Annotated in this window: 38 protein-coding genes and 1 pseudogene; 20 read left to right on the top strand and 19 right to left on the bottom strand. The window is 71.3% G+C overall.

The window, feature by feature from the left end:
• The 4 genes from OJ997_RS27455 to OJ997_RS27440 all read left to right on the top strand — a co-directional run.
• Positions 1-1,517 (top strand): helix-turn-helix domain-containing protein (locus tag OJ997_RS27455; RefSeq protein WP_270028503.1); only part of this gene is annotated, 1,517 nt, incomplete at its 5' end.
• Positions 1,518-1,559: 42 nt separating this feature from the next.
• Positions 1,560-5,060: a lytic murein transglycosylase gene (locus OJ997_RS27450; protein ID WP_270028502.1), complete on the top strand. Its 3,501-nt coding sequence runs from the start codon at positions 1,560-1,562 to the stop codon at positions 5,058-5,060.
• A 42-nt stretch (positions 5,061-5,102) separates the two neighbouring features.
• On the top strand, positions 5,103-6,278 hold the full coding sequence (locus OJ997_RS27445; RefSeq protein WP_270028501.1) for an ROK family transcriptional regulator: 1,176 nt from the start codon (positions 5,103-5,105) through the stop codon (positions 6,276-6,278).
• 45 nt (positions 6,279-6,323) lie between these two features.
• The gene (locus OJ997_RS27440; protein ID WP_270028500.1) at positions 6,324-7,136 is read left to right on the top strand and encodes a hypothetical protein; all 813 of its coding nucleotides are present in this window, start codon (positions 6,324-6,326) and stop codon (positions 7,134-7,136) included.
• A gap of 425 nt (positions 7,137-7,561) precedes the next feature.
• Here the strand turns inward: OJ997_RS27440 and OJ997_RS27435 are convergent, their stop codons facing one another.
• Together OJ997_RS27435 and OJ997_RS27430 are read right to left on the bottom strand one after the other, a co-directional pair.
• Positions 7,562-11,575, bottom strand: a complete 4,014-nt coding sequence (locus OJ997_RS27435) for a M14 family zinc carboxypeptidase (RefSeq protein WP_270028499.1) — start codon at positions 11,573-11,575, stop codon at positions 7,562-7,564.
• Positions 11,576-11,709: 134 nt separating this feature from the next.
• A complete protein-coding gene (locus OJ997_RS27430) occupies positions 11,710-12,141 on the bottom strand; it encodes a hypothetical protein (RefSeq protein ID WP_270028498.1) in 432 nt (143 codons plus the stop codon).
• Positions 12,142-12,252: 111 nt separating this feature from the next.
• Between OJ997_RS27430 and OJ997_RS27425 the strand changes: the two genes are divergently transcribed.
• Complete coding sequence (locus OJ997_RS27425) at positions 12,253-14,817, top strand: SdiA-regulated domain-containing protein (protein WP_270028497.1); 2,565 nt, start codon at positions 12,253-12,255, stop codon at positions 14,815-14,817.
• Positions 14,818-14,869: 52 nt separating this feature from the next.
• On the opposite strand, the gene OJ997_RS27420 is transcribed toward OJ997_RS27425, so the two are convergent.
• The 3 genes and pseudogenes from OJ997_RS27420 to OJ997_RS27410 form a co-directional block, all read right to left on the bottom strand.
• The gene (locus OJ997_RS27420) at positions 14,870-15,676 is read right to left on the bottom strand and encodes an ABC-2 membrane transporter-related protein (protein WP_270028496.1); all 807 of its coding nucleotides are present in this window, start codon (positions 15,674-15,676) and stop codon (positions 14,870-14,872) included.
• Positions 15,673-16,458 (bottom strand): annotated as a pseudogene (locus OJ997_RS27415) (ABC transporter ATP-binding protein); the annotation flags it as partial. The pseudogene OJ997_RS27415 and the gene OJ997_RS27420, both read right to left, overlap by 4 nt.
• An 83-nt stretch (positions 16,459-16,541) precedes the next feature.
• Complete coding sequence (locus OJ997_RS27410) at positions 16,542-16,931, bottom strand: GntR family transcriptional regulator (RefSeq protein WP_270028494.1); 390 nt, start codon at positions 16,929-16,931, stop codon at positions 16,542-16,544.
• A 408-nt stretch (positions 16,932-17,339) separates the two neighbouring features.
• On the opposite strand from OJ997_RS27410, the gene OJ997_RS37875 reads away from it, so the two are divergent.
• From OJ997_RS37875 to OJ997_RS27395, 3 genes are all read left to right on the top strand, one after another.
• Positions 17,340-17,564, top strand: a complete 225-nt coding sequence (locus tag OJ997_RS37875) for a hypothetical protein (RefSeq protein WP_270028493.1) — start codon at positions 17,340-17,342, stop codon at positions 17,562-17,564.
• A gap of 16 nt (positions 17,565-17,580) precedes the next feature.
• On the top strand, positions 17,581-18,252 hold the full coding sequence (locus OJ997_RS27400; protein ID WP_270028492.1) for an aldo/keto reductase: 672 nt from the start codon (positions 17,581-17,583) through the stop codon (positions 18,250-18,252).
• Between the two features lie 185 nt (positions 18,253-18,437).
• Positions 18,438-18,746 (top strand): DUF3027 domain-containing protein, encoded by a 309-nt coding sequence (locus tag OJ997_RS27395; RefSeq protein WP_270028491.1) that lies wholly within the window; start codon positions 18,438-18,440, stop codon positions 18,744-18,746.
• Positions 18,747-18,865: 119 nt separating this feature from the next.
• Here the strand turns inward: OJ997_RS27395 and OJ997_RS27390 are convergent, their stop codons facing one another.
• Positions 18,866-19,354: a DUF4259 domain-containing protein gene (locus OJ997_RS27390; protein WP_270028490.1), complete on the bottom strand. Its 489-nt coding sequence runs from the start codon at positions 19,352-19,354 to the stop codon at positions 18,866-18,868.
• A 133-nt stretch (positions 19,355-19,487) separates the two neighbouring features.
• On the bottom strand, positions 19,488-20,828 hold the full coding sequence (locus OJ997_RS27385; RefSeq protein ID WP_270028489.1) for an aminotransferase class I/II-fold pyridoxal phosphate-dependent enzyme: 1,341 nt from the start codon (positions 20,826-20,828) through the stop codon (positions 19,488-19,490).
• Positions 20,829-20,950: 122 nt separating this feature from the next.
• Between OJ997_RS27385 and OJ997_RS27380 the strand changes: the two genes are divergently transcribed.
• Complete coding sequence (locus OJ997_RS27380; RefSeq protein WP_270028488.1) at positions 20,951-21,157, top strand: hypothetical protein; 207 nt, start codon at positions 20,951-20,953, stop codon at positions 21,155-21,157.
• Positions 21,158-21,159: 2 nt separating this feature from the next.
• Here OJ997_RS27380 and OJ997_RS27375 read toward each other — a convergent pair whose 3' ends face one another.
• The 4 genes from OJ997_RS27375 to OJ997_RS27360 form a co-directional block, all read right to left on the bottom strand.
• Entirely contained in the window at positions 21,160-22,302 is a 1,143-nt protein-coding gene (locus tag OJ997_RS27375; RefSeq protein ID WP_270028487.1) for a hypothetical protein, read from the bottom strand.
• Entirely contained in the window at positions 22,299-22,838 is a 540-nt protein-coding gene (locus OJ997_RS27370; protein ID WP_270028486.1) for an RNA polymerase sigma factor, read from the bottom strand. Before OJ997_RS27370 ends, OJ997_RS27375 begins: the two co-directional genes overlap by 4 nt.
• A gap of 250 nt (positions 22,839-23,088) precedes the next feature.
• Positions 23,089-24,060, bottom strand: a complete 972-nt coding sequence (locus OJ997_RS27365) for a hypothetical protein (RefSeq protein WP_270028485.1) — start codon at positions 24,058-24,060, stop codon at positions 23,089-23,091.
• A 62-nt stretch (positions 24,061-24,122) separates the two neighbouring features.
• A complete protein-coding gene (locus OJ997_RS27360; protein ID WP_270028484.1) occupies positions 24,123-24,506 on the bottom strand; it encodes a GlcG/HbpS family heme-binding protein in 384 nt (127 codons plus the stop codon).
• Between the two features lie 212 nt (positions 24,507-24,718).
• Between OJ997_RS27360 and OJ997_RS27355 the strand changes: the two genes are divergently transcribed.
• A complete protein-coding gene (locus OJ997_RS27355; protein WP_270028483.1) occupies positions 24,719-24,871 on the top strand; it encodes a hypothetical protein in 153 nt (50 codons plus the stop codon).
• Positions 24,872-24,907: 36 nt separating this feature from the next.
• A complete protein-coding gene (locus OJ997_RS27350) occupies positions 24,908-26,146 on the top strand; it encodes a hypothetical protein (protein WP_270028482.1) in 1,239 nt (412 codons plus the stop codon).
• Here OJ997_RS27350 and ilvA read toward each other — a convergent pair.
• On the bottom strand, positions 26,143-27,387 hold the full coding sequence (gene ilvA / locus OJ997_RS27345) for a threonine ammonia-lyase IlvA (RefSeq protein WP_372517941.1): 1,245 nt from the start codon (positions 27,385-27,387) through the stop codon (positions 26,143-26,145). The two genes, OJ997_RS27350 and ilvA, sit on opposite strands and share 4 nt — an antisense overlap.
• Positions 27,388-27,484: 97 nt before the next feature.
• Between ilvA and OJ997_RS27340 the strand changes: the two genes are divergently transcribed.
• Positions 27,485-29,794, top strand: a complete 2,310-nt coding sequence (locus OJ997_RS27340) for an InlB B-repeat-containing protein (protein ID WP_270028480.1) — start codon at positions 27,485-27,487, stop codon at positions 29,792-29,794.
• 100 nt (positions 29,795-29,894) lie between these two features.
• Positions 29,895-30,140 carry an excalibur calcium-binding domain-containing protein gene (locus tag OJ997_RS27335; protein ID WP_270028479.1) on the top strand — a complete coding sequence of 82 codons (246 nt, stop codon included), beginning with the start codon at positions 29,895-29,897 and terminating at the stop codon, positions 30,138-30,140.
• A gap of 158 nt (positions 30,141-30,298) precedes the next feature.
• Here the strand turns inward: OJ997_RS27335 and OJ997_RS27330 are convergent, their stop codons facing one another.
• The gene (locus tag OJ997_RS27330; protein WP_270028478.1) at positions 30,299-30,946 is read right to left on the bottom strand and encodes an alpha/beta hydrolase; all 648 of its coding nucleotides are present in this window, start codon (positions 30,944-30,946) and stop codon (positions 30,299-30,301) included.
• A gap of 161 nt (positions 30,947-31,107) precedes the next feature.
• On the opposite strand from OJ997_RS27330, the gene OJ997_RS27325 reads away from it, so the two are divergent.
• Both OJ997_RS27325 and OJ997_RS27320 read left to right on the top strand, forming a co-directional pair.
• Positions 31,108-31,407 (top strand): DUF7660 family protein, encoded by a 300-nt coding sequence (locus OJ997_RS27325; protein WP_270028477.1) that lies wholly within the window; start codon positions 31,108-31,110, stop codon positions 31,405-31,407.
• A 58-nt stretch (positions 31,408-31,465) separates the two neighbouring features.
• Complete coding sequence (locus OJ997_RS27320; protein WP_270028476.1) at positions 31,466-31,795, top strand: hypothetical protein; 330 nt, start codon at positions 31,466-31,468, stop codon at positions 31,793-31,795.
• A gap of 20 nt (positions 31,796-31,815) precedes the next feature.
• Here the strand turns inward: OJ997_RS27320 and OJ997_RS27315 are convergent, their stop codons facing one another.
• Both OJ997_RS27315 and OJ997_RS27310 read right to left on the bottom strand, forming a co-directional pair.
• On the bottom strand, positions 31,816-32,262 hold the full coding sequence (locus tag OJ997_RS27315; RefSeq protein WP_270028475.1) for a hypothetical protein: 447 nt from the start codon (positions 32,260-32,262) through the stop codon (positions 31,816-31,818).
• 64 nt (positions 32,263-32,326) lie between these two features.
• Entirely contained in the window at positions 32,327-32,818 is a 492-nt protein-coding gene (locus OJ997_RS27310; RefSeq protein ID WP_270028474.1) for a T6SS immunity protein Tdi1 domain-containing protein, read from the bottom strand.
• A gap of 144 nt (positions 32,819-32,962) precedes the next feature.
• On the opposite strand from OJ997_RS27310, the gene OJ997_RS27305 reads away from it, so the two are divergent.
• Positions 32,963-33,352 carry a hypothetical protein gene (locus OJ997_RS27305; protein WP_270028473.1) on the top strand — a complete coding sequence of 130 codons (390 nt, stop codon included), beginning with the start codon at positions 32,963-32,965 and terminating at the stop codon, positions 33,350-33,352.
• A gap of 455 nt (positions 33,353-33,807) precedes the next feature.
• Here OJ997_RS27305 and OJ997_RS37870 read toward each other — a convergent pair whose 3' ends face one another.
• Together OJ997_RS37870 and OJ997_RS27295 are read right to left on the bottom strand one after the other, a co-directional pair.
• A complete protein-coding gene (locus OJ997_RS37870; RefSeq protein ID WP_270028472.1) occupies positions 33,808-34,521 on the bottom strand; it encodes a type 2 periplasmic-binding domain-containing protein in 714 nt (237 codons plus the stop codon).
• Positions 34,522-34,698: 177 nt separating this feature from the next.
• Positions 34,699-35,577, bottom strand: coding sequence for a helix-turn-helix transcriptional regulator (locus OJ997_RS27295; RefSeq protein WP_270028471.1), 879 nt, complete (start codon positions 35,575-35,577; stop codon positions 34,699-34,701).
• Positions 35,578-35,678: 101 nt separating this feature from the next.
• Between OJ997_RS27295 and OJ997_RS27290 the strand changes: the two genes are divergently transcribed.
• Positions 35,679-36,662: an aldo/keto reductase gene (locus tag OJ997_RS27290; protein ID WP_270028470.1), complete on the top strand. Its 984-nt coding sequence runs from the start codon at positions 35,679-35,681 to the stop codon at positions 36,660-36,662.
• 4 nt (positions 36,663-36,666) lie between these two features.
• Here the strand turns inward: OJ997_RS27290 and OJ997_RS27285 are convergent, their stop codons facing one another.
• Together OJ997_RS27285 and OJ997_RS27280 are read right to left on the bottom strand one after the other, a co-directional pair.
• On the bottom strand, positions 36,667-36,918 hold the full coding sequence (locus OJ997_RS27285; RefSeq protein ID WP_270028469.1) for a hypothetical protein: 252 nt from the start codon (positions 36,916-36,918) through the stop codon (positions 36,667-36,669).
• 298 nt (positions 36,919-37,216) lie between these two features.
• On the bottom strand, positions 37,217-37,612 hold the full coding sequence (locus OJ997_RS27280) for a hypothetical protein (protein WP_270028468.1): 396 nt from the start codon (positions 37,610-37,612) through the stop codon (positions 37,217-37,219).
• A gap of 95 nt (positions 37,613-37,707) precedes the next feature.
• Between OJ997_RS27280 and OJ997_RS27275 the strand changes: the two genes are divergently transcribed.
• From OJ997_RS27275 to OJ997_RS27265, 3 genes are all read left to right on the top strand, one after another.
• Entirely contained in the window at positions 37,708-38,637 is a 930-nt protein-coding gene (locus OJ997_RS27275; RefSeq protein WP_270028467.1) for a cupredoxin domain-containing protein, read from the top strand.
• Positions 38,638-38,692: 55 nt separating this feature from the next.
• Positions 38,693-43,876, top strand: a complete 5,184-nt coding sequence (locus OJ997_RS27270) for a hypothetical protein (protein ID WP_270028466.1) — start codon at positions 38,693-38,695, stop codon at positions 43,874-43,876.
• 7 nt (positions 43,877-43,883) lie between these two features.
• Positions 43,884-44,161, top strand: a 278-nt coding sequence (locus OJ997_RS27265) for a putative immunity protein (RefSeq protein WP_270028465.1), incomplete at its 3' end; no start/stop codon positions are given.

The raw sequence follows: 44,161 nt of genomic DNA, 5'->3' as shown, positions 1-44,161 counted from the left end.
CCGGCCGCGCGGACGCGACCCCCGGCGACGCGGCGGCGGACATCGGCGCGCGCCCCGGCCGCGCGGACGCGGCTGACGCCGAGGCGCGCAAGCTCGCGCTCGCCTATCTCGCGCAGCGCGCGTACGTCCTGTACTTCGGCGTGACCCAGCCGGGCGCGCTCCGGGCGTTGCTCGAGCGTGCCGCGGGCTGGTGGCCGGACGCGGCCTGGCGGCTGCAGCTGGACGTCGTGCGGATGCAGCTCGCGACCCACACCGGTGAGTTCGCGGCGGCGCTGGAGCGGTCGGCGGCGGCGCTCGCCGATCCCGCTTTGGACTGCGGGACGCGCCGTCATCTCGAGCCGCTCCACGCCGCCAACCTGTTCTTCGCGGGCCGCTGCGTCGAGAGCGTCGAGCGCTCGTCCCGCCCGGAGGTGCCGCTGCGGGGCGTCGCGGACCAGATTGCGTTCGCGGTCTGGCTCGGCAACCGGCTGCAGACCGGCGTCGGCTGGGACGAGCTGCACGCGGTGCTGCCGGGCGCGCTCGCCGACGCCGTCCGTGCCGGCGACCACGGGGGCGCCGGCCTCGCCGCGCTGGGCCTCGGCACGCTCGCCTTCGCGGAGGGCCGCCTCCTCGACGCCGAACGCTGGCTGGACGAGTCCGACTTCCAGCTCGAACGCCGCGACGCGATGCACGTCCTGCCGATCACGCTCGCCCTGCGCGCGGGCGTCGAGGTCCTGCTCGGCCACCCCGACCGCGCCGGGGAAGTCCGCGAGCGCCTGCGCGGCCGGCTCGCCGTGCGCCCGCCGCTGCCGACGCACGGCCCGTACGTGGAGCACGCCGAGGCGGCGCTGTCGAGCGACCGGGCCGCGGCCGCGCGAGCGCTGCTGGCCGCGGCCGACGAGCACGCGGGCATGGCTCCGCTCGCCGCGCAGCTCGCCTACCAGGCGCTGCTGCTGGGCGCCTCACCGGCCCGCGTCGCCGCACGGCTGCGCGGCGCGGCCACCGGCTCGCCCGCCGCTGGGGTCGCGTCCCGCCCGCACGCCGACACCGGCTCGGCGCACGCCGCCTCGGCCGCGCCCGGCCCACTCGCCCCGACCGGGCTCGACTCGCCCCTCGTCGCCGCGTACCGGCTTCACGCGGACGGGCTCGTCGCCCACGACGGGCAGCGGCTCCTGCAGGCGGCGGACGCGTTCGAGGCGATCGGCGCGGCGTACTTCGCTCAGCTCGCGAGCGTGGACGCGGCGCGCGCGTTCGTCGCCGCCGGGCGTGAGGACTCGGCCCGCCGGGCGGCCGCGCGGGCGCGTTCGCTCCATGTGCCCGACCAGGGCGGCGCGGCACCGCTGGTCGACGGGCTCGGTGGCGTCGCCGTGCAGCTCACCGCGCGCGAGGCGCAGCTGTCCGAGCTCGCGGCGCGCGGGCTCAGCAACGCGCAGATCGCCGAGCGGCTCGTGCTGTCGGTGCGCACGGTTGAGTCGCACGTGTACCGGGCGATGCAGAAGCTGGGCGTCAACGATCGGCACGATCTGCCACTTCGCTGACACGTAGTCAAAGCTGAACATCCAGGTGCCGACCACAAGGGAGTGCCGTCCCTCCGTCGTGCCCTCCTGACCGCGCTCGCGGTCATCTTCTTCGCGCCCGCGAGCGCCCACGCCGCGACCGTGACCCTGTCCGCCGGTGTCGTGACCGTCACCGCCGCACCGGGGGAGACGAACCGGATCACGGTCACGCCCGGCTCGGGCACGGTCGAGGTGCGTGACACCGTCGCGCCGCTCACCGCCGGCAGCGGCTGCACGCTGCCGCAGGCGGGCCGCGTCACGTGCGCCGCGACGATCACCCGCGCCGAGGTCGACCTCGGCGACGGCGACGACACCTTCACACTCAGCGGCGCGGCGCCCGCCACGGTCGCCGACGGCTCCGGCCGCGACACCGTCACCGGCGGCACGGGCGACGACGTCTTCCTCGCCGGCGCCGGCAACGACGCCTACACGGGCGGCAACGGCACCGACCGGGTCGACTTCTCCGCGCGCACCGCGCCCGTTGTCGCCGATCTTGCCGCCGGCAGCGCCGAGGGCGACACGTTCACGACCGTCGAGCAGCTCACGGGCGGCTCCGGCAACGACGACCTGGCCGGCAACAGCGCCGCGAACACGCTCGACGGCGGATCGGGCGACGACGTGCTGGACGGCGCGGGCGGCGCCGACGTGCTCGAGGGCGGCTCCGGCCTCGACACTGCCGACTACTCCGCCCGCACCGTCGCCATCACGGCGGACGCCGACGGGACGAACGACGACGGCGCGAGCAACGAGCGCGACGACGTGCGCCCGAGCGTCGAGCGCATCCTCGGCGGCAGCACGGGCGACACGCTCACCGGCGCAAGCCTCGCCGGCAACGGTGGCAACGACCGCCTGACCGGCACCAACGGCGACGACGCGCTCACCGGCGGCACCGGCGACGACACGCTGATCGGCAACGCCGGTAGCGACACGCTCGACGCCGGCGACGGGCACGACACACTGACCGGCGGCGACGGCAACGACGTCCTCACCGCCGGCACCGGCAACGACAAGGCCTACGGCGAGGCGGGCGACGACAGCCTCGCCGGCGGCGACGGCACCGACACGCTCGAGGGCGGCACGGGCAACGACACGCTCGACGGCGCCGCCTCCGCCGACACGCTCAAGGGCGGCGACGGCCACGACACGATCCGCGGTGGCGCGGGCGACGACCAGGCCTGGGGCGGCGCCGGCGACGACACGCTCACCTTGGACGACGGCGCCGACAAGGGCCGCGGCGAGGACGGCGACGACCGCGTCGAGGGCGGCGCGGGCCGCGACGAGCTCGAGGGCGGCACCGGCGCCGACGCGCTCGACGGCGGCACCGACAACGACACGCTCGCGGGCAACGACGGCAACGACACGCTCACCGACACGGCGGGCGGCGCCGACAAGCTCGACGCGGGCGCGGGCGACGACACGCTCGCGGCCGGCGACGGCGCCGATGCCCTGTACGGCGGCGACGGCAACGACACCCTCGACGGCGCGACCGGCGACGACAAGCTCGAAGGCGGCGCCGGCCACGACACGCTCTCCGGCAGCGAAGGCGACGACAGCCTCGTCGGCAACGACGGCAACGACACCCTGAACGCCGGCAACGGCACCAACAAGCTCGACGGTGGCAACGGCGACGACGCGCTCGCCGCGGGCGACGGGGACGACGCGCTCAACGGCGCCAATGGCAACGACGTCCTCGACGGCGGCCACGGCTCGAACAAGCTCGACGGTGGCAACGGCGACGACCGCCTCACCTCCGGCAACGGCGCCGACTCCCTCAAGGGCGGCGACGGCAACGACAGCCTCAGCGCCGGTGACGGCAACGACCAGCTCTCCGGCCAGGACGACAACGACTCCCTCAGCGCCGGCGCCGGCAACGACCAGCTCTCCGGCGGCACCGGCAACGACGTCCTCACCGACCCGCAAGGCGCCGACCTCCTGCAGGGCGATCAGGGCGACGACCGCCTCGAGGCCGGCCCGAACGACGATCGCGCGTACGGCGGCGACGGCGCCGACCTTGTCAGCGCCGGCGACGGCAACGACGACGTCCGTGGCGACAACGGGGCCGACCGCCTCAACGGCGACGCGGGCAACGACCAGCTCTCCGGCGGCAACGACGACGACGTCCTGATCGGCGGCGCCGGCGCCGACAAGCTCCAAGGCGACAGCGGCCGCGACACCGCCGACTACGCCGCGCGCACCAACCCGCTCGCGATCACGATCGACGACCAGGCCGACGACGGCGAGCTGGGCGAAGGCGACCTGGTGACCACGTCGATCGAGTCCGTGATCGGCGGCACGAGCAACGACCGGATCACCGGCGGCGCCGCCCACGAGCAGCTCTTCGGCGAAGGCGGCGACGACACCATCCGCGGCAGCGACGGCAACGACACGATCTCCGGCGGCGAGGGCAAGGACCGCCTGTGGGGCAACAAGGGCGTCGACGCCGTCGACGGTGGCGCCGGCAACGATCGCCTCGACGGTCGCGACGCGCTCGCCGAGACGCTCCGCTGCGGCGCCGGCAAGGACGAGGCGTGGGCCGACAAGGCCGACAAGCCCGCCAACTGCGAGAAGACGCACACCACCAAGGCGAAGGCGAACAGTCAAGAGGCCCCGGCCGTCGCCATCGAGACCGTCACCGCCACGGCGACCGTCAAGGGCATCGCCAAGGTCACGAGCAAGGGTCGCTTCGTCGGCATCCCCGGCATGCCCGGCGAGCGCATCGACAGCCGCCTGCTCGCGGACATCCGCTACCTCGTCGCCAAGTACAAGGTCCGCATCACCGACGGCTACGCGACGGAGGGCCACGCCGCCGCCGGTGAGCACCCGATCGGCCTCGCCGTCGACATCGTCCCCGGCCCGGGCGGCTCCTGGAACGACATCGACCGGCTCGCCAAGTGGGCCGAGCCCAAGCAGAACCGCCCGCGCGCGCCGTTCCGCTGGGTCGGCTACAACGGCGACGCCAACCACGGCCGCGGCAACCACCTGCACCTGAGCTGGCGCCACACGCCGTCCAAGCGCGGCCAGCCCGCCGCCGTCGTCTGGCGCCTGGCGCTCAGCACGCCCAAGCTCGGCAAGGTCGCCTCGCTCAACACGCTCGCGCGCCGCAGCAACTTCAACCTCGGCCGCAAGCCGAGCCACAAGAGCGGCCTGCGCTCCCCGTCGCCCTGCAGCGGGTCCCAGATCCTCAAGCCGATCTGGCAGCGCGCGGCCAAGTCGTTCGGCCTGAAGTGGCAGATCCTCGCCGGCATCACCGAGGTCGAATCGGCCCACGGCTGCAACATGGGCCCGTCCTCGGCGGGCGCGATCGGGTGGACCCAGTTCATGCCCGCCACGTGGAAGATGTGGGGGATGGACGCGAGCGGGGACGGCAAGGCCGACCCCTACAACGCGGTCGACGCGATCTACTCCACGGCCCGTTATCTGCGCGCTTCCGGCGCTCCCGGCAACTACTACAAGGCGCTCTTCGCGTACAACCACGCTGATTGGTACGTGAAGAAGGTGCAAGCAGCCGCGAAGAAGTATCGGTAGATATACGCCCGAGGAGAATCGTGTAACCGAGGGAGGAGACCCGTGCGGGACGGCACCAAGCTGAAGATCCTGCAGGCGCTGCTGCACCAACCAGGGGTGAGTCGGGCGGACCTGAGCGAGCGGGTAGGGCTCTCGCGCGCCACGATCACGACGCTGCTGCAGGAGCTCGAGCTGGCCGGGATCGTCCAGCGCCAGGCCGAGGAAGGCGTGGAGCGCCGTCGCACGATCGGGCGCCCGCCGCTGCACGTGTCGCTGGCGCCGAGCGCGGCGTACGCGGTCGGCGTGGACCTCGCGGGCGACCATGTCCGCGCCGCGGTCTGCGATCTCGGCGGCACGATCGTCGCGGCCGCCCAGACGGCCGTGGACGCCGAGGACGAGGCCGACGTGATGCTCGAATGCGCCACCGAGGTGACGCAGATCGCGCTCGCCGAGGCGGCCGTGGACCCGGCGAAGGTGCTCGGCGCGGGCGTGGGCATCGCCGCGCCGGTGAACGGCGAGCGCGGCACCATCCACGCCGCCGGCCTGCTTCCGCGCTGGCGCGGGATCGCCCTGCGCGAGGCGCTCGAGGAGCGGCTCGGGATGTCCGTGCGGATCGACAACGACGCCAACGCGTGCGCGCTCGGTGAGGCGCTGTTCGGCGCGGGCCGCGGCACGCGCCAGCTGGCGGTCGTGCGGCTCTCGACGTGCGTCGGCCTGGGCCTGATCCTCGACGGCCGCCCGTTCCGCGGCGCGTGTGGCGTCGCGGGTGAGCTGGGCCACGTGCGCGTGGCCCGCGACGGCCTGATCTGCCGCTGCGGCGGCCGCGGCTGCCTGGAGACGGTCGCGAGCACGCGGGCGATCCGCAACCAGCTCGAGCGCAGCGCCGGCGCGCCGATCACCCTCGCGCAGCTGTTCGAGCTCCTCGAGAGCGGCCAGCGCGCCGCGTGCCGCGCCGTCGCCGACGCGGGCGAGGCCGTCGGCGAGGCGATCGCGACCACGGTCAACCTCCTCAACCCGGAGCGGGTCGTGGTCGGTGGCGAGCTCGTCGCGGCCGGCGACGTGCTCCTGGATCCGATCCGCAAGGCGATCGCGCGCCAGGCGATCGCGCCCGCCGCGGCGGCCGTCGAGGTCGTCGCGGGGGAGCTGGGGGACCGCGCGACGGTGCTCGGCGCGGCCGCGCTCCAGCTCGCGCAGGCGCCCTACGCCCTGGCGGAGATGGAACCGGTGCCGACAGGCTGACGGGTAACTGCGCATCGTCGGGGGCGATCGTGGGTTTACACCGCAGTGCGTGTCTTCCGGCTCCTGATCCTCACCGCCCTGGCGTTCGCGCTGACCGTCGGCGACGCCCGTACGGCCGTCGCTCCCGACGCGCTGCCCGACGCCGCGGCGCCGTTCACCGTGACGTTCGCGGCGCAGGCCGGTGAGTCCGGCGGCGTCGTGGTCACCGAGATCACCGTCGACGGGCTCGCCGCGGGTGAGCGTGTCGGCTTCGCCTGCCAGGGCTGCCTCGGCCAGACTTCCGTCGAGGCGGTCGCGGCCGGCACCCGGCAGGTCTTCCGCCCGAAGCTGCGGCTGACGGCCCGCGCACGCCTGCAGGTCCGCGCCACGGCGCGCAACTTCGGCCGGGTGAGCGAGTACCGCGTCGTGAGCAGCCGGCTGCGGCTGGACCGGGAGCGCTGCACGACCGTCGCCGACAACCGCAGCGTGCGCTGCTCGGCCACCCGCGCGCCGCGGCCGTGGGCGACGATGAACGTCTGCACGCCCGAGCGCGTCGGCATCCGCGCCGCGAGCCCGAGCGGCGGATCGCGCCGGCAGACCGTCGCCGCGCGCTTCAAGCTCCAGTACACCGATCCCGGCGGGCAGTGGGCGGACGTCCCGAACGGCAGCTCGCCGTGGATGACGCTCGGCGCGGCGAATCGCTCCTTCCAGGGCGGCTACACGTTCGAGTTCACGGGCGTGAAGGGCCGCACGTTCCGCGGCGTCGCCGAGTTCGAGTGGCGCCGCGCGGGCCGCGTCGAACGCCGCGCCACGCGCTTCACCTCACCGGGACGCACCGTGGCGTCCGGCGGCTCCTCGTCGGTCTGCGTGATCCCGTAAGCGCGAGCCCCGAGGGTGCGTCGAGGAATGGGCGGTGCGCCTGATGTGGTGCAGCCGCCAGTGCCTCGGGCCGCACGCGAGAGCGATGCGTACTCCTAGTACGTGAGCCGAGTGGGTGGCGCGAGGTGCCGCGGATGTGCCGCAGCAGGTGTGCCGTTATTCCTCGACGTGCCCTTAAAGAGGAGTGGCCGCCACGCTGGTCAGGCGTGACGGCCAAGAGAGGGGGCCGGCGGGTGTCGGGGAGGGGGAAAGTCGGACTGCCCGGTGGCTTTGTCTGTCGGCGGGAGGTCAGCCCCGCCTTGTAGCCACATATTGCCCTCGGTCTCTTGACCCTCATATCGCCCGCCGGGGTGAACCGCATCACCCCCTTAACCGCCGAAGCGACCGTTCGGGGGATGCCCGAACGGCCGCTTCGGTCAGCACGGCTACTTCGTGGAGACGTTCACGGCCTTGCCGAGCGGCACGACCGTCTTGCCCTTGGTCTTACCCACGGTGTACGTGACCTCGACCTTGGCGTTCTTCTTGACCTTGCCCTTGAGCGAGACCTTGACCTTGCCCTTGCCGGACACGGTCTTGGACTTCGCCTTGGACCCGACGACGCGCGCCGACGCCTTGGTGGAGGCGTTGGCGGGGTTGTCAGTGGAGATCGTGCACGTGACGGAGTTGCCCGCCGAGTTCGTCGTGCAGGTGATCTTCACGGTCGGCGCGGGGCCGGCGGGACCCTGCGGACCGGCCGGACCCGTGGGGCCGGTCGGGCCGGTGGCGCCGGTCGGACCGGTCGCGCCCGTCGGGCCGCTCGGACCCGTCGGGCCACCCGGACCCGTCGGACCGGTCGAGCCGCTCGGACCCTGCGGGCCGGTCGGGCCCGTCGGACCCTGCGGACCCGTGGGGCCGGTCGGGCCGGCGGGGCCGCCGTTCATCGTCACGGTCTTGCCGTCCGAGATGGAGTCGGCGTCGCCGTTGGCGTTGGTGGACGTGACGCGGCAGGAGATCTCCTCGCCGACGTCACCCGCGACCGCGGTGTACGTCGCGGCGGACTGGCCGGAGATGACCTTGCCGTCACGCAGCCACGCGTAGGTGAGCGTGCCACCGCCGGTGAAGCCGGACGGCACGCACGTGAGCGTCTGACCGACGACCGGCGAGCCGGTGATGGTCGTGACGCCGGTCGGGAGCGGAGCCTCGGCGATGCCGGAGCCCGCGACGACCTTGATCGCCCGCGTGGACGTGGTGATGTTGCCCGCCTTGTCCTCGACCGCGACGGACAGCGTCTTGGTCGCGCCGACGTCGCCCGCGGCCGGCTGCCAGCGCAGCTGGAACGGGAAGGACACCTTCGTCCTGACGAGCGTCCCGTCGACGCTCAGGCGGACCTCCTTGAGGTCGCCGCGCTCGTCGACGGCCTCGACCTCGATCTCGACCGGGTCGGCGACGCTGACCTCGGCGTTCTCGGCCGGGCGCTGCCAGGTGACCGTCGGCGCCGTGGTGTCGGCGGTCGTCGGGAGCAGGTAGCCCAGCGCGCGGCGGACGATCTCGGTGCGGGTCGTGGCGTCGACCTGCTCGAGGCCGAAGCCGAGGGAGACCGAGTCACGGGTGGACAGGATCGCGCCGCCGTTGGCGGTCGTCTGCCCGGTGTAGTCGGCCTCGATGCGCTCCTGGCGGAACGCGCGCTGCGCCGACACGCTGCTGAAGTTGCGCAGGCGCGTCGGGGACTTCAGGCGCGGCTCCGGCATGCCGGTGGTCGCGTTCTGCGTCGGCTCGAGCGTGTCGCCCGACCCGACCCAGCTGTCGACGGTGAACGCGTTCATGCCCGTCAGGAAGCTGCCGGCGGACGGGGTGACCGTGACGCCGTTGAACGTCGTCGTGCCCACGCCACCCACGCGACCCGCCACGCCGAGCCAGTACTGGCCCCAGTCGTTGGAGATGTCGAGCTCGCGGAAGAACGCCGTGTGCGGACGGTCGTCGTCGCCGGCCTGATCGTCCGGGTAGGCGAAGTCGTACACGGGCTCCTGCCACCAGGTGTAGCCGGAGTAGGTGGTCAGCGACGTGCTCGTGCTGGTCTGCTGGACCCAGCCGTTGCGGCCGGTGAACATGACCTTGCCGCCGTCGTTCATGTAGTTGCGCAGCATCTGCGCGTTGCGCACGCCGTACGTCGGCAGGTGCGTCGAGCCGGTGAGGCTGAACGTGCCGTTCGCGCCGATCGTGTTGCCGCGACGGTAGTTGCTGGTGTCGACGCCCTCGCCCGCGAGCTGCGGCAGGAGGTCGTCACCCGTGTAGTACAGGACGGCGTCGAAGTGGTTCAGGACGCCGAGGTCGGACAGCTGCTTGTTGGCCTTGCCGTCCGCGCCGACCGGCGGAGCGTCGACGTCGAAGGTCTCGACGGTGTAGCCGGCGGCGGTGAGCGCCGCGACGTGCTCGTCGAGGTAGCGCGGGGCCGTGGCGTACGGCTCCTTGTTGGGCGAGAGGCCCGTGTAGTCCTCGGCCGCGACGACCAGGATCCGCTTGCCCGCGGTGTCGGCCGGGCGCGTGGACTGGACGCGGTAGGAGAACCGCTGCTGCTGGGAACCCGCGATCACGCGGATGCTGACCACCTCGCCCGCGACGAGCGGCCGTGGGGCCTGGGCGGTGCCGGGCTGGACGAAGTCCGCCGGGATCGTCGCGCGGACGCGCTGGTAGTACTTGCCGCGCAGGTCGCCGAAGCGCTCGCCGCCCTTCCAGCCCTCGCCGCGCAGCGTCAGCGTGCGCGTCGCGCCACCGGCGCCGGCGGGCACGCGGACCTCGAAGTCGACCGGGCCGAGGATCTTGCGGGAGGTCGCCTCGAGCGTCTGGGACGCGCCGTAGGAGACGTTGAAGCGGTTGACCTCGATGTCCGGCGAGCCCTTGACCTGGTACTGCGTCTCGTCGTCGGTGGCGTTGCGCGGACGGTCGGGACGGTCACGGTCGAGCGTGGTCGCCGCGACGTTGCGCGCGAAGTCGAGGTTCTTCTGGAAGACGCCCTCGACCTTGCCCTCGTCGTCCGGGAACGTGAAGCCCGACCCGCCGGAGCAGAACGAGCCGCCGGCCGCCGTCTCGCACTCGTCGAGCTCGGGGGTCCAGGACATCGCGCCGTACTTGTTGTAGGCGTGGTCGGTCGTCTCGCCGTTGGTGATGTACAGGTCCGAGGAGCGCTCGGAGATGTACGGGTCGACCGCGGCGTCGCCGTCGGTGCCGGTGATGGCCTTGAACCACGGGTCGTCGTCGGACGAGACGTCCGTGATGTAGCCGAACGCGTACAGCAGCAGCTGCGCGGCCGAGTGGTAGTTGATGACGGCCTCGGGCGTGATCCGGCGCAGGAGCCGGTCGTACGCGAGGTCCTCAGGCTCCGAGTGCGGGAACGGACCGCGGTAGGTGCCGCTGGAGAACGTGTTCGACGCGCCCTCCTCGTCCAGGTTCCAGTTCGTCGCGTAGTTGCGGTTCGGGTCGACGCCGTCCTGGCCGTCGCCGAACGTGCCGTTGGCGTCGTTGTCGCGCAGGGTCTTGCGCCAGAGGCGGTTCTGCGGCTTGCGCAGGGCGGCGTTCGGCTGCGCGTTGTTCGGCGCGCGCACGATGCCGTCGGCCGTCTTGTAGACGTACGTGCCGCGCAGCGGATCGGCCGGGTCGGTCACCAGCGTCGCGCCGCACATCTCGTTGGCGGCGGTGCGGAAGCCGGTGCCGCAGGTGAACGTGTACTCGTAGCCGTCCGGGTTCTGGATCGGCAGGAACCACAGCTCGGCGCGGCCGAGCAGGTCGGAGATCTCCGGGTCGTTCGCGTGCTCGATCCACCACGTCGGCATGCGGCGGCCGACCTCGGCCGCGATCCACTCGCGCGCGTGGTTGACGGCCGAGAACAGCATCGCGGGACGTTCGCCGTCCGGCACGTTGCGGGCGTTCTTGGTGACCTTCAGCGCGACGATGTCCTGGCCCTGGCCGGACTTGCCGATCACCACGTACTTCACGAGGCCCGGGTTCGCGAACGCGATCGACTTCATCTCGTCCTTGATGCCGCCCGGCTCGGCGTACGAGCGGAAGACGTCATAGAACGGGTTGGGCGAGTCGCCGCCCGTCTCGGGCTTGTCGAGCGCCGATGCGGCGCTGCGGCTCTTGGCCGTGGCGGCCGCCATACGCTGCTTGATCTGGGTCTCGCTCACGTGCGGGCCCGGCGTGACCTCCTCGAGGCCGAGACCCTTCTCGCGCGCGATCTTCGCCTGGCCGTCCACCAGGTCGACGAAGATCGTCTGCCCGGCAGGGCCGCCGCGCTCGTAGCCCGTGTGGCCCATGTCGACGCCGAGGTCGCCGAGCGTGCCGGCGCCCTCCGCGTCAACCGTGACTCGATACATCTTCAGCGCGTCCGCCTGTGCGAACGCCGGCGCCCCCAGCGCCAGCGCAGCCGCCAGGACGGGCACGGTCAACCGACCGCGTCGTCGCATCTAACTACCCCTCCACTCGATTTCCCTCGTCCTCTCGAGGGCCCGGATGGGAGCTAACTGAACGTCTGCGGAGGGTGCAAGGGGTGTGGGCTGAAGAGCGACAGCTGGGGCGCTGAGGTCTCTAAACGGCCGGGCTACTTGATCCGGAAGGAGCGGATCTCGCTCTCGATGTTGCAGTCCTCGGTGCCGTCGCTGCAGTCGATCGCGTACGCCTGCCAGTAGTACTTGCCGGGCCGGTTGAGGAAGTAGTCCGACAGCGCGGGGTAGCGGTCGGTCTTCTTGGCGTAGGAGCCGCCGCTGCCCTTCATCTCGCGCATGTAGGCCTTGCCGTCGATCAGGCCGTCGTCGCCGACGCGCTTGGACTTGGAGACGACGAGGAAGACGCCCGAGGCGCCGGAGTCGGTGTCGAGCTTGGCTTTGAACGTGAAGGCGGAGCCGCGCTTGAGCGCCTTGCCGTTGGACGGCGCGCTGAGCGTGGGGGCGATCGCGGCCTGCGCGGAGGCGATCGGGGCGGCGAGGAGCGTCGCGGTCGTGGCGACGACGAGGAGGCGAGAGAGCTTGGTCACCCGGCGAAGCTACGGCCGCGGTCGCGCCCCGACAATCGGGGAGCGACCCTGAGATTTGGGGCCAACAACTCCTTCACAACTCGGCGGTTTGGCGCACATATTGTCGGCGCCATGACCATTCGGCGTGTGCTCGCCGCTGTCGTTGGGGCGGCCGCGCTGGCTGCTCCCGCGAACGCGATCGCGGCGGTTGACCTATCTACCTACACGCGCGTGGGGCGCTTCGACCTGCCCGAGCCCACGCGTACCACTCCTCCCGCCGGCAGCCTGCTGGCGAAGGAGACGTCCGCCGTCACCTACAACCCGGACACGGACTCGCTGTTCGTCGTCGGCGACGAGAGCACCTCGGTCGTCCAGGTGAGCAAGACGGGCCAGCTGATCAACTCGATGACGCTGGCCGCGGGCGCGTTCGACGACGTCGAGGGCCTGACCTACGTCGGCGGTGGCCAGTTCGTGCTGGCCGAGGAGCGCCAGCGCCGGCTCGTGCGCTTCACGTACGCGGCGGGGACGACCCTGACGGCCGCGCAGACGCAGGGCGTCAAGCTGGGCACGACGATCGGCAACGAGGGCTTCGAGGGTCTTTCGAACGATCCGTTCTCCGGCGGCTTCATCGTCGTCAAGGAGCTCAACCCGATCGGCGTCTTCCAGACGACGGTCAACTGGGCGGCGGGCACGGCGACGGTCGGCAACGCCGACGCCGTCAACGTCCCGAGCCTCTTCGACACGGCCGCGCTCGGCGTCTCGGACATCGCCGACGTGTTCGCGCAGGCCGACGGCTCGCTGCTCCTGCTCAGCCAGGAGAGCGGCAAGCTGCTCAACGTCACGCGCGCGGGCGCGGTGACGAGCTCGCTCACGGTCGGCACCGCCGACGAGGGGCACGAGGGCGTGACGATGGACGGCGCCGGTCGCGTCTACGTGACCAACGAGAACGGCGGCGGTGACGTCGACCACCCGCAGCTCTGGGTCTACGCGCCCGCATCCGGCCCGAACGCCGCGCCGACCGCTGTCGCTCTGACGAACACGGTCACCTCGGTGTCGAGCACGGCGACGCGCGTGAAGGTCGCCGACGTCACGGTGACCGACGACGGACAGGGCACGAACGTCCTGGGCGTGACGGGCGCTGACGCGTCCTTCTTCGAGCTCGACGGCACGGCGCTGTACCTGAAGGCCGGCGCGCCGCTGGACCGCACGAGCTTCAGCGTCGCGGTCACGGTCGACGACGTGAGCGTCGGCGCGACGCCGGACGCGACGTCCTCGACGCTGACGGTCAACGTCTCCACCATCGCCGTCACCGAGGCGTCGCCGTGGAGCTCGGGCAACAGCCCCTACGGCGCCGACTGGTTCGAGGTCACCAACCGCGGCTCGGTGGCCGTCGACCTCACCGGCTGGAAGGTCGACGACAGCTCGAACGCGATCGCTTCCGCGCTGGCGCTGAACGGCGTGACGTCGATCGCCGCGGGCGAGTCGGTCCTGTTCGTCGAGGGCACGGCGGCGAAGGCGAGCGAGCTGCGCGCGTTCTGGGGGCTCCCGGCGTCGGTGCAGATCGGCTTCTACAGCGGCTCGGGCATCGGCCTCTCCACCGACGGTGACGCGGTCAACCTGTTCAACGCGGCGGGCACGCGCGTGACGGGCGTGGCCTTCGGCGCGTCGACGAGCGGGTTCACGTTCGAGAACGTGAGCGGCGTGAAGCTGTCCGTGGCAGGCGTCAACGGCGCCTACCTCTTGAAGGGGGAGACCGGCTCGCCGGGCACGATCGCCCCGGCCGTCGCGGTCACCGAGGCGTCCCCGTGGAGCTCCGGCAACAGCCCGTACCGCGCCGACTGGTTCGAGCTCACCAACCGCGGCGGTACCGCGGTTGACATCTCCGGCTGGAAGGTCGACGACAGCTCGAACGCGTTCGGGACGGCGATCGCTCTGAACGGCGTGACGTCGATCGCCGCGGGCGAGTCCGTCCTGTTCGTCGAGGGCACGGCCGCGACCGCCGAGGCGCTGCGCGCCGCGTGGCAGCTCGGCCCCGAGGTCAAGGTCGGCTTCTACAGCGGCTCCGGCATCGGCCTCTCGACCGACGGCGACGCCGTCAACGTGTTCGACGCCTCCGGCTCGCGCATCAGCGGCTTCAGCTTCGGCGCGTCGACGAGCGGCTTCACCTTCGAGAACGTGACCGGCGTCAAGCTGTCCGTCGCGGGCGTCAACGGTGCGTGGACGGTGGCCGGCGAGACCGGTTCCCCGGGCCGCATCGCGTCGCCGTACGTCGAGGTCAAGACCCCGAGCCTGCTCACCGGCACCGTGCCGCCGCAGCTCGGCCTGGCGCTCGGCCTGCCGGCGGTGTTCGCCCCGTTCATCGCCGGCGTCGCGCAGGACTACCTCGCCACCACGACGGCCACGATCACCTCCACCGCCGGTGACGCCGCGCTGTCCGTGGCCGACTCCAGCACCGTGGCTCCCGGCCGCCTCGTGAACGGGACGTACGCGCTGGCCCAGCCGCTGCAGGTCAACGCTCGCGGCGGCGAGTACAAGACGGTCTCGACGACGCCCGCGACGCTGCTCACCTACGCCGCGCCGGTCTCCAAGGACGACGTCACGCTCGGTCTCAAGCAGACGATCGGCGAGAAGGAATCGCTCCGCAGCGGCACCTACTCGAAGACCGTGACGTTCACGCTGTCGACGACGAACCCGTAGGGCTTCAGGAACGACGAAGGCCCCGCTGGTCAGGCGGGGCCTCCCTCGTCGCTCAGCTGACGCGGCGCTCGATCAGCCACGCGACCAGCCCCAGCAGGCCGAGCGTCAGAACGAGATAGAGGCTCGTCTCGATGCCCTGGAACGCCCAGAAGCGGCTGGAGGGGTGGTACATCCGGCCGTCGACGACCCACGCGGTGTCCAGGTTCATCCCTTCCCGCGCCTGCAGCGTCGACGCGAAGTGCGGGCGCACGAGGGTCTCGATCGCGACACGTACGGCGAGGAACGCGACGATGCCGAGACCGATCGCGGCGATCGTGCGTCGCATGATCGTCCCGAGCGCGATGATCAGCGCGGCGGCGAACATGGCGTAGGCGATCGGAGCGATGCCCTCGAGCTGGAAGGCGCCGGGCTCGATCCGCCCGTGGAAGTTGTCCAGCGGCCGGCGCCACCAGGTGAGCAGCAGGGCCGTGCCCGCCGCGGCCAGGCCGGCGCCGCCGAGCGCGATCGTGAGCTTCGCGGCCAGCCAGCGCCGTCGCGTGATGCTCTGCGTCCAGGCCAGGCGGTAGGTCCCGCGCTCGAGCTCCAGCACGAACGGCGCCGCGAAGATGACGGCGATCACCACGGGCAGGAACGCGAACCACCCGGTCACGCCGATGATCGTCGAGAACCGCGCGTCGAACGCGTCGAGGAGCTGCGCGCAGCCGCCGCTCGGCGTCCCGACGCAGGCCGCCGCGCCGTCGGTCTCGTACGCACCGCTCATGTGCAGCCCGGTCGGGATGAACAACGCGGCGAGGACCGCGAGGACGGCCGCGCCGAGCACCAGTTCGGCGCGCTGCTGGCGCCAAGCGACCCAGGTCACGCCACGACCTCCTGCTCCGGATGCTGCAGATAGGCCAGGACGATCTCCTCGAGCGCGACGTCCTCGATCTGCCAGTGGGCGTCGTAGACGTGCCCGTTCGCGCGCACGAGCAGGGTGGTCTGGCGCGACGTGTGGCGCGTCTGCACGACCTGGTGCACACGGGCCACGGCCGCGTCGTCGCCAGGCGGGCCGACGAGCAGCCGATGCGACGCGACGATCTCGTCGAGCGGGCCGTTCAGCTGGACGCCACCCGACGCCAGGACGACGAGCCGATCGCACACGCGCTCGAGGTCCGCGAGCAGGTGCGAGGACATCAGCACCGTGAGCTCGCGTTCGACGACCGCCTCCATGAGCGCCTGCAGGAACTCGCGCCGGGCCAGTGGGTCCAGCGCGGCCGCGGGCTCGTCGAGGATCAGGACCTCCGGGCGCTTGGCGATCGCGAGCGCGAGCGCGACCTGGGCCTGCTGGCCGCCCGACAGCTCGCCGACCCGGCGCTCGAGCGCGATGCCCCGGGCGTGCAGCCACTCCAGGGCCAGCGCGTCATCCCACCTTGGGTTGAGCTTGCGGCCGAGCGTCAGCATCTCGCCGACGCGGAAGCGGCGCTCCAACGGATGGTCCTGGGCGACGAACCCGATCCGGGGGAGGACCCGGGTCGGCTGCGCGCGGGGCGACGCGCCGAGGACGCTGATGCTGCCGTCCGTCGGCTCGGTCAGCCCGACGATGAGGTGCAGCAGCGTCGTCTTGCCCGCGCCGTTGGGGCCGACGAGTGCCGTCACCGACCCGGCCGGCACCTCCAGCGTGCAGTCGTGCAGCGCCCGCTGCGTGCCATAGCGCTTGCCGAGCCGGTCGGCCACGATCGCGGCGCTCATGCGGCACGCCTCCCGAACGTCTGGTGCGTCGCCGCGGCGAACAGCGCGGCGATGTCGTCCTGGTCGCAGCCGGCGTTCTGCGCCTGCCGGATCCACCGCACCAGCCCAGCCGTCAGTGCGGACCGATCCGGAGGAGCGGCGGCATCCCGCGCGGCGACGAAGGTCCCCTGCCCGCGCCGGCCCTCCACGAGCCCTTCCAGGTCGAGCTCACGGTAGGCCTTGAGCACCGTGTTGGGGTTGATCGCCAGCGCCGCGACGACCTCCTTGACCGTCGGCAGCTGGTCGCCGGTCTGCAGCATCCCGAGCCGCAGCGCCTGCTTGACCTGGTGGACGAGCTGCAGGTAGGTCGGCACGCCCGACCGTGGATCCAGGCGAAATTCGATCATCGACGCCAGAGTTTATCCATACTCGTAGATAAAGCGTCATATAGGTTGGACGGCGACGGTCGTTCGGCCCCCTTAAACGAACTCGGCCCCGCTGGTCAGGCGGGGCCGCTGTTCGTGTGCGTCTTCAGGCCGGCGTCGTCGGGAGGGCGAGTGCGTTCCTGGGGAGGAGAAGGGCGGCTCGCTGGACGACTGGAGGAGGAGAGAGAGAAGGGTTCCTGGTGTCTTCGGCGTGGAGAGTGTCTGTTGACAATGGGAACTCTCCCATCCCGCGCACGTCCATCTTTGGGTGGAGGCTGGCGTCTGCAGGTACGGCCAGTCATGCCCGCTCGGTGGGGGCAGCCGTACCCCTTGGCCGTGGCGCTGGTGCGGTTGGTGGTCCGCCCCCTCAAACCGGGTAGGCGGAGGACCGTGCGTCGCGTCACTTGGGTCCTGGTCGTCCTGTTGCTCATTGCGGTCCTTCCGCTGCGCTGGCTGCTCGAATCGGTCGGTGTGCCGAGGGGACCCGCCGCAGGGGCGGCCGGCCTCGCGCTGTGGAGCGTGGGGATCGTCGTTCTCGTCGCGCTCGAGCGCCGTCGACGCGGGACTTCGAGCGACCGCACGTCGCTCGCCGAGCACGCCGGCCCGCCGCGGTAGTCGCTACGTTGGTTGCGTGAACAATCTCCTTCTTGCCGGCGTCGAGGTCCCGCGCGTCGGCCTCGGCACCAACCGCCTCACTCCTGAGCACACCGACTTCATCCGCGCCGCCATCGACGCCGGCGTCCGCCATATCGACACGGCGCGCCTGTACCAGGGCGGCGCGAGCGAGCAGGCGATCGGCGCGGCCAACGTGCCCGACGACGTACTGGTCGCCACCAAGGGTGGTTGGAACGACGGCTCGCCCCAGAACCTGCACGCCGAGATCGAGCAGTCGCTGAAGGCCCTCGACACCGACGCCATCGGCCTCTACTACCTGCACAAGATCCACCCCGGTACGCCGCTCGAGGACAGCCTCGGGGCCATCAAGGAGCACGTCGAGAAGGGCAACATCCGCTTCGTCGGCATCTCCAACGCCACCCGCGAGCAGATCGAGCTCGCCCGCAGCGTCGTCGACATCGCCGCCGTCCAGAACCACTACAACCAGGCCGAGCGCGGCGACGACGCCCTCATCGACCAGCTCGCCGCCGAGGGCACCGTGTACGTCCCGTTCTATCCCCTCAAGGGCGGCGACGGCAGCAACGCCGACAAGCTCCGCTGGCTGCTCGAGCGCTCACCGAACGTCCTTCCCATCCCGGGCACGCTGAACATCGAGCACCTCCGCGAGAACCTCTCGGTCCTGGGCTGAGGTCCGTTCAGTCGCGGAGCGTCGTGAACGCCTTCCGGATCGCTCTCGGAGCGTGTCCGAAGGCCGTCACGACGGTGCCGCCGTCGGCTGCGGAACGGAACGCGACGGTGAGCGAGTTCCCCGAGTGGCTTTCCGGCCGTGCCCTGAGTTCGCGCGCCGGTGTTACGACGGCACAATGACCGGTGATGGCGCGCGGAACTCGCAGCTTGAAAGGCAGCAAGCGTCACCAGGACGCGACTCACCGCCGGTGGGCTCGAGACCTCAATCGTGCGACGGACAGCGACGGCTACCGCGATGAGTGGTATCGCGAGCAGTGCGGCGCGTGCCGTTGGTGGATTCCGTTGACCGGAGCTTGGGGTCTCGACTGGGGCGTCTGCTCGAACCCCAATTCACAGTTCGACGCGCGGGCGCGGTTCGAGCACGACGGATGCGCTGCCTTCGACGAAGCTCGCGGCGGCTGGGTCGTTCCCGACGAGTCCGCCGATGATTCCTGAGTGCGCGTCGTTTGCGTAGACTCGCCGCGCTCCGGCGGCACCTTGTCCCTCATCGTGTGCACGACGCCGCTGGAGGAGCTGCGCGAAGAGCTCGACGCCAATCCTGTCGCGGCCGACCTTCAGCGCGACGTGTCGGCTGCGGCGCGGTGCAGCAGCGTCTTGAAGCGCTCCAGCTCGGCCGCCATGTCGGTGTGGAAGTCGCCGCCGGTCAAGCTGGTGCCCGGCTGGGCGCCTTCCATGAAGCGCAGCATCCCGGTCTGCGGCGTCATGGCCTGCTCGACAACGGCGAGCGCCGTCCGCACGAGTTGCCGGTCGCGGGAGGCCGGCTCGGCGGCTCGCACGCCGCGTTGGTACCAGTCGTCGTCGTAGAGCGGGTCGGCGTCCTGGTCGGGCTGCTCGATCCAGGCGACGAGGACCGCGACCGCGGCCAGCGCCCGCGCTCCGGGTTCGTAGTCGACAGGACCGGGCCCCAGGCCGCCTTGCAGCGTCTCCCGGATGAACCCGATCGGGTCCTCGTGCGGCTCGTCCTCGTCGGGGTCGCCGGAGAGCCCGGACAGGAAGTCGGTCGCGTACTGGTTGTCGAGTGCCTCGCCGCTCCAGAGCTCCATGGCGCGACCGTACACGAGCGGCTGGATCATGCCGGCTTCAGGCGCAGGAACAGGAACTGCGGGCACCGCGTGAGACGCAGGTCTCCCGCACGCCCGCCACGCCCGGCCGCTTAGGTGCTGCGCCCGGCCGTGCTCACCGTGGCGGGATCACCCGGCTGCGGGCCCGATCGGTGGGGCGGCGAGGTGTCGTCCGCGCGAACCGCTTGGGGTGGGCGAGCGCCTGCGGGTCGTCGCGGCGGCGGAAGAGATCCTGGAGCTCGTGCAGCGCGCTGACGAGCCGGTCGATGTGCTCCTCGCCGTTGGCGGCGGTGACCTGGATCCGGAAGCCGGCCTCGCGGCGCGGAACGATCGGGTACGGGCACATCGTCACGTACAGGCCGCGCTCGAAGAGCATGTCGCCGACCTCGCTGACCCGGTCGGGGTCGGCCAGCGGGACCTGGATGATCGGCAGCCCGGAGTCGTTGACCGCGTCGAGCGAGAGCTCGTCGATCGTGTCCAGGATCCGCTTGGTGCGGTCGTGCAGCACCTTGCGGATCTCGTCGCCGCGTTCGCGGTTGACGCGCAGCCCTTCCAGCACCGTCGCCAGCGACGCCACCGGGGACGGGCCGCTGTACACGTACGGTGGCGCGGTGCTCTTGAGCAGCGTCTTGAGCTCGGTGGGGACCGCCAGGAACGCCATCAGCGACGAGTACGCCTTCGACAGCGCCCCGATCAGCACGACGTTGTCGTAGCTCTCCCCGAGGTGGCGGACGATCGCGTTGCCCCTGGTGCCGTAGGGGGACAGCTCGTCGGGGTCGCGCTCCCCGATGACCCCGAAGCCGTGCGCGTCGTCGACATAGAGGATCGCGTCGTGCTCGCGCGCCAGGCGGGCGTACTCGACGAGGTCGGGCAGGTTGCCGGTCATCGAGTTCACGCCGTCCAGCGCGATCACGCCGGGGCGCTTCCAGTCGCCGGCCTCCAGGCGCGCCTGCAGCCGGTCGAGGTTGTTGTGGCCGATGGTCTTGACGTCGGCGCCGGTCGCCTTCGCGGCGGTCGCGCCGTCGAAGAGCGTCTTGTGCGAGCGGGAGTCCAGGAACACGGTGCCGCCGGCCGCCAGCACCGGCAGCACGCTGAAGTGGATGTGCGTGATCGTGGGCAGCGTCAGCGCGTCCTCGGTGCCGCACAGCTCGGCGAGTTGCTCCTCGATCTGCTCGTAGAGCACCGGGCTGGCGATGATCCGCGACCAGCTCGGATGCGACCCCCACTTGGCGAGGTACTCGGGGATCGCGTCCAGGATCTCCTGGTCGAGATCGAAGCCGAGGTAGTTGCAGGAGGCGAAGTCGGCGAGCCACTGGTCACCGATGCGGATGTCGCGGCCGCGCTGCTCGTCGATCACGGCGTCGGCCATGCGGTGCGTGAAGGACAGTCGCGCGATGTCGGAGTTGGTCTCACGCCAACGTGCAAGCCAGTCGGCGGAGGGGGGAGGTGTCGTCATCTCCTCACACGATGCCCGGCCTGACGTTTCGCGCACAGATCGAATGGGTGGTTCTGAATACTTTGAGCGATTCGGCGTTTGTCGGATTGACCGAGATCTCCGCGCCTGGAACCATGCGCCGCATGGTCTCTCGGCTCGAGGCGGTTCTCTCCCTGGCGATGGTCGCGCTCCTCGTGAGCGCGCTGGCCGGCTGGGACACGGCGGCCGGCGTCGCCGGTGCGGTGTTCCTCGTGCTGCTGGCGGCGATGGTCACGCGGATCGCGGTCCGCAAGGCCCGCGGAGCGAGTTGGGACCAGGCCTGGGGCCGGACGCCGCGCGAGGCCGATTAGCGCTACCGCTGCGTCCAGCTGAACCGCCCGACGACGTGTGCGCTGTCGTGCAGGATGACCTTGCCGCGATAGCGGCCGGGGCACCAGCCGTGGCCGTAGCGGATCTGGATGCCGGGCGTGAGCTTGACCTCGATCCGTTGCCCGCGGCGCACGTCGCCGGGAGTGTCGAAGCCCGTGAATCGCATGCGCTCGTCGCACCTGCGGCCACCTCGCGGGCCGTCGATGACGATCCGGTAGCTCACGCCGAAGCGCCGCGTCGCCACCGGCGCACGGAAGCTGAGCGTGAAGATCAGGTCCTTGCCGCGCCGCTTGGCGGTGAAGCGCAGCGGGGCGCTCACGTCGCTCGGGAGGTTGTCGGCCAGCGGCTCGTAGCCCGGCGGTGTCGTGCCGCGCTGAGGGTCCTCGAGCCGGTAATCACGCGCCGGGCCGTGGGAGCCGTCGCGGTAGACGACCGCGATCGGAGCGGGCACTTCGGGGGAGGAGAAGTCGGCTCGGTCGACGAGCAGGAAGGCGTCCTCGGTAACCGCGTGGCGGCGACCACCGACTTCGATCGCGCTCGCGTCCGGGCCCAGGAAGCCGTAGCGCACGAGTCGTACGTTGCCCGGCAGGCAACGGGGCCGGCCGGGCACCGGGCGCTCGGACGGCGTGCAGGTCCACGGCTCTGCGCCCCCGTTCGCGAGCATCCATTGGTCCTGGACCGCGAAGAGGGTGCCGCGGGCGTCGAGCGGCCGGCACTGCGACTGCTCGATGGGGAGCGCGTGGAAGCGTCCCGCCCTGTCGAGCACGCCCACCTGCTGCCCGACGACACGGCCGACCTGCCAGCAGGCGGCTCCCCGGGAGGTGTTCCACACGCGCATGCCCCAGGGCGCTCCGCCATTCGGGTCCGCGGTGCGCAGCGACAGCAGGCGCACGCTGCCCGGCACCGTCGTTCCCGGCCCCGACCGGGTGTTCCCGGCGGGCGCGGTGCGCGCCACCGGGTCTCCGAACAACTTGACCCCGGCGGTCGCCAACGACGCGCCCGAGAGCAGCACCGCGACGGCGGTCAACGGCCAGACGAGCCGGCGCCGTCGCGGCTGGGTGCGAAGCGCGGCGCCGCGCAGCTGCTGCTCGAGCTCGGGCAACACCGTCGTGTCCGGGCGTCTCACTGGCACTCACCTCCGAGCCGCGCCCGCAGCGTCGCGAGCCCGCGGCTGACGCGCTTGCGCACCACCTGCTCCGAGCAGACCAACGCCCCGGCGATCTCCTCGTAGTCGCGCTCGTCCACGATGCGTGCCCAGAGCGCCTCCCGCTGCTCGGGCGGCAACGCGTCCAGCGCACCCCGCAGCGTCGTCTCGTCGCCGAGCGCGTCGATGCGAGCGAGCGCGTCGTCGACCAGGGCGACCGGCTCCATCCCGAGCCGCCGGCGCGCCTCGTCGTCGACACGCCCACGCCGGTAGCTGTCCACCAACACGTTGTGGGCGATCCCGAACAACCACGCCGAGAAGCCGCGGTCGATGTCCCGCCGGGCCCGCAACCCCTCGAGCGCGCGGGCGAACACCTCGCCCGTCAGGTCGGCGGCCAGCTCCGCATCGTCGACGCGACGGCGGAAGTAGCCGAGCACCGGCTGCTCGTAGCGACGGTAGAGCTCGACGAACGCGTCCGCCGACCGCTCCACCTCGCGCACCAACCGCTCGTCGTCCACACCGGGTACGTCGCCATCTTGGCGAACTTGTGACCGCGCCGACGTTGACTCCCGCGTGCGTCCGGGCGTAGGTTCGTCCCAAGCAACGCGAAGCGAGGCGAGCATGGGCGCGATCACGAAGTGGGCGCAGGGACTCAGGGACCGGCGTGCCAAGCGCCGCGCCGATCGGCAGGGAGAGGCGGGGGAGCGCGCGAGCCGGCGTCAGGAGGCCAAGGCTCGGCGGCTGGCGCACGAGCGGCTCGACAACAAGCTACCCCGCTGATCGGCGCGCGGCGTAGACGCCTGCCGCCACGACGAGGCCGAGCATGACGACGTTGTGGCCGTACTTGGCCGCGGCGGAAGTGTGTCCCACGACCGGGTAGTACGTGAAGGCGAGCGCCCCGCGGCTCAGGAGCACGCCCGTGGCGAGCGCCGCGCAGTGCGGCAGTCCCCAGGCGCTGCCGCGCGCGGCGCGGATCAGCCCCGCGGCGGCGGCGGTTGCGATCAGGAACGCGCCCGCCGTTCCGACCCAGTCGTCCGGCATCAGCGCGTGCGCGGTCGCCGCGACGAAGCTCACGGCGAGCACGGTGCCGGCGCGCGGGGTGCCCGCTCCCATGCTCGTGCGGCTCGCGCGCCCGCCGAAGCGGAGGGCGGCGGCGATGAGTGCCACGACGACCGTCAGCGTGACCGCGAGCTCGGGCAACGTCGCGTAGCCGGCGTCGGCGAAGATCGCTCCGGCGACGAGCAACCACAGGCCCGTGGCGACCACGATGCCAGCGCGCCCCAGCCAGGGACGGCGCGCGACGGACGGGCACATCGCCTCGACGAGCGCGATCGGCGCGCAAAAGCTGTAGACGATGTGACCCAGCAGGAAGTTCTGGAGCATGTACGCGCTCACGCCCAGCGGCTCGATCGCGGTCGCGCGGTACGACTCCTCCCAGCCACGGACGTCGTCGTAGCGCTCCGCGAACAGCGACTGATCGAGCAGGCCCGCCTGCGTGAGGCCGGCGGCGGCGGAGAGCAGCAGCATCGTCGTCCAGCCTCGCCCGGTGCGCCGCGTGAGCTCGCGGATCAGGAGCGCCGGGCACCCGTAGAGCAGCGCGAAGAAGATCAGGTTCCCCAGCAGCGCGAGGGGACGGCCGGTCGTGTCGTTGTAGGCCGCCAGTAGCTCGGCGCCGACGGCGCTGAGCACGACGAGGGAAGCGACGGCGACTCGGCGTTCGGACCGTCGCTGAGCGAGCATGCCGCGATCGTCGCCGGGGTCGGCGCGGCGCGCATCCGCCGCCGGTCGACGGCCGCCGCTACCTAAGTCGCGGTGCGCTGGATCGCGTCGAGCGCGAGCCGCTCGTCGGTGTCGCCCGGGAGGCCGCTGACGCCGACCGCCCCGATCCGCAAGCCGTCCTCGAACACCGCGACGCCGCCAAGGAAGAACGTGAAGAACGGGTCGAAGCTCGCGCGTTCGACCGGATCGGCGCGCGCCTTCTCGGCGAGCTCCCGCGTCGTCCGGGCGTCGCTGCGCGCGGCCGTGTACGCCTTGCGCTGCGCGTTCAGCCGCGTGTCCGGCGCGGCACCGTCCATGGTCGCCGCCGCGACCAGCTCGCCGTGCGTGTCGGCGACGAACACGCACACCGGTCCGGACGCGTTCGTGACGACGTCATCGACGATCGCCTGGGCCCTGGACAGCCGCATGGGCCGATGGTACCCGTCGCGCTCGCACTACCTTCGGGCCATGGACACGTACGGTCACCGCGAGCCCGCGCCGCCGGCGCCGCCCGGGACCGGGCTCGCGATCGCGGTGGTCACCGCGGCCGGGGTGACGCTGTTCTTCGCCTGGATCGCGGGCGGGGCGCTGTGCCGGGGGGAGCAGCACCAGCTGCCCGGACGGCGACCCCAACGGCTCGGTGTACGCGATGGGGGCGTGCGCGGCGGGCAGCCTGGTGACGTCGTTCTTCGCGGCGTGGGCGGCAACGCATCAGCGGCCGTGGCTGACGCGCGCGCTGGTCGCGCTGTGCGCGGGCAAGGTCGCGTTCGCCCGCAGCCGCAGAGGGTCCTGACATGGGGTGTCGTTCTCGCGGGTACGCGCTCGTGTCATGGACGATGCCCGGCCGGACGTCGAAGCGCTGCTGGCGCTGCTCAGCGACCGTGAGGCGCTGAAGGCGCGCGAGTACGCGCTGATGGACCGCGAGACGCAGCGCTCCTGGCGGCCCGCTCCGAGTGGCATAGAACGGCCGGAACCGCACTGGGCGGAGCTCGATCACGAGCGGGTCGCGCCGGGTAGCGAGCACGAGGGCGACCCACCCGACGGCGCCGCGGTCGACAGGATCGAGCGTGACGCGCAGGGCGAGCTCGTGTATGCGCGGCTCGCCGGTGACCGCGGGAAGATGGTGCGGTTCGAGCACGAGGGCCACTGGACGACCGTCTTCCGTGGTGGCGCGGCCCGCGAGCATCGCGTCGACGGCGAGCTCGTCGGCGTCACCCGCGTGAGGATGCGCGGGAAGCAGTACTTCGACAGCACGATCGAGCGCTACCAGCGTGAGCGGGACGGGTCGCTGACCATCACCAGCACGTTCGCCGAGGGCAAGCGCGAGCAGTGGCGCATGGTGCACACGCGCACGTTCACGGTCACCTACGCCGAGGACGGGGAAGTCGAGCGCATCGTCGAGCCGAGCGAGTCCTACGAGGTGTACCGACGGCGGCGGCCGCGCCCACCGAAGCCGCCGACGCCCGGCGCGATGCATCCGTTCCGCGCCGTGGACCACTTCGCCGGCCTGCTCGAACGGGCCGGCGTGCCGTTCACGCGCACACCGGGCGAGCAGGGCGAAGAGCTCGCGGGGGAGAGCGGCGATCACGACCTGTTGCTCCGGCTCCTCTGCGAGTTGGCGCGCACGCCGGTCGAGCGCGAGGTCGACGTCGACGGGGACGCCTGGATCGTCCCGGACGACCAAGACGCGGACCTGCTGCTGCACGAGAGCGGGGTGGAGACCGTGTTCGCCGACGAGGGCGTCGACGAGGAAGGACCCTCCTTCTACGCGGTGACGTTCGGCCGCCAGCTCACGTTCGAGGACGAGGACGAGGAGTACCTCGGCATGAACGTCTTCCACCTCAGCCTCGCGGCGGATGGAGTCCCGGACGGCCGCGTCCCGACCGCGCAGCGCTGGGGCTACGGCGGCCCCGTGCGCCCGGACGCGAGCGACGCGGAGCACGGCGAGATCGCCGGCTGGGCGGGGCACGTGGACGCATGGGCCACGGCCGTCCGCGCCTCCAACTCATGGAAGGCGTTCGACGCGCTCCCCATGGTCCGCTTCACGGTCCTCCAGAGCGATATCTAGATCAGGAAGCGGAACGCGGCGGACATCGGGTCCACGCGCTCGATCAGCAGCGGCGACGCGTCCATCCGCGCGAGCAGCCCTTCGAGATCGTCGGGCCGGCCGATCTCGACGCCGACGAGCGCGGCGCCCGTCTCGCGGCTGTTGCGCTTGACGTACTCGAACAGCGTGATGTCGTCGTCCGGGCCGAGCACGTCGTCGAGGAAGCGGCGGAGCGCGCCGGGCTCCTGCGGGAAGTCGACGAGGAAGTAGTGCTTGAGACCGGCGTGCACGAGCGCGCGCTCGATGATCTCGCTGTAGCGGCTGACGTCGTTGTTGCCACCCGACAGCACGCACACGGTGACCCGATCCGCCCCGTCCGTTCGTCCGATCGCGCTGCTGGCGAGCGCTCCGGCGGGCTCGGCGATGATCCCGTCGGTCTGGTAGAGGGCGAGCATCTCCGCGCAGACGGCGCCGGTCTCGACCGTCAGCATGCGCGCGCCGCTCCCCTGCACGATGGCGAACGGCGCGGCCCCGATGGTGCGGACGGCCGCGCCGTCGACGAACCCGTCGAACGTCTCGAGCGTGACCGGCGCCCCGGCGGACAGCGCGGCGGTCATGCTCGCGGCCCCTTCGGGCTCGACGCCGATGAGCTCGACCTCGGGGTGATGAGCTCCGAGCCAGGTGACCATGCCGGCAAGCAGGCCGCCACCGCCGACGGGAACGACGATCCGGTCGGGCGCGCGGCCGAGCTGCTCGACGATCTCGCGCGCCACCGTGCCCTGTCCGGCGATGGTCGACGGGTCGTCGAACGCGTGTACGGGCTGGGCGCCACTGCGCGCGGCGTAGGCCGTGGCCTCGGCCGCCGCGGCGTCGTAGGTGTCGCCCGTGACGACGACCTCGATCCACGCGCCGCCGATCGCCGCGATCCGCTCGCGCTTCTGCCGCGGGGTCGTGCGCGGGACGTAGACCCGGCCCTTGATCTCGAGCGCGGCGCATGCGTACGCGACGCCCTGCGCGTGGTTGCCGGCGCTCGCGCACACCACGCCGGCGTCGGTGCGCTCGAGCTGCGCCATCGCGTTGTAGGCGCCGCGCAGCTTGTACGAGCGGACGGGCTGCAGGTCCTCGCGCTTGAGCCACACCTCGCCGCCCGCGAGCGCCGACAGCCGCGCGTTGCGCTCCAACGGGGTGCGCGCGACGACGCCCTGGAGGCGCCGCGCGGCGGCATCGACGTCTGATTCGGCGACCGGCAAGAGGGAACGCAGTTGTAACAGCAGCGCGGCGCGGGACCACGAAACCCTAGGGTGGCCGTCTAGGGCGTGCCCGATTGTCCGGAGCGGCGGCATTCGGGAAGGTCGGCCGGTGAACATCGGCATGAGCGCCCGCACGGGCATGGACAACCCAGGCGTGTGGGCGGCGTTCTTCGTCGCGCTGCTGCTGGGACTGGCGGCGCCGAGCGTCGCGTCGGCGGAGACGGTCACCGTGACCAAGGCGGGGACGGGGTCCGGGACCGTGACCAGCGACCCGAGCCGGATCAACTGCGGCAGCGTGTGCTCGGCCGCCTTCACCTGGGGGACCGGGATCACCTTCACGGCCGCGCCAGCCGCCGGCTCGCGGTTCGTCCGGTGGTCCGGCCCGTGCAACACCACGGGGGTGACGTGCGCGTTCGGCGTCACACGCGACGAGACGGTGACGGCGACGTTCAACCAGGTGCGGACGCTCACGGTGAGCACGACCGGCAACGGCGGCGGGGTGGTCAGGAGCACGCCCGCCGGGATCATCTGCGGTGACAGCCGGGCGCAGTGCAGCGCCGGGATGGACCTCAACAGCGCCGTCACCTTGACCGTGGAGCCCGACGCGACGTCGCGGTTCGCCGGCTGGTCCGGGGGCGGCTGCTCGGGCACGGGCGCCTGCGAGGTCACAATGAACGAGGCGAAGTCCGTCTCGGCCCAGTTCGTCCGTCAGGTCGCGCTGCGGCTCGAGATCTCGCAGGCCGCCGGCGGCAGCGGACGGGTCGTCAGCACGGCGGTCGGGCTCGACTGCACCTTCTTCTGCACCGTCGGCGTCGATGCGGGGGCGCAGGTCACGCTCACGGCCGTCCCGGATCCCGGCTCGGTCGTCATCTGGGGCGACGGGTGCACCGTGGCGGCGGACGGCACCTGCAAGGTCACGATGGATCAGGACCGGAGGGTCTACGCGCAGTTCCGCGGCAAGCGCACCTTGAGCGTCTCGAAGGCCGGCACGGGCCAGGGGACGGTGAAGAGCACGGGGGACGTGATCGACTGCGGGGCGACCTGCGCCGGGGCCTTCGACACCGCGACCGGGCTCACGTTCCGGTCCCCGACGGGGCTCTGCGTCGGCACCTGCGTGTGGCCGGTCCCCGCGGCCGGGAGCGGATTCGTCGGCTGGTCGGGCCTCGGCTGCTCGGCGCTGCCCGTGCCGGAGTGCGGCTTCTCGCTGACGGCCAACGCCTCGGTCACCGCCACGTTCGCCAGGCAGCACACGCTGACCGTCACCAAGACCGGGTCGGGGACGGGCACGGTCACCGGCACCGGCCTCATCTGCGGGGTGGACTGCGCGGCTCCGTACAACGAAAACACCGCGGTGACCCTGAACGCCGCACCGGCGGCGAACACGCGCTTCGCCGGCTGGTCCGGAGACGGGTGCTCGGGCACGGGCGCGTGCACGGTCACGCTCAACCAGGCCGTCAACGTCACCGCGTCCTTCGCCGCCCAGGCGCGGCTGACCGTCACCAAGAGCGGGGTCGGCACGGGAACGGTGACGAGCACGCCGCCGGGCATCACCTGCGGCGCGGTCTGCACCGGTTCCTTCGACATCGGGACCCCGGTCGTGCTGACGGCCGTCGCGAACGCGGGCTCGTTCGTCTCCGGCTACGTCGACAACGTCCGCTTCCTCTGCGCAGAAGGCGTCGACAACCGCACCCCCGTCTGCACCAACACGCTGGACATCCAGGGCTCCAACTACCCCCGCGAGGTGAAGTTCACGGTCCTGCGGACCTTCACGGTCACCACCGCCGGCACCGGCTCCGGCCGGGTCGTCTCGAGCCCGGCCGGCCTGAACTGCGGCGCCGTCTGCACGTACGCGTTCCCCGACGGCGAGCAGGTGTACCTCACGGCCGTTCCGGACGAGGGCTCGAAGCTCTCAGGCTGGTCGGACAACTGCTCCGTCAACGGCGACCGGTGCTCCCTCAGCACCTCGAGGAACCAGTCGACGGTCGCGACGTTCGAGCTCCTCCCGGTGGCCACCCCGACACCCACGCCCACGCCGACGCCGACTCCGACTCCGACTCCGACTCCGACTCCGACTCCGACGGCAACCGCGACGCCTGACCCCACCGTCTCGCCGTCACCTACGCCACCGCTCGCATCGACGCCGCCAGCCGTGAGCCCGACGCCGGTCGCGACCCCACGCAACGTCGACACGCGGCTCATGAAGGCGAAGATCCGCCGTCCGCGCCGGACGGCGACGTTCAGCTTCTCGGGTGTCGGAGCGACCCGCTTCGAATGCGCACTCACGAAGAAGGGCAAGAAGGCGAAGTTCAAGCCGTGCAAGTCGCCCGTGACCTACGAGAAGCTCAAGCGGGGCAGCTACACGTTCCAGGTCCGGGCCATCGGCGACACGACCCCGGCCCGCCGGAGCTTCCGCATCTGAGCAGCCTGGCCGGAAGACGAGGCTCAAGTGTCGTGTGAGCCTCGTCGATGGCAGGGTGACGTTGAAGCTCACCAAAGGAGACCCGATGACCATCCGGCGCATGCTCGCTGCCGCCGTCGCCGCCACGCTGCTGTTTGCGACAGCGATCCCGTCGCACGCCGCGGCGAAGGAGTTCAAGAACTGCACGGCCCTGAACAAGGCCTACCCGCACGGCGTCGGGCGCACGGGCGCGCGCGACAAGACCAGCGGCACGCCCGTCACGACCTTCAAGGTGTCCACCAGCCTCTACACCGCCAACCGCAAGAGCGACCGGGACGGCGACGGCATCGCCTGCGAGAAGCGCTGACGGCGAAGGCGATCGCTCGTCGTCCTGTAACCCACGACCGGATCCCAACGTCGTTCCGAACGCCTGGGTCGCTGTTGCCCAGCGGCAAAGCAAGCGCACGTCGAGCGCGTCGACGAGCGCAGAGTTGCCGCTGGCGAGATCGTCGAGGAACGCCGCTGTCAGAGCTCCGGAACGGCTCGCACGATCCAATCGGACGCGAACCGCGCGTGATGGGGCATCACGCCGTGACCGCCGTCGAACTCCTCATAGGTCACGTCATAGCCCGCGCCGCGCAGCGCAGGGACCAGTCGCCGACTGCAGCGGTCGATCGGTAGGACGCGGTCCTCTGTGCCGTGGGTAGCGAAGATCCGCGGCCGTCCGCGCTGGACGCCGGGGGCCAGGAACCCAGGCGAGAAGGCAACGACACGGGTGACGAGGTCGCCGTTGCCGACACCGAGCGACAGCGCATAGGACGCGCCGTCGGAGAACCCGGCCAGGGCGACGCGGCGTGGATCCACGGCAACGAGCGCGAAGACGGTCTCGAGCGCGTCGTCGATGCGTTCGACGTCGTGACCGAACCCGCCCCGGACGATGTCCCAGGTGGTCCCGAGCGACTGGGGAGCCAACCGGATCAGTCCCGGATGTGCGGGCAGCAGCGCGAGGCCGGCCTCAGCGGTCGATCCGCCTCCGTGAAACACCACGGCAAGCGCGAGGGGCCGGGCGTCGTCGGCAACCGCCGGAACGTCCAGCTTCCACCCCGGCGGCAAGCCGCCACGGCTCCGCCCGAGGCCAGGACGTGCGCGCAAGCGCGTCGGATCAGCGCTCATCCACGAAACAACTGGAGCATCTCGTCCACATGATCGCGGATCGGTCCCGAGGTCGCCAATGCGGAGCAGCAGCGGTTGCGTAGCGTGCGGAGATGGCTCAGGAGATCACCGTCGCCCATGCCCACGCATGTCCACATGAGCAGCGCTGAGAGACTGCGGAGATGTCCGCCGATCCGTCTGCCGTCGGCTCCCGCGTAGCACTCGTCACCTTCGTGCAAGGGTTGCGCGATGAGTTTCGTGCTGACCCCGACGTGTGGGAGAACAACGACCTGGCGCGCTTCTTGAGCGCCTTGGCCGCCTGGATCGACGACTCGCCGGGCTACTGGTCCAACCAAGCGATCCAGAGCCCGGCCAGCCAGACTGGTCGTGGGTTGCGCTCGCGCTACAAGCTGCGACCGGCTACGAGTGACTTCGTGAACCCTCGACGGGCGCAGCGCACAAGTCGACGATCGCGGAGGTGACCCTCCTGCGTAGCCTTGCGCCATCGAACGTGCGATTGACGACGAGACGCTCCGCACGGTGATTCGGATCGACGCTCCGGCCCGGGGCGTGTTTCCGTGGCCGGCCACCCAGCAGAGCGGAAGGCTCATCGACGCGCACCAGCTGCTTGCCGCCGTCCAGCAACGCGCTGGTGACGCGTCGCTCACGATCCACGACCTCGACCACGCGATGCGGCGACTCCACGGGCATCGCCTCAACTATCCGCTGTCGCGCGTTGTCCGCTCCGTCATTAGAACGCTGCTGCGCTCAGACCGACCGCGCGACCGACGCCCCGTCTACTTCATCGACGACTGGACCTGGAGGCGTGAGCTGCGCCGTCTTCCTCGGCGACAAGGCCGACCCCGTTGACGACGAGAGCGGGGGCTCGTTCACGAACGCAACCACACGGTTCCGTAGCTGGCTTCGTATTCGGCCAGGTCGTCGAACGCCGGCTCGAGATCCGTGGATGCGCCGCAGAAGTATCGATAGCCAGGCGCGCGCCAATACAGCAGATCGAGATCGGTCAGCACGTCAGCGAGCGGAGCAATCAATCCCGGTTCGTCCGGGTCATACATCAGATAGACCTTCGGGTGGCGCCCCAAACGCGCTCGGCCGACGAGGCGGGACAACTCGGCGTCATCGTCACGGGACAGCAAGCCGGGCATCGCGGCCTTGTCCAGCGACGTCGGCCCCCAAGGCAGGGCCGCGACCACCGCGGCAAACGCCGTAGCGACCTCGGCTCCGACGAGGACTGCCTCGTGCTCGTGGACCCATTCGACGAGGTGATCAGCCTGAACGTGAATCGCCTCAGAATGCATCAATTCGTCGAAAAGCACTACTTCGACGGGGTCAGTCCACGAGCGCGGCCCGCGGTCACGTCTACCGCCTGGGTGCTCAGATCTAGCGTGAGCCCGAGTCGAAGCGGACCTCAGTGACAGGCGTCCCGGGCGGCAATTCGCGTAGCTGCTCGTGAATTTGGCCCGTCATTGAGAAATGGAGTCCGATGTCCGCGGTCCCGGCGTTCGCGATCTCGAACTCGCCGCCAAGAGCAGGAGGCTGCTTCCACGAGTAGATCTGCCCGGACGCGAGACGCAGACCGTTACGCAAGAAGTCGGCGATCACATCGACGGCCAGGTGATCCGTCGCCCATCGCCCGTCGGTCACGAGGCGGCGAAACTCGACCTCGTCTTCAGCGACAGGCTGGCAAGTACCTGCCGCAGTGTCCAGGAGATGAACCGTGCCGTCATGTTCGTCTTGGACGAAGGCATCACCGACTGCGCTCAGGAGGATCGGCTGCTTGGACGGTCCGATGAGCCACCGCCAGTCCTCGAGCAGCCGCTCGCGATCAAGACCGTCCATACCCACCGTGAGCTCGTTCAGCGTGATCTGCACATCGCCAGGATCAAGCACCGACGTCTTCGCCCGCTCCGGGGGCCGGCTCCAGCCCTCGGTCGGACGTAGCGGCATCGTCGAAAAGGACCCCTTCGCAGAGCACTCGCCGGTCGTGCCTCGGATGCGATCGCGAAGATGTCAGGCGTGGTGATCGACGATCTCGGTCCGCCCTACTGCGACGTGTGGACCTTCGCACCGGAACTCATCGTGACCGTGACGGTTGCTGACCCTGATCACCGACTCGTTCTGCGGACGCTGAGGGTTGATTTCGACGGTCGGGGCTTCGTTGCCGGAAACGATCCGAGCCATCAAATGAGCGACGACCTCGACCCGGAGGACCTAGACCGGCTGGAGTCGCCTCCCGGTCTGGAGCCTGAGGATTTGGCGGAACTCGCGATGGCGTGGCTGCGTGCACAGGCCGACCGGCCGATTGACCGCCAGGAATGGGACGCGACCGCCTCCTCGCGGAGAACCCGATCGGGTCGTAAGGCTTCGTGGCTAGTCAGCCGCGGCAGACGCACCGTAACAGCATGAGTTCGTCGAGAAAGATCACTTTCGTCCGCACGCGGAGCGTCGGATCGCGGCGGCGCGCAGCACATGTCGCGAGCATCGCCAGAGCTGGTCTGGACTTCGGGGATATCCCACGGGACCGGCCGTGCATCGGCCCTACCGGTCTCCCGCTTTACCGGCTGATCGACCAGGACGGCCAATCGTAGGCTGTCGAGTCGCTCCCCAGCGACCGCTAGGCGTGCCATGGCGAGGAACGAACAGGTCCGAAACGGATCCCTCCGTCGACAAGCGCTCCTTCTAGACGGGCGCTGCGAAACGCGATGCTCAGTCGTTTCGCCCATCTTTGTTCCGGCTTCCGTCCCGCTACAAGCCGTCCGCTGCGACCAGTGCCTCCTTCGTGCGCTGGCGTGCTTGCTCGAGGTCCTCGGCGAAGCGCTGCAACCCCGGGATCGATTCTCCGACGAACGGCGACATATGCATTAGCGGATTCCGGAGCCGCTCGTACAGGCCATCGAACTCCGCTTGGATTGTCTTGTCGTCACCGTCGGCAAACACGCGGAGTTTGGCCAGGATGATGCCTTTCTGCCTGAACGTTGTCGCGTCCAGGAGCGCGACATTGAGATGCTGCTCGCGCAACTGGCGATGATGGCCCCGTACCTGGCCCGCTCCGCCCTCACCAGTGCCTGGATCGCTGCCTCGTCGCTGTTGCGCGTGACGGTCCGAATAGCAACGCTCATGGCCGTTTCCAGCCGCGCCATGGTGGCGTACGCAAGCACGCGCACCGGCGCCTTGTTCAGGTCGGAGACAGTCACGATGCCGTCGATCCGACCGTCTGTAACGACGAGCTGGTAGTACGGCGGGGACAGGAGGTCCTGAAGTAGACGCTCGATCGTTTGTCGGCTCTCCACGACGATTCGATCGTCGAGCGTCCGCATTGAATGACTAACCGCCGAGACGTCTAGCCTCGGACGCTCGACGGCGAGCTTCCCTCCGTTGATGTTCTCCAGGACCCCAACGATGGCGCCGTCGGCGCCCCGCACCGGCAGGTTATTGAGCGTCTTACCACTGGCGAGGCGCTCCGCGGCTGCGGGCTTCGCGTCTCGTGCGATCGTCACCAGCGGCCGGTGGGCGATATGGCGTACTTGAAGCGCTGCTTCAAGCTCGACAAGCGTCTCGGCGTATTCGTCCTTCACGCGCGCAGCCTAAGAGGATCGGGCGAGACGCGCACTCAACGACGGAACACGGTCGTCGGCAGCGCGTATCGCAATCTCAGGATGCGCCAATTCGTCGAAAGCGCTCATTCTTGAGGCGTGACGTTCTACAGGGCTCGTGGGCGTCTTCCCGGTCCCGCGCGATTGTGGGTGCGTGATCTAACTGGGCGTTTCGTGTGGTGTCGAGGAGGCTGATTCGGGTGTGGCCGTCCAGCTCGCGAGCAGGTCGAGCGCTTGGGCTGACCGGCTGCCGGGTTCGGCGCTGAACACAGCCAGGAGCAGGCCGTTGTCGGCGGCGAGTTGCATGACCTCGTAGTCGAGCTCGAGGTCGCCGACGGTTGGGTGGTGCAGGCGTTTGCGGCCGGTGTCGTGGGTGCGGACGTTGTGGGCGGCCCACCACTTGCGGAATGGTTCGCTGCGCGTGGAGAGCTCGCCGATGAGGTCGGTCAGCGCGCGGTCGTACGGGTTGCGGCCGGCTTCGGAGCGCAGAGCGGCGACGAGGTCTTTGGCGTTCTTCTCCCAGTCGGGAAAGAACTGCTGGGCCGCGGGGTCCAAGAAGGTGAAGCGGGCGGCGTTCGGTGGCTGTTCGCGGCTGTCGAACATCGGGGCGTACAGCGCCCGGCCGAGCGCGTTCGCGTAGATGGAATCGCCACGCAGGTTGCCCACGCTCGCCGGTGACCCGATCGAGTCCACGACGCGCTGCATCACCGGGCGAATCTGCTGCGCGCTCGCGCGGGGACGCCGCTTGGCGATCGCCGGGCCCGCGGCGCGGGCCAGATCGAACAGGTGGGCGCGCTCTGCGTCATCAAGCAGCAGCGCGTCGGCGACCGCGTCGAGCACGCCGTCCGAGACGCCAGTCGCGTCGCCGCGTTCCAAGCGCTTGTAATAACCGACGCTGACGCCGGCCACCGCCGCCACCTCTTCGCGGCGCAAGCCCGGGACCTGCCGGCGCCCGAACGTCCGCAGCCCGGCTTGCTCGGGCGTGACCTGCGCCCGGCGGCTGGTCAGGAACTGCGACAGCTCGTTGCCCTCGTCCACGACCCCCAGGGTAGGCCCCGGATCGAGACCTCGGGGGCACCTGTCAGTGACCCCCCAAGCGGGACCCTGCAACGCCTTCTGCCCGGGGCATAGTGGCCGTCATGGACTACACGAACCTTGGAACTTCCGGGCTGAAGATCAGCCGCATCGCCCTGGGCTGCATGAGCTTCGGCACGCCCAACGACTGGCAGCCGTGGGCGCTGGAGGATGACGCGGCGCAGCCCCTGTTCCGCCAGGCGCTCGAGCTCGGCATCTCGTTCTGGGACACCGCGAACGCCTACGGCGCCGGCACTTCCGAGGAGATCGTCGGTCGCGCGATCAAGCAGCTGACCACGCGCGAGCAGATCGTGCTCGCGACCAAGATCTTCATGCCCATGCACCAGGGTCCCGGAGGTGGCGGCCTGTCGCGCAAGGCGATCCTCGAACAGGTGGACGCGTCACTGGCGCGTTTGGGCACCGACTACGTCGACCTGCTGCAGATCCACCGTTTTGACCCCGACGTCCCGGTCGAGGAGACGATGGAGGCGCTGCACGACGTGGTCAAGGCCGGCAAGGCCCGCTACCTCGGCGCGTCCTCGATGTGGGCCTGGCGCTTCGCGAAGCTCCAGCACGCCGCCGCGACGCACGGCTGGACCGAGTTCGTCTCCATGCAGGACCAGTACAGCCTGCTGGCCCGCGAAGAGGAGCGGGAGATGTTCGGCCTGCTCGCCGACCAGGGCGTCGGCTCCATCCCGTGGAGCCCGCTGGCCGGCGGCAAGGTCACGCGCCCCTGGGGCGCGGCCGGAACCGCCCGCGCGCAATCCACCCCCGACGTCGACCAGTACGGCCGCCCGCTCTGGCTCGACAGCGACCAGGCAGTCGTCGACGCCGTCGAAAAGATCGCCACCCAACGCGACGTCCCCATGGCCACGATCGCCATGGCGTGGGTCCTCCACAACCCGGTCGTCGACAGCCCGATCATCGGCGCGACCAAGCCGCACCACCTCGCCGACGCCGTCGCCGCACTCGACATCACGCTCACCGACGACGAGATCGCCGCGCTCGAGGCTCCGTACGTCCCCCGTACGCCCACCTACTTCAACTGATCCCCTACGGTGTGACGCGGCGCAAGTGCCGAAGGCCCCTGCCAAGCGCTTGCACGACGCGGCCGGGTCGCGCGTCTGGAAACTGCGTCACGGCGGGCGGCCGTTGCTCGATCACGCTCGTGTACGTGTCGGCGCTGAAGCGGATCGCTTCCCAGCCCGCGAACGGGCCCGTCTCGTGCACCCAGGTGCCGGCCACGTGATCGGGATACGACAACGCGAAGTCGTGCCACACGACCTCGTCACCCGATGTGGTCACGCGCGCGGTGAGCGCTCCGCACAGCACGTCGCCGCAGGCGGCGCAGATCCAGATCGCGACCCGGTCCTCGATGTCGGGCTCAGCGCGCCCGAGCAGGCGTTGGGCTGCGAGCTCGTCCTCTTCGGCGAGGAGCCACCCGAGACACGAGAGGTAGTCGGCGCCCCCCCAGGCGGTTGTACGACGACTCGTCGTCGACGACGAAGTCGAGGAAACGGCGGGCCGGCTTGTACTCAGCGGAAGGCAGCTCGATCCATCGAAGTTCGAGCTCGGAGCCCACGGAGCCAGTATGCCGGGGTGGCTAACGCCGCCGCTTGTCGGGCGCCCCGGCGGCGCGGTTCGCCTCGAAGCGTGCGTCGTCGCGTTCCTTGCGCCGCTTGGCCTGCTCGTCGACCCAGCCCTCCTGGTCGATGCGTGGGTCGCTCAGGTCGAACATCGCCTTGGTGCGCTTGGCGTTGACGATCACGGGGACGATGGTGCCCTTCTTCGTCTCGCGGACCTTGAAGCGCTTCTCTTGGAAGCTCAAGCGCACCGGTGGGTCGTCCGGGACGTCGACCATGTACTCCCAGATCTCGAACCCGCCCGGGTTGTCTCCGCCGTACACCTTGCGCTCGACGAGTCGTGAGTCCACGAAGACCGCGTCGACGCGGTCCCAGCGCCGTCGCAATGAGAGCCGGAGTCGATCGAACCAGAGCATGCGGCCAACCCTCTCATCGTCGGTGTGCCGAAGGCAAGATCACCAGGTTGTGAACGGCTCGCGAGCGGCCCTGCTGGATCGGGGAAGATCGGCCGGTGCTGCACGCGTCTGCGCTCCTCCCGCTCGCGCTGCTCGGTGGCGGCGTGCACGAGGTCCGGACCGGGGACGCCCCGAAGTACTCGCCGCCGGGACTGCGGGTGGCCGCCGGCGACACGGTCCGGTGGGATGCCTCCCAGCGTCATCCGCTCGCGTTCGAGGACGGCTCGGGCGGGCCGTACGACGCCGACCACGAGCGGACGCTGACGACGCCCGGCAAGCTCGCGTTCTACTGCCTCGTGCACGGCGCGCCGGGCGGCGCGGGCATGTCCGGGCTCGTCACGGTCGGCGACAGCAACGAGGCACCGTCGATCACGCTCGAACGGGAGACGGCTGAACCGAGGGACGGCGAGCTCGTGGTGTTCCGCGCGCTCGCGGGGGACCCCGAGCGACTTGCGCTGCGCATCGCGTGGGACCTCGACGGCGACGGCCGCTTCGACCCGCACCTCGGCGGTGTGAGCGCGGTCGCGCGGTACGGGCCTGGCGTCCACACCGTGAACGCCCGCGCGACGGACGACCTCGGCCTCACCGCCGACGGTCGGCTCACGTTCACGATCCCCGCTCCGCCCGCCGCACCCAAACCGCCGTCCGACGCGTCGCCTCCAGCCGCCGCGCCGCCCGCGGTCACCAACGCCGACTCCGCACCCGCACCCACGCCGCAGGTGCACGCGGCGAGAGCGATCCGACTCGCCACTGTGCGCCGCCGCGGCCTCCGCGTCACGGTCACGGCCGCGCCGCCCGGCCGCCTCAGCGCGGAGCTCCGCGACCTCCGTGGCCGGCGACTCGCACGGGTGACGGCCACGGCCCGGTCCGGCACGCCGGTCACGATGCGCCTGCGCGCGCCCCGGATCCGCGCCGGTCGCGCACGGCTCGTCGTGAGGACCGCCGACGGACGCTCCATCAGCCACCCTCTGATCGTGCGGGCATAAATCTCAGGGGAGCGCCCCGATTGTCGTCGCGCGCCGGTCGAGGTCTCATGCCCGTGTGCGAGCGCATGACCAGATCGAACCGGCCGCGCCGCACGCCACGCCTCAACCGGGAGGTCCCACCGCGGTCGCGCTCCCGCAGGCCGTCGGCAACGCCGCGATGACCTCGCTGATGGGCGCGCCGTCCGTGCGCCGCGAGCCGCGCGCCGTGCCCGTGGCCCCCGGCGACGCCGCCATCGCCTCCGCGCTCGCACGATCGGCGAGCGCGCGGGCGAGCGCCCCGGTGCTGGACCACTCGCCCGACCTCGACGCGTGGAAGGCGGCGGTCGAGAACGCGACGAACCAGGTCGCACCGAACCTCGAGCCGGTCCTCGCCGCGCCGGGCCAGCTCCAGCACGAAGCGGCGCACGTCGAGCAGCAGCGCGCCGGCGAGAAGCCCGACCACGCGGCGGACGCGCGCGGGCAGCTGCCGCCCGAGCCGACCCCGCCCGCGCCCGTCGAGCAACTCGACACGCGCGCGCCGGACGCCGCACTCAGCACGGTGGACGAGTTCGGCGCGGTGAAGCTGTCCGACCAGACGTTCCCGCCGCTGGTGCCGATGCCGGGCGAGCTCGCCCCGCCGCCGACGCCAGAAGTCCCGTCCGCGGCCCCGACGGCCACCGCCACCGACAAGCCCACGCCCGTCGCCAAGCCGGACCCGAACGCCGACGCGGCGGTGCAGAAGCTCGGTGCCGTCACCCCCGTCGAGGCCGGCAAGGGACCCGTTGAGGGCACCGTGCTCAAGGACGCGCCCGTCGCTTCGCTGGACCCGCTGCCGCCGGCGCAGGCGACGCACATCGGTGACGTCGCCGCGCGCGTGCTCACCGAGGCGCCGCGGTACGCGCGCGAGATCGTGGACGGGGCGGCCGCGAGCATCACGCAGGACAAGCCGATCGCCTCGCTCACGCAGCTCGCCGACGCGAAGCTCCCCGCCGAGCAGGCCGGCCTCACCACCGAGCTGCAGGGCATCGCGCAGGCCGCGGGCGTCACGGCCGAGCAGCTCCAGGCCAAGGTCGCGGCCAAGCAGACGGAGGCGGCGAGGATCGACCACGCGGCCGATCAGCAACTCGACGCGACGGCACAGCAATCACAAGCCACGATCCAGCAGCGCGGCGACCAAGAGCTGCAGGAGATCAGCGGCGCGAAGCTCGCGATCGGCGACCACATCCAGCGCAAGCAGGAGGCGGCCAAGGGCGCCGCCGACCCGGCCGTGATCAACGGCCGCCGCGACGCCTACCTGGAGAAGGTCGCGAGCTCCACCGCCGGGAGCCTCACGCGGCTCCGGGCGGCCAAGGAGAAGCGGATCGGTGACCTGCAGCGGATCGCGTCCGATCAGCGGACGCACTACCGCCAGCAGGCGCAGGCCGCCGCGCTCAAGCACGGCGACCGGATCGCCGCGCGGCCCGCCCTCACGTGGGGCGAGCAGCAGACCCTGCAGACCGACGGCCACCTCGCCCGGCTCACCCGCCTGGTCACGGAGGAGGCGGGCCGCCACGAGCTCGTGATCGAGAGCGCCGCCGACGCCGCCCGCGAGCAGATCCGCGACTGGGCGGCGGAGAAGCTCGGGCGCCAGCGCGGGTTCTGGGACCGCCTGCTCGACATGTTCACCGACTACGTCAACCAGGCGACGGTCTCCAACGCGGCCTGGGAGCGCCAGCGCAACGCCGAGACACGCGACACGGTCGCCAAGGACCTGACGATGCTCACCACCCTGCGCGACAACCTGCGCCAGGGCAAACGCGACCTCGTGCTCGCCGAGATGGCCCGCATGAGCAAGGAGGAACGCGCGATCGTCAGCGCGTTCCTGAAGTCGGGCGGCAACGACGGGATCGGCGCGGTCGCCGCGGGACTCGTCGAGCGCATCAAGGGCCACCGGGTGCCGGAGCTCGCCAAGCAGCTCGAGGAGCAGGCGATCGCCGAGCTTCCGTGGGAGCAGCTGCAGCTCATCGGCCAGCTGCAGACGCCCGGCTTCGACGCCGGCACCCTCATCCGGGAGATCCGGGGTGCGGTGAAGGGCATCGGCACCAACGAGAAGCGCCTCTTCACAGCGCTCACCAGTCGCACGGCGCTCCAGATCGCGGCGATGCGCAAGGCCTACAAGGCCGTCTACGACCGCGACATGGACGAGGACATCGACGACGACGTCTCCGGCTCCGAGCAGGAACGCGCGGACGCGCTGCGCTCGGGCGATCCCGTCGCCGGCGCGGTGGCCACGCTCCGCGACGCCATGGACGGCGCCGGCACCAACGAGGCGCTGATCATGCAGACGCTGCGTGGCAAGACGCCCGCCGAGCGCGACGCGATCATCGCCGCCTACGAGCGCAAGTACGGCGTGACGCTCAAGGCCGATCTCAAGGGCGAGATGGGCGGCCACGAGCTCGGCGAGGCCGACGCGCTGCTCGACGGGGACCTCGCCCGCGCCGACGCCGAGGCGCTCAAGGAGGCGATGGACGGCGCCGGCACGAGCGAGACCGGGATCAACGCCGTCTACGCCCGCATCCGCGACGAGGTCGAGGGCGAAGCGGCCGCGAAGGGCATGAAGACCGACGAGATCGAGGCCGAGATCAAGCGCCGCAGCGCCGCGGTGGCCAAGGCGTACGGCGGTCAGGAAGCGCTCGAGCAGGACTTCCGCTCGGAGCTGTCCGGCGGCGAGCTCGACTACACCCTCGCCGCGCACGCCGGCGACCAGACCGCGATGGACGCGGCCCTGCTCAAGCAGGAGCACGACAGCGTGTTCTACGCGAGCGACAGCAAGATCAACGAGGTCCTGCGCAACCAGTACGTGCGCGCCGAGAAGGAGATCCTGCGCGACCTCGCCGTCGACTTCAACCAGCGCGCCGCGCGCATGAAGCCGAGCGAGCGGCGAGCCGCCTGGGAGGCGCTGAAGAAGGAGGGCCAGAAGGCCGCGCTCACCCGCTCCAAGCAGTACATGGCCGGGCTCGAGGACTCGTTCGGCGATCCGCTGGAAGCACTGGTCGCCCACAACGTCTCGGGCTACGACCAGGACGAGGCGCGCATGCGGATCGCGAGCGGCGGCAAGCTCACCGACGCCCAGGAGCTGTTCTTCGCGGTCAAGGGCGCCGGCACCAACGAGAACCGCATCAAGGAGACGCTCAAGGGCAAGTCGCGCCAGGAGATCGCGGAGACGATGGCCCAGTACGGGCCCGACTTCTTCAGCGACGTGATGGGTGACCTCGACGGCCGCGATCTCGCCGACGCGCTCGCGATCATCGAGACCGGCGACTCGACCCCGGAGGAGAAGCTCGCCTACCTGGAGCGGCGCAAGGCGTGGGAGCTCGGCAAGGGCACGGGCGACGCCGGCGACGCCGTCCTCGGTGAGGAGGAGCGTGTGCTCGCCGCCACGACCGAGGAGGCCGCCGCCGCCCACAAGACCTACGCGGAGCTCAAGGCCAAGCTCGGCGAGGACCATCCGGAGACCGTCGCGGCGCGGGCGCGGCTCGAGCGCTGGCTCGGCTACGGCGACAAGGACATCGACCGCCACCGCGAGGAGATGGACGCGTTCGCCGACACGGCCGCGTTCGTCGGCGCGCTCGCGGCCGGCATCGCGGTCACGGTGCTCACGGGCGGCACCGCGGGCCCGGCGGCCGCCGCGCTGCTCGGGACGCTCGCCGCGACCACGACGACCATCGGCGTCAAGCTCGCCGTCAAGGGTGAGGCGCACGGGACCGAGGAGATCGGCCTCGACCTCGCGCAGGGCACCGCCGAGGCGCTCATCGCGGTCGCCACCGCCGGCACGGGGACGGCGGCGTTGCGCGCGCTCTCGAAGACCCGCGCGCTCGCGATCCTCAAGCAGGCCGCCGGGGCCGGCGTGTTCAAGCGGCTCGCCACCAAGGGGCTCGAGGGCGGCATCGAGGGTCTGCTGGCCGGCCTGCCGTCCGGCGTGGTCGCCGCGATCCTGGACGACAAGACGTGGAGCAGCGCCGACCCGCTGCTGGTGATCCTGCGAGCGGGCGGGCAGAGTGCGGTCACGGGCGCGCAGATCGGCGCCGGCGTGTCCGCGGGGACGGCCACGCGTCGGGGCAAGCGCACCCGCGCGCCTACCGAGACCGATCCGGGAGTGCCCGTGATCGAGGAGTCGCCGCCGGGTGGCTTCGAGCCGACGGGCGAGCCGCCCGCGCCCGAGGCGCCCGACACGACGCCGGTGCCGCAGGAGGAGATCGTGATCCCGGTCGAAGAGCCCGTGGTCGAGGAGTCGCCGCCGGGTGGCTTCGAGCCGACGACCGAGCCGCCCGCGCCCGAGGCGCCGGACACGACGCCGGTGCCGCAGGAGGAGATCGTCATCCCCGACGACGCGGTCCCGGAGCCGATCACGGACGAGCCGGCCGGGCCGCATCCGGCGCCGTCGGACGGCGTGCCGGAGGTGATCGGCGACGGACCCACCGACCGGGTCGTCCGCCCCGGCGAGGAACCCACCGCGCCGCAGCGGGCGCCCGACACGGAGGCGGTTCCGGAGCCGATCGACGACGCGCCCACGACCCGTGATCCGGCCGTTCCGGAGCCCGTCGAGGAGGCGCCGACGAAGCGCCAGTCGGCCGTTCCGGAGCCGGTCGAGGAAGCGCCGACGAAGCGCGAGCCGGCTGCGCCCGAGCCCGTCGACGAGGCGCCCGCCGTCCACGAGCCCGCGGCCGAGCTGCCGGACGGCACGCTGGTCTACGGCCCACCGGACGCGCCGTTCACGCCCGAGCAGGCCGACGCGGTCTACGAGCGCCTGATCGCCGGTGCGCAGCGGCGCCGTGAAGCGCTCGTGCTGGAGAACATCGACACCGGCGAGCGCGTCGTCGTCCAGGGCGGGGAGGACGCGGCCGTGGTCAGCCCTGAGCAGTGGGATCGCTTGTCGGTGCACCGCGGCTACCGGCGCGGACGCTGGCGCGGTGTGCGCCACTACCACCCCGTCGGCGCGGACGGCGTCACGGCGCCCGAGCACCGCATCCCCAGCGGCAAGGGCGGCGACATGGAGGCGGTCCAGCGCGACGCGGAGCACCACGAGTCACGCCGGCACGAGGAGGTGCTCGACATCGAGACCGAGAACGGCCGCGAGCAGGTCCGGTATGGCTACGACGAGACGCAGACCAACCGGTGGTGGGTCCTGCTGCCGGGCGCGGCCAAGCCGGAGCGCTTCTTCTCGCTGGCGGCGTACGACTTCTGGGTCGGGCTGCAATTGGACAAGGCCGCCGCGCGATGATGTCGGCATGGAGTCCCTGCAGACGTTGAGCCTGGGCGACCGGCGGATCGTCGCCGCGTGGGCGGCGGACTGCGCCGAACGGGTGCTGGGGCAGTTCGAGGCGCACGCCCCCGACGATCCTCGCCCACGGGACGCGATCGCCCGGACGCGAGCGTTCGCCCGCGGTGAGCTCGATGTCGCCGACGAGATCCGCCGGCGGTTCGTCGGCGGCGGCGCCGCGCGCGAGGTGAAGGTGCCGGCCGCGGTCGCTGCGGCGCGCGCCGCGGGGCAGGCCGCCGCCGTCGC

It is taken from the genome of Solirubrobacter phytolaccae (genome assembly GCF_027587195.1).
Taxonomy (GTDB): domain Bacteria; phylum Actinomycetota; class Thermoleophilia; order Solirubrobacterales; family Solirubrobacteraceae; genus Solirubrobacter; species Solirubrobacter phytolaccae.
This window is presented reverse-complemented; position numbering and strand designations above follow the sequence as displayed.

Excerpts from the sequence above, each read along its gene's own strand:
- OJ997_RS27435 (WP_270028499.1), bottom strand. The coding sequence starts at position 11,575 with ATGCGACGACGCGGTCGGTTGACCGTGCCCGTCCTGGCGGCTGCGCTG.
- OJ997_RS27425 (WP_270028497.1), top strand. The coding sequence starts at position 12,253 with ATGACCATTCGGCGTGTGCTCGCCGCTGTCGTTGGGGCGGCCGCGCTG.
- OJ997_RS27410 (WP_270028494.1), bottom strand. The coding sequence starts at position 16,931 with ATGATCGAATTTCGCCTGGATCCACGGTCGGGCGTGCCGACCTACCTG.
- OJ997_RS27395 (WP_270028491.1), top strand. The coding sequence starts at position 18,438 with ATGGCGCGCGGAACTCGCAGCTTGAAAGGCAGCAAGCGTCACCAGGAC.
- OJ997_RS27390 (WP_270028490.1), bottom strand. The coding sequence starts at position 19,354 with ATGGAGCTCTGGAGCGGCGAGGCACTCGACAACCAGTACGCGACCGAC.
- OJ997_RS27385 (WP_270028489.1), bottom strand. The coding sequence starts at position 20,828 with ATGACGACACCTCCCCCCTCCGCCGACTGGCTTGCACGTTGGCGTGAG.
- OJ997_RS27380 (WP_270028488.1), top strand. The coding sequence starts at position 20,951 with ATGGTCTCTCGGCTCGAGGCGGTTCTCTCCCTGGCGATGGTCGCGCTC.
- OJ997_RS27365 (WP_270028485.1), bottom strand. The coding sequence starts at position 24,060 with ATGCTCGCTCAGCGACGGTCCGAACGCCGAGTCGCCGTCGCTTCCCTC.
- OJ997_RS27360 (WP_270028484.1), bottom strand. The coding sequence starts at position 24,506 with ATGCGGCTGTCCAGGGCCCAGGCGATCGTCGATGACGTCGTCACGAAC.
- OJ997_RS27350 (WP_270028482.1), top strand. The coding sequence starts at position 24,908 with ATGGACGATGCCCGGCCGGACGTCGAAGCGCTGCTGGCGCTGCTCAGC.
- OJ997_RS27335 (WP_270028479.1), top strand. The coding sequence starts at position 29,895 with ATGCTCGCTGCCGCCGTCGCCGCCACGCTGCTGTTTGCGACAGCGATC.
- OJ997_RS27330 (WP_270028478.1), bottom strand. The coding sequence starts at position 30,946 with ATGAGCGCTGATCCGACGCGCTTGCGCGCACGTCCTGGCCTCGGGCGG.
- OJ997_RS27325 (WP_270028477.1), top strand. The coding sequence starts at position 31,108 with ATGTCCGCCGATCCGTCTGCCGTCGGCTCCCGCGTAGCACTCGTCACC.
- OJ997_RS27290 (WP_270028470.1), top strand. The coding sequence starts at position 35,679 with ATGGACTACACGAACCTTGGAACTTCCGGGCTGAAGATCAGCCGCATC.
- OJ997_RS27280 (WP_270028468.1), bottom strand. The coding sequence starts at position 37,612 with ATGCTCTGGTTCGATCGACTCCGGCTCTCATTGCGACGGCGCTGGGAC.